Origin of the sequence: Planctopirus hydrillae (genome assembly GCF_001707835.1) — a bacterium.
Lineage (GTDB): Bacteria > Planctomycetota > Planctomycetia > Planctomycetales > Planctomycetaceae > Planctopirus > Planctopirus hydrillae.
Genome location: NZ_LYDR01000158.1, coordinates 288357 through 339202 on the forward strand (window position 1 = coordinate 288357; position 50846 = coordinate 339202).

The window sequence follows — 50846 nt, forward strand, 5'->3', positions numbered from 1 at the left end:
GGGCAGGTTTCCTCAGGTACAACCAAGTCGTATGACATTGTGGTCTATGGTGGGACATCGGGCGGTATTGCCGCTGCGATTCAATCGGCCCGATTAGGGAAGTCGGTGATTGTCATCGAACCTTCCAGCCATCTGGGAGGATTAACGACGGGTGGACTCGGGGCCACTGATATCGGAAATAAAGCCGCCATTGGTGGACTCTCGCGCGAGTTCTATCAGCGAGTCGGAAAGTGGTATGCCGACCCCAAAAACTGGGTGCACGAAAGCGCTTCGAAATACAACGAGCGGCGTAAATCAAGTGGTGAGAATGAAATGTGGACCTTCGAGCCACATGTCGCAATGAGGGTCTATAAAGATTGGCTGGCTGAATATCCCGCGATTCAAGTGGTGATGAATGAGCGGCTCGATCTCAAGAACGGTGTCAAAAAGAATCCCGCAACCAAAGCCATTGAATCGATCAGCATGGAATCGGGGAAGGTTTACGCCGGCAAGGTGTTTATCGACGCCACCTATGAAGGCGACCTGATGGCCAAAGCTGGCGTGCCCTATCATGTGGGGCGTGAGGGCGAAAAAGTTTATGGCGAGACTCTGAATGGGATTCGCGTTGAGAAGTCGACTCACCATCAGTTCACACACAAGGTTGATCCTTATGTGATTCCGGGTAAGCCAGAGAGTGGGCTGATTCCTCTGATTCAGGCCGGCGGCCCTGGAGAAGAGGGTGCTGGTGATCATCGCGTGCAGGCTTACAACTATCGCATGTGTACGACCGATGTCGCTGAGAATCGCCGTGCCTGGCCAAAGCCCGATGGTTATGACGAAAAAACGTACGAGCTGGTGCTCAGAAACTGTGAGGCGGGTGATCATCGCAAGTCGTGGAACCCGGTCTGGATGCCCAATCGTAAGACCGACACGAATAACAATTTCGCGGTTTCGACAGATTACATTGGGGCAAACTACGAGTATCCCGATGCCGACTATGCCAAGCGGCAGGCCATCATCGACGATCATAAGCGATACCAGCAGGGTCTGATGTGGACGCTGGCGAATCATCCGCGAGTACCGCAGGAAATTCGCGACCATTTCCAGAAGTTAGGGCTGGCGAAAGACGAGTTCGTAGAGACCGATAACTGGCCGCCGCAGCTTTATGTGCGTGAGGCACGTCGTATGATCTCGGATTACGTAATGACTCAGCACAACTGCCAGCGCAAAGTCACGGCCGAAGATTCGGTCGGCATGGGCGCTTACAACATGGATTCGCACAACTGCCAGCGGTACGTGACCAAAGAAGGCTATGTGCGGAACGAAGGCGATATTCAGGTGGGTGTCCCCCCCTACCCCATTTCTTACAAGAGCATTCGCCCGGCAAAAGAGCACGTCACCAATCTGCTGGTGCCGGTCTGCTTGTCGGCCTCGCACATCTCTTATGGTTCGATTCGCATGGAGCCTGTCTTTATGGTGCTCGGGCAGTCGGCAGCGACTGCAGCCAGCTTTGCCATTGATGGCAAAACATCCGTTCAAGATGTTGATTACGCAAAGCTGAGGGAAAAACTGCTGGAGGACAAGCAGGTTCTGGAATGGCAAGGTTCTCACGGAGGAGCAGCGGGGATTGTGCCAAGCTCACTGCCTGGTGTTGTCGTCGATGACGCTTTGGCAAGAACCAAAGGCGAATGGACAGCCAGTGGTTCGATCAGCGGATTTGTCGGCAGTGGATATCACACCGATGGAAATGAGCAGAAGGGGGAGAAGTCGGCACTTTTCGAACTGAAGATTCCCAAGACAGGGAGTTATGACATTCGGATGAGTTGGACCCCGAATGCCAACCGTGCCAGTAATGTTCCAGTCGTGGTTGAAGCAGGGACGTTACGAACAGAGACCAGAGTCAATCAGCGAAACGCCGCCGGGAAAGATGGCTTTCATACTCTGGGTCGCATGACGTTAAATGCGGGGCAGACGGTGAATGTCGTCATCTCGAATGACAAGACCGATGGCCATGTCATTATCGACGCTGTGCAGGCACTTCCTGCTCAAGACTAAGGACATTCGTTCGAGCGAGGCGAACGCGCCGAACGAATACTGATGTTTCAACAACAAGATCCCGGTCAGAATTCTCTGGCCGGGATCTTGATTTTAAGGCAGCAAATGAAACTGATTTCAGGCGGGTTCATCAGGAGATGATGTCGTTGCAGGGACTTCTGCTGGTACTGTTTTACGCCGACGGCGATAACCTGCGGCCAGTTCCCAGGCGATTGGCAGCACGGATACGAAGACGATGCCGAGAACGACCAGCGAAAAATTGTCTTTGACAAATGGCAGGCCACCAAAAAGATAACCAGCAATCAGGCAGGTGGAGACCCAGAGAATACCACCGGCAATGTTGTAAACAGAAAATACGCGATAGGGCATTTTGCCCATGCCGGCGACAAATGGTGCCACCGTGCGGACAATGGGGACGAATCGCGCGATGACAATCGTTTTGCTGCCGTACTTTTGAAAGAATTCTTCGGTCTTCGCGAGATGTTCGGGTTTAACCAGCCGAAATCTCTTAGCGCTCAATAAGCGTTCTCCAAACCAGCGGCCAACCAGATAATTCACGGCATCTCCGGCAATGGCCGCAATCGTCAACAAAATCCACAGGGCTGGCAATGAGAGCGAACTGGCACCAGCCAATGCCCCTGCTGCAAACAACAGAGAATCGCCAGGGAGAAAGGGCATGAAGATCAAGCCCGTTTCAGCGAAGACGATTGCGAAAAGAATCGCGTACGTCCAGGTGCCGTAGTTTTCGATGAACCCCTGGAGATACTTATCGAAATGCAGGACGAATTCGACGATCTGCTTGAGAGAGTCCATTCAAGAGCATCCTGCCTGCACAAAGAGAAGTTTCAGCCTTAAGGAACAGACCTGGATCAGCCAAGGATCGTTTGGGCACGATCGGGGCCGACCGATACAATCTTGACCTGCTTCCCCATCAATTCACCAACGGTATCGATGTACTTTCTGGCCCCCGTGGGGAGATCGGCCAGACGTGTCATGTGGCTGATTTCTGTCTTCCAGCCTGGAATGATGCGATAGATGGGCTTGGCGGCTGCTAAGTCTTCCACATGTGCCGGGAAATCGGTCGTTCGCTCGCCGTGGATCTCATAGGCTTCGCAGATTTTGAGTTCATCAAGCTGACTGAGGACATCCAGCAGCATGAGCGAGATGCAATCAACGCCGCAGATTTTGGCCCCATGCCCTGCGGCAACGGCGTCAAACCAGCCGCAACGTCTGGGGCGGCCCGTGACCGTGCCATATTCCCGGCCCACATCGCGAATATGCTGGCCAATCTCATTATTGAGCTCTGTCGGGAATGGGCCGCCACCAACTCGAGTGGTGTAAGCTTTGACCACGCCGATCATCTGTTCGATGAGCCGTTCGGGCACACCACTTCCGGGGTGAATCCCGGCGGCTGAGCTGTTGGATGACGTTACAAAAGGGTAGGTGCCATGATCAACGTCGAGCAGGCTCCCCTGGGCACCTTCAAAAAGGATGTTTTTCCCGGCCCCAATGGCTTTGTGAAGCCAGGCGACAGTGTCTGCCACAAAAGGCTTCAACGTCTCGGCATACTGTTGGGTGAGAGCGAAGATTTCGTCCGAGGAGAACGGCTTGAATTCCGGATCCAGAGCCGAGAGCACGTGATTTTTGGAATCGACGATGCCGGACAATCGCTGCTTCAGACTTTCGGGATGGTAAAGATCGGCCACTCGCACTGCCTGGCTGCGACCGGCCTTATCGCGATAGCAGTAGCCAATGCCTCTTCCGGTGGTACCGATGGCATCCTTCTTCTGTGATCGCTCAGCAGCGAGATCTTCAGCGACGTGGTAGGGCAGAATCACATGGGCTCGATCAGAAAGAAGCAGGTTCCCTTCGACCTTCACGCCTTGGGAGCGGAGAGTACCGATTTCCTTCAGCAATGCTTCCGGGTTCACGACCACGCCGTTGCCAATCACAGCCGTGACACCGGGGCGAAGAATCCCTGTGGGGAGCAAAGAGAGCTTGTAAGTCTGCCCATCAAATTTGACGGTATGGCCCGCGTTGTTGCCTCCTTGATAGCGAACGACGATTTCGTGTTCGTCCGTCAGGAGATCAACGATTTTCCCTTTGGCTTCATCGCCCCATTGCAGACCGACAACTGACGTAATTGCCACGAAACCACTCACTCATAAAGCTAATTTGGAAACGGCAGATTTGGGCTGATCCAGCCCCCAGTTCTCAGGCGATCGAAAATCGATTGTGGACGGTTTAAGGACACAGACCACGTTTGGCTCTCAGTTCACCCCAAAGAAATCAGCCACAGTTTAGCTGTTACGACATGAACTCGCATCCGACTTTGAAACAGACTCCGGAAATTGAGCGACTGAAGAAAGGCAGATCTTTTGTAAAATCCATTACTTCTGACAAACTTCCCGTCGAAAACGTGGGCCGGAAACCCCATGAACCCCGCGAGGGTTTGACGTGTCTGCCTTCACTGGGTAGGCTTCAATAACGTCAGAAACACGGAAAAAACATGTCGCTCACATTTGTATACACAGTATCGATTATTGGAATTACGACTTCCGGGGGCTAATGCAACCCAGGCCGTAATGATTCTGCCTGTTTGTGCCCCCGGTTATGCCGGGGGTTATTTTTTGTATGGCATCCGCTTCAGCTCTTCTTCAAAAAGGCTGCAAGAGGTGCCGAGGTTCCGAGGCCGGGCTGAGATTAATGAAGTGTTTCATTGAGACAGCCACGGAAAGGGTTTGAGTAGAAATGGCTCGCATCCAGCTTTACGACACCACCTTGCGCGATGGTAGCCAGGGTGAAGGCGTTAACTTCTCGCTGCAGGATAAACTCCTGATTACTCAGAAGCTGGATGAAATTGGCCTCGACATTATCGAAGGAGGTTATCCTCTTTCGAATCCCAAAGATGCGGAATACTTTCAACGCGTTCGGGATCTGCCGCTCAAGCATGCCAAAATTTCTGCCTTCGGCATGACCCGTCGCAAGGGCGTAACTGCCGATCAGGATACAGGCATGCTGGCACTGCGAGACGCCAGAACGCCTTGCTGTACGGTTGTGGGAAAGACGTGGGATCTGCATGTCTTTGAAGTTCTGCGTGTCGATGAAGCCGAGAATCTGGCGATGATCCGCGACTCGGTGGCATTTCTCGCAGCCGAAGGCCGGCACGTCATTTATGATGCAGAGCATTTCTTCGATGGGTTCAAGGCCAATCCTGAGTTCGCTTTGAGGACATTAAGGGCCGCGGCTGATTCCGGGGCGGCTCTGCTCTGCCTGTGTGATACCAACGGGGGAACGATGCCCGAAGAGGTCGCAGCGGCTGTGAATGCCGTGCGCAAGGAACTTTCCACTCCACTGGGCATCCACTGCCACAATGATTGTGAACTGGCCGTTGCCAATTCGTTGATTGCTGTCGATTGCGGCGCAATTCAGGTGCAAGGAACAATCAATGGCATTGGCGAGCGGTGCGGCAATGTCGATCTTGTCAGCGTGGCGGCCAACCTCGCACTCAAGAAGCATCACGAGGTGCTCAAGCCGAATGGAATTGTCCATTTGACGGAGCTCTCCCGGTACGTTTACGAGATCGCGAATCTGCAACTTCGTCCGGGCCAGCCCTTTGTGGGCAGCAGTGCTTTTGCCCATAAGGGGGGAATGCACGTCCACGCGGTTAACCGTCTGGCACGCAGCTATGAACACATTCCACCGGAGACTGTGGGCAACGAGCGCAAGGTGCTGGTGAGTGAGCTTTCGGGCCGCAGTAACATCATCGCCAAGACGACGAAGTACCGCATTGCCGAAGATGACCAGCTCATGCGGAACATCCTCGAACGCGTGCAGGATCTGGAGAACATTGGCTATCAGTTCGAAGCAGCCGAAGGATCGTTCGATCTGCTGGTGCGTAAAGAAGCGGGCCTGTACACGCCCAAGTTTCAGCGGCTCCACTATCGCGTGGGGGTCGTAACCGAAGAATCTCAGGTGCCAGTGACTGAAGCGACAGTCAAACTGAGAGTTGGTGACGACGTCGAGCATGTCGTTGCCGAAGGTGATGGCCCGATCAATGCGCTCGATACGGCCGTTCGACGTGCGCTCCTTCGTTTCTACCCATCGCTCGAACAGATGCATCTGGTCGACTACAAGGTTCGTGTCATCAACTCAGCGGAAGGAACAGCCGCCAGGGTGCGCGTGGTCATCGAAAGCCGGGATGAACACGATACCTGGAGCACTGTCGGCGTGAGTGAGAATGTGATTGAAGCCAGTTGGCTGGCACTGGTCGACAGTGTCGAATACAAGCTTTTCAAAGATGAAGGATTGCCGGATTAGTGGCCCTGCTCGATCTTAAATTTACTTAGATTCATCCAGCCCGGCAGTGCTGCGGCTTCACGAGAGTTTCCCTGATGACGACCGAAATTCCCAAGTCTTACGAGCCGCAATCGATTGAGTCGCATTGGATTTCTTTCTGGGAATCCCACGGCTACTACAATGCTGATCCCAGCGAGACCAAACCGCCGCATGTGATCATGATCCCCCTGCCGAACGTGACTGGGGCGCTACACATGGGCCATGCCCTCAACGGGACGTTGCAGGATCTCATCACCCGCTGGCGGCGGATGCAGGGGTATTCGGCACTCTGGATGCCGGGAACCGACCATGCGGGGATCGCCACGCAGTCGATGGTCGAAAAGCGGATGCTCGAGGAGGAAGGGCTCACGCGGCATGACGTGGGCCGCGAGGCACTGATTCAGCGGATCTGGAAATGGAAGGATCACTACGAGGCCCGCATCCTCGGCCAGCTCAAGCGGCTGGGGGCGAGTTGCGACTGGCGGCGGACACGCTTCACGCTCGACGAGGTCTGCTCTCAGGCCGTGCGGCGGACGTTCTTCAAGATGTTCCGCGATGGCCTGATTTACCGGGGCCAGCGGCTCGTCAACTGGGATGCCTTTTTGCAGACCGCTGTCGCCGACGACGAGGTCTATACGGAAGACATCGACGGGCAGTTCTGGACGTTCAACTACCCCGTAGTCGACGATCAGGGGGAACCGACCGGCCAGCGGATTTCCTTCTCGACGACACGTCCCGAAACGATGCTGGGTGATACCGCACTGTGCGTCCATCCCACTGATGAACGCTATATGGCGCTGGTTGGCAAGAATGTTCGTTTGCCACTCGTCGGCAGGCTCGTGCCGATCATTGCCGATGGACTGCTGGCTGATAAAGAGTTGGGGACGGGCTGTGTGAAGGTGACTCCCGCGCATGATCCCAACGATTACGCCTGCGGTCTGCGCAACAAGCTTCCGATGATCAACATCCTGCGGCCCGATGGCACCATCAATGAAGAAGGTGGCGAGTTCGCCGGGCTGGATCGTCTCGAAGCGCGCAAGGCCGTGGTTGCCAAGATGGAATCTCTGGGATTCTTTGAGAAGGTCGAGGATCGCAAGATTCCCATGAAGTTCAGTGATCGGTCGAAGACGCCCGTTGAGCCGCTGATGTCCGATCAGTGGTTCGTGAAGATGGACGATCTGGCCCAGAAGGCGATCGACGCCGTGACCGATGGCCGCGTGAAATTCTTCCCCGAACGGTACCAATCGAGCTATCTCGACTGGCTGGGGGAGAAGCGCGACTGGTGCATCAGCCGCCAGTTGTGGTGGGGGCACCGGATCCCCGTGTGGACAATTCATGTCTATCCGACAAAAACCACTAGTCCGGAAGAAATCAGTGTATCTGATAACAGGCAGGCAGTGGCAATTGAAGGCATTAAGCAATATTTACAAGCCGCTGGATGTTCTACTTCAGATGTGTGTTTCGAAGTAATTAATGAAGACTCCTTTCGTTGCTGCGCCGCCACCAAGGAAAGCATTGAAGCATTGGCCGCTCTACAAGTTTACTTTGACAGTTTCGAGTGGCAGAAGGTGACTTTGGGTAGTCCAATCACAACGGCATTGAATGCTGTCCCGAAGTATGAGCACTTGACTGATATAGCGAAAAGTACTCGGATTGATTCTATCAAGCAGGATCCCGACGTCTTGGATACCTGGTTCAGCAGTGCCCTCTGGCCGCATGCGACGCTGGGGTGGCCGAATGAGACGTCGAATCCACCACTCAATGGCCAGCCGGATCCAAGCGGCAACGGGAAGAACACGGTTCTGCCCTATTTCTATCCCGGCAGTGTGCTGATCACCTCGCGGGATATCATCACGCTCTGGGTCGCGCGAATGGTGCTAGCAGGTCTCTACAACCTGAATGACATCCCCTTCAAACATGTGCATATCCATCCCAAAATTCAGGACGGATTTGGGCAAGGCATGTCCAAGACCAAAGGGAACGGTGTTGATCCTCTCGAACTCGTCGATCGCTACGGTTGCGATGGAACTCGCTTCACGATCGCCTCGTTTGCGGGTGAAACACAGGACGTGCGGTTGCCGGTCAGCTACGAATGTCCCCATTGCCAGAACCTGATTCCCCAGGAGCAGAAGCACCTGAAGTTTTCGCCCGGAAAGCCGAAGATCAAGTGCCCCAAGTGCAAGAAAGAATCGCAGTACGCCTGCCCCTGGTACACACCGGATGAGGGCGAACTGGTGGCGGGGATTGTCATCGAACGCTTCGAGTTTGGCCGCAATTTCTGCAACAAACTCTGGAACGCCGCCCGTTTCGCCATGCTGAATCTGGAGGGCTACACACCCGCCGCGGTGGCCAAGAGTGAACTGGCGATTGAAGACCAGTGGATCGTCAGCCGCCTGGCGACGGTGACGAACGAAGTGACCTCCCTGCTGGGTGTCTACAAGTTCGATGCGGCAACGCGCGCCCTGCGGGATTTCGTCTGGAACGAGTTCTGCGACTGGTATCTCGAACTGATCAAGTCGCGGTTGCGTGACGAGACAACCAAGCCTGTTGCGCAGCGGGTGCTCGTGCATGTTCTCGATCAGATCCTGCGGCTGTTGCACCCGTTCACGCCGTTCATCACGGAAGAACTGTGGCATCGTCTGGCCGAGATCGCCCCTTCACGCGGCTTGCCCGAACCCCAGCCGGCGGAAGCCGCCTGTATTATTGCGGCCTGGCCGAAGGTGAATGAAGCTGACATCTCCCCTCCCCTCGAACAGCGGTTCACCCGGTTGCAGGAGACAATCGGTGCGATTCGGAATATTCGCGCGACCTATGGGATCAGTCCCGGGCAGTCGATTGCCGTTCATTTGAAGTGCAGTGCTGAAGCTGCCGCTGACTTTGAGGCCTTACGAATCCAGATCCAGAATCTGGCCAAGGCGGAGATTGCGGCGACTGGCCCCGAGGTGCAGCGTCCCCCTGCTTCTGCAAGTTTTGCACTCGTGGGAGCCGAGGGCTTCGTGCCACTGGAAGGCCTGATTGATAAGGCGGCAGAACTGGCCAAGCAGACGAAAGAGGCCGAAAAATTGCGAGGCTTCATCGCTTCGACTGAAAAGAAGCTAGGGAATGCCAGCTTTGTTGATAAAGCCCCTGCCGAGGTGGTGGCCGAAGTTCGCCAGACGTTGGCGAATCAGAAGAGTCAACTGGCGAGTATTGAAGAGATCATCCGGCAGTTGCAGTAGTGGCTTAATCACTCCGTCCTGACAGAAGTGTGACATGCGGAGGATTGATGACTTCGGTGCCATGCTCACGGCTCTGAGTGAGCATGCCGAGCTTGTGCTTGATATTTGTTCTTTGAGGCTGACGGACATGCTTGCTCAGAGCTGCAAGCATGGCACGCAAAGTTGAGAGTTCTAATTGGAAAATGGTGCATTCTGTAAGAACTCCATGGCACCCTACCTCGGTAATCCACTAGGCTACATGTCTGATTTTCATCTCAACCAATAGACTTTTTTCAGCTTGATGAGGGTTGCATGGCTTTGCCCATTTCTCGACGCGATGCATTGAAGACCGCCTGTGTGGCCACGGCAGGTTTGATTTCAGGGGCTCCGTTTGTGCATGCCCAGAGCAAAGTGGAATCTCAGCCGCTAACCACTGGGCAAGGCGATTATCAGTACGAAGTGATTCACAACTGGGCTCAACTTCCCATCGAGTTTACGTGGCAGACAACTCAGGCCGTGGTGGTGGATAAGAATGGTTTTGTCTATCTGAATCACACGGGCGACTTCAACAAGAAAAATCACCCGAATGTCTTCGTCTTCGATCAGGACGGAAAGTATGTCCGCTCCTTCGGCCAGTACTTTCAGGGCGGCGCTCATGGGCTGGAACTTCGAGAAGAAAATGGCGAGGAGTTTCTTTACTTCTCGAATCCCGATCCAGTCCAGTCGATCGCTAAGACCAACCTCAAGGGAGAAATGATCTGGGAACGGTTTGCACCCATGGAATCGGGCATCTATCCCGAGGGTGAGAATACTTTGCCACAGCGGGTTCGTTCTGGTGAAGTTCCTCGCAAAGGTGTGGGTGGGCCAAATCGCTATAAGCCGACGAACATTGCCTTCTTGAAGGATGGCGATCTGCTCGTTGCCGATGGATATGGCTCCAATTACATCCATCGCTATACAAAAGATGGCGACTACAAATTGAGTTTTGCCGGTGCTGGCCCCAGTCCGGGAAAATTCAGCACGAACCATGGTCTGGCCCTGGAAGCACGACCCGGGAAAGAAGAGGTTCTCTATGTGACAGACCGCAGTCGTAACACGATTCAATGCCTGACACCCGAGGGAAAATTTCTTTCTCTCATCGATGGTTTTCAGAAGCCCTGCCACGTCGATTTCTACAAAGATCTGATGCTGGTCCCTGAGCTTCAGGGACGCGTGACACTCCTGGATGGCAACAATAAGGTTCTGGCTTATTTGTGCGATGACCATCAGAACGTCAATGCCGGTAAGGTGAATCGAGGTGACGCCAAGCAATGGGCACCTGGAAAGTTTGTCCATCCGCACGATGCCACTTTTGACCATAATGGCAATATCATCGTCAGCGAATGGGTCACCACCGGACGGATTACCTTACTCAAGAAGTTGAGCTGATTCCGACTGGCACAGCTCTCGATCCCGCGGCTTTCGAAGGCGGTCGTCGGCCTACCTTCCCGGCAGAAAACTCGGTCGTACCGATTTCTGCTGGGTTTTGGGGGCTGTTCCGCCACTTTGCTCGATCAGTTCGGTATCCCGCAGGCCGTTGCTGGGTTGAATGGCTCCACCAACGCCGAGGATCTCCGGGCGACGTGCGACTTTATCGCTGAACTCCCGCATATCTTGTACGATCGGTTCAATGCCGCGCAGGAGGACTGTCACCAATTGCGCCGAACGGTTCAGGTTGTCGTAGAGCTGGGGATCGGACGCGAGTTTTTGTAGCGTGCCATCCTGAGTATTCAGCGTGCGGACAAACCGACTGGCATCGGCCAGAAGTCGATCCAGATTGGCCAGGCTGGTATCGAGCCGGACAATCATGTCGTTTCCTTTTTTGGCCAGTGGATCGGTCACTGATTCGAGGTTTTTCAGATTCTGCTGCATGCTTTCGAGCGTCGTGCGGGCTACGACAATCGTCTCGCGGGTGTCGTTCACCAGACGTGGGAGAGATTGAGCGGTCTGCTGGAGGGCGGCCTGGGTTTTGGGATCACCGACAATACGATTCGCCTGCTGGATTAACTCAGTGGCGGATTTCATGGCCAGTGAAAGTTGATCCAGCGAATCGGCAGCTCGCTCGATGACCTGATCGATGTTCCCACGCTTGGTTTCGAGAAGATTGTTGACGTTATGGGCAAGAATGCCCCATTCCTTGCTCGTGGCGGCAAAGGAATCCATGGTGGCGGTCGTTTTGGCCTCAAGTCGGGCGACCAAAGCCATAGGATCCCCCGCAGCTTGACCGCTGATCACTGCGCCGTGTTTGAGTGGTTCTTCCGAGAGGCCAGGAATGATTTCCAGATGCCCCTCGCCCAAAAGGCTCACGGCCACCTGGGCAGTGGAATCAATCGGAAGTTTGTGCTTGGCGTCGATTTCGGCAATGACAATCACGCCTCGACGTTTGTTATCCAGGCGGACATCGCGAACATTTCCAATCGTCAGTCCGTAAAGTCGGACGGGTGCACTCGGATAAATCCCCCCGGCGGATTCAAATTGGATGGCGATACTGAAATCTTCATCCCAATACGAATCGAGTTTTCCCGCGCGAACGAGCAGACCAACACCAATGGCCATAGCCACCAGCACCATCATTCCAACGCGAAATTGCAACTGACGCTCAGACACAACGAGTCTCCCATGACAGACGACTGTCTGATGTCTGATGTAATGAAAGTTGCAAAATCTGCCGAGAGCAGTTCTGCCGGATTGATGGTTTCAGGCAGCAAAGAGTTCCTGCAGACGTTTCCCGGAGATTCCATGAACAAAGTCGTGCACACGTTCGTCGGGATGATTAAAGGCCTGCTCGGCTGTCCCTTCGAAAATGATCTGCGACTCGTTTTGAGGGAGTCTTGCCAGAGGAAAAAGCATCACCACTCGAGTGGCCACCCGCTTCACGGTCGTCATGTCATGGGTTACGACAATGCTGGTGACGGGGCGGGCACTGCGAGCTTGAAGAATCAGTTCGTTGATGACGTCACTCATGATCGGATCGAGGCCGGTCGTCGGTTCATCGTAGATGATAATTTCGGGAGACATCGCCAGGGCCCTGGCGAGCGCGGCCCGCTTCCGCATACCTCCAGAAAGTTCAGAGGGGAATTTTTGAGCCGCACTGGCGGGCAGACCAACTTCCCGCAACCTGGTGAAGGCGATTTCCCGCATGTCGGCTTCCGACATTTTGCGGTTTTCGCGTAATCCGAAGACCACGTTCTCATAGACCGAGAGACTGTCGAACATGGCACCGCCTTGAAACAGGTAACCCAGTTTCAAGCGATCCTTTCGCATCTGTTCAGCGGACATCTGCGAGACCGGCTGGCCATTCCAGAAGACTTCGCCGGAACTCGGTTCGAGCAGATTGGCCAGCAATTTGGTCGTGACGCTCTTGCCGCAACCACTTTCGCCAATCAGCACGAGTGTCTCACCACGATAGACATTCAGACTGATGTCGCGCAGCACCTGCATGGCACCAAAACCACGCGAACAGCCACGCAGTTCGATGATTGGCGAAGATTCGTCAGGTGGAGTGAAGTTCTCAGACATTGTTGGTGGCGAAGTACAGCTTCTAAGGGACTAGAGCAGAGGCGATCGCAGGGATGGCAACAGATGTTGCAATTGAATAAAGAAAACACCGAGTAAGAAGTCCATGGCGAGTACCAGAATGAACGAGCAGACAAAGGCCTCGGTGGCTGCCCGCCCGACACCTTCCGCTCCACTCGAACAATGAAATCCTCGATGGCAGGCCACCAGTGCAATGGCACCGCCGAAGAAAATGCTCTTGATGACTCCGGAGATGATATCCAGCGAGGTGATGTACGAATCGGAATAGAACCAGTAGAGATGGCTGCTGATCCCTAAGACCTGCACTGAAAGATACCAGCCAGAAAGCATCCCGATCCCATCGGCGAGAAGTGTCAATGCCGGGATGAGCAGCACACAGGCGAGAAAGCGAGGGCACACCAGGAACATGACCGGATTGGCACCCAAGGCCTGAAGAGCATCAATCTGCTCAGTCACTTTCATGGTGCCAATTTCGGCAGCCATTGCACTGCCGACTCGTCCAGCAAGCATTGTGGCCGCGAGTACAGGCCCGAGCTCTTTGACAAGTGAGACATTGACGACTGATCCCAGTCGCGATTGTAAGCCGATGGCCGCCAGTTGATCGAACGATTGCACCGCCAGCACCATGCCAATGAAACCTCCCGTGATGAGGATCACAGGCATGCTGCGACAACCGATTTCGTAAAAAATGGGCCAAAGGATGGCACTGCGAGAACGGCGTGTCGCCAATCCTAAGGCGACTGTCGATGTAAAAATGGCTGCATCACCGACTGTGCGAACAGAAGTGAGCAGCATCCATCCCAACCAATGGATCGGCGTCGTACGATCTGTCGGGGAATTTCCTAAAAGGCTACTGGCCAATGTCGTTCATCCATGAATGACGCTGTGACTCGATCGGCAGAAATCGCCGCTGATTGTCTGGCAAACCACCAATTTCGGCAATACGGATTTGTCGTCCGCTCGATGAAGTGCTTCCAGAAGAGAAATCGACCCATGGATCAACATGATTTTTGCAGGTCGATTGCCTGAGAAAGTTACTTCATGGCGCGTCGGTCTTCCCATTCTTCCATCGTCATGATCACTTCACGGGCCTGGCTGCCGTTGTACCCGCCTACGATACCATCTTCAGCCATGAAATCGATCAGCCTTGCACCCCGACCGTATCCGACACCTAACGCTCTTTGCAGCAACGAGACACTCCCACGGCCTTCGCGAATGATGACTTCCACAGCCTGGTCATAGAGATCGTCACGTTCGCCGGCACTGGGGCCGCCCGCTGAGGTCTTACCTTCTTTCGCGGCGACCTTCAGTTTCTGAAGTTCAGGATCGTACTGCGTGGGCATGTCTTCAAAGAACTCAATGACACCATTGACTTCTTCATCGCTGACATAGGTGCCTTGAGCACGGGAAAGCGTGCTGGTACCCGGAGCCATGTAGAGCATATCTCCATTGCCCAACAGCTTGTCGGCACCATTTTCATCGAGTACCACGCGGCTATCCATGCGACTGGCGACCTGGAAAGAAATTCGCGCCGGCAGATTGGATTTGATCAGGCCGGTGATCACATCAACCGTCGGCTTCTGCGTGGCGAGAACCAGATGAATCCCAACAGCTCTCGATTTTTGTGCCAGTCGAATAATGTGCCCTTCGACATCCTTACCGGAGGTCATCATCATGTCGGCCATTTCATCGGCGATGATCACGATGTAAGGCATGGATTCAGGGATAGACTGTGCTTCCTCGGAATCGGGATCGATTTCGAGACGATCCAGGACATTCGCTTTTCCGAGCTTGTTGTAATTGTCAAGATGCCGCACCCCCACGCGTGCCAGGAGGTCGTAGCGCTCTTCCATCTTTTCGACGGCCCAGCCTAACACGGCCTCCGCTTTCTTCATGTCGGTGATGACGGGATGCATAAGGTGCGGAATACGGTTGTAGGGGCTGAGTTCGACCATTTTGGGGTCGATCATCAGCATGCGGACCTGATCAGGTCGTCGGGTCATCAGGATGGAAAGAATCAGCGTATTGAGACAAACACTTTTTCCAGTTCCTGTTCGCCCGGCAATCAGCAGGTGAGGCATCTTGCACATATCGACGACAAGAGGCTTGCCGCTGACATCTTTGCCGAGATAAAGCGGAATCCGTTTGTCTTCGAAGTCTTTCGGGGAAGACTGAATCAACTCTTTAAGGCGTACCATTACGCGAATGTCGTTGGGGACTTCGACACCGACTGTGTTTTTGCCAGGGATAGGTGCCACAACGCGTACCGAAGGCACACGCAATGCGATCGCGAGGTCATCGGCCAGCGCTGTCACTTTCGACAAACGCAAACCAGCCTCGAGTTCCAGTTCGAACTGAGTAATCACCGGCCCTGTATCGATTTCGACAACCTTGACATTCAAACCAAACTCTTTGAACGTCTTTTCAAGAGTCGCTGCCGAAATCTGGGCCTTCTGAGCGAGTTGTTCATAGGGGAAGGCTTCACTCTCTTCCAGCAGTGCATGTTCGGGCAAGGCATAGCTGACTTGAGAAGCGGTGATGGCTTGAGGCTGGGTGCGATTGACACTGTAGGTCGGTGGTGTCGCCGTCAACGGACTGGGTGAAGTCGTTGTTGATGGTGTTAACGTGACTGGCGGGTTCACCTTGATCACACGTGCGGATTCAACGGAATTAGCTGGCGACGACGAAGCAGCCGTCGGGTCGTCAAAGGCAGCTAATCCAATTGGGTCATCTGAATCGGCAACCTTTTGGAAGATTTCAGAGATCGTGGCGGATGGTGATTCGCTGGCCAGTGCACTCACCTGATGGACGTTTGGAAAGGTATTAAGGTCTGCTGCGGGGTTAGCCGCATCTCGCAAGCGTGCGAGAACGTCCTGCTGGCCGGCGCTCGCCGCAGATGTTGACTGCATCGAGGTTGCTGCCGCTTGAGTGATTGGTTCGATAGACCTTGATTCTCCCTGGAAGAGACGAAGGTTCTTCCATGCAAATCTGCTGCTGGTTGGTTTGGCCACCTTCACCTTCGTTCGACGGAAGAAGAGGCTGGCAGGAATGGTAAACACGGAAAGCGCAATTGATCCCAACACCCCGATCAGGCGAAATTCATCAGTCAGCAAAAGACTGGCAACCATCATGGAAATGAGTAGCGAAAACGTACCCATCCACGTGAAGTGTTGTGAAAGCAGATCGGCGAAAATTGTTCCGAGATATCCCCCTGCACCACTGGCAAGGCTGGGCCCGCTCCAGGGGATCGCCAGTTGAATCATGGTGCAAACAGCACAGAGCCCCAGCAGATAACCAGGGATATGCGTTTGGGCATCGACAGCACTGCTGTTGGTGAATAGCCGAAGATCGACCACCACGAGCATCAGCAGCAGGATCCATGCTCCGTAGCCGAGGGTGCTCAACAATTGAAAAGCAATGGTTGCGCCCCAGGTACCGCAGAGATTCTGAGTGACAGCGCGAGCCGGGTGCACGAGGTGAGAAGCAGCGTCGGCAGGGTCATAGCTGACGAGGCTCAGGCCGAGAAACACGGCGAGCGCCAGCAATCCCAAGGCAATCGTGTCATTTCGCAGGCGAGCGAAGTCCACGGCGATTCCAACAAAACAGGTGATTGAAAACTGCAATTCGTCCGGCTCGTCATTCAATTCGAGGTTCAGGCCGGACGTTTTTCAACGATCCGGCAGAGACACTCGAACGGAGTCCTACGATGCAAAATTACCACCTGCCACCAGAAATGCTGCCAGAAGGCCACAGTCTCGGGCAGAATCTCGTGCGTACTTTAACGGTTATTCCCAATGAGCCGGTGGGATCGACCTGTGCTGAGAAGACGCGGTTAAGGCGACTGTCGTAAAAGAATTGGCGAGGGTTTTTCTTACTCCTTCTCCCGTTCCGACGGGAGAAGGCCGGGATGAGGGCGAGTTCGAACGTATGGAGCGTTCTTTCAACGAGCCGCTTCATTGTTTGAAGAATAGCGATGGTTTACTGGCGACTCAGATGAGCCTCAAGCCATTCGATCAATCGCGCCGCAATGTCGGTTTTGCTCCCTGAATACTGTGCGATGGCGTTGCCGGATGGGGCAATGAGCTCGACGTCATTGGTACTGGAGCCGATGGCTGTCGGCCCATTGAGAACGATGATGTCGCAGTTCTTCTCTTTGAGTTTTCGAAAGGCGTTCTGGTGAGCAAACTCGGCAGATTCGAGAGCAAATCCCATAATCCAGCGATGGGCTTTGGTCTGACCAAGCTCCGCAAGCACATCTGCTGTTTCGACAAGTTCCAGTTCTAAAGAAACGCCCGTCTTGGCCAGCTTCCCGGAGAATCGCTCGCGCGGGCGGTAATCGCACACTGCAGCCGTCGCAATGACACCATCGCATGCGGGAAACGCTTCACGACATGCACTGAGAAGTTCATCTGTGGTTTCCACATGATGAACCTGACAGTTTCTGGGAGGTGTGAGACCGACTGGGCCGGTAACAAGAATTACCTGATGGCCGCGGGCGATAGCGGCTTCAGCCAGTGCGTAACCCATGCGGCCGCTGCTGGCATTGGAAAGGTAACGAACATCGTCGAGGTATTCGCGCGTCGGGCCGGCTGTAATCAAGATTCGCATAAGAATTCCACTGTGCAGGAGTTCGCTTCAATGAAGCATCTTCGCTCGAACACGGGAATTCAACAACCACGCGATTAATCCCGGGGCATACCGGGAGCAACATCCACGATGCGTGCTGAGGGACGCTTAAGGTCAATCACGACGGGTTGAGTCGACTCGGCCTTGGCAAAGTTTCCAGCCGCATCGCGGGCAACCACCCGGACAAAGACCTGAGACGGCCCATTGGGTGGAAGTTCCCAGCGAAAGCTGCCTGTGTCTGGTCGCCAGTCGCTAATCAGATTCCATGGGCCAGCCGGTGAGGCGGCACCATAAAGCGAAATGGGTGTTTCCGAAAGGTTGGCATCCTGGACTCGCCAGCGGATTGTCACGAGATTCTGCTGTGTCCCCTGCCCTTGTTCAACGGCCAACAGCTCTAATGCGGGGGCTGTCTGGTCGACTTTGACTTGAATCGAAGGAGCTTCCCCATTTCGTGGAGGCTCGGCCGACAATCCTGCTCCACTATGAACTCGAATTTCAAAGCCGTAGATGCCATCTTGTGGAACCTGAACATCGAATGGGCTCTTCAGATCGACATCTTCGCCATAGCGGTACCACTGCTGGCCATTGTTCTGTGTGATAAAGAGTTCGACAGCACTGATTCCCGAGGGGCCTAAGTCGTCGATTTTGTAAGACAGTTGAAACTTGCGAGTGGCAACAATTCGACCCTTGAAGAGTGGGTCTCCAGCACCCGTCCCAGCCACTTTGGCATTGGTTGGCTGCGGTGTGACTGTCGGTTGAACCGGAGGTTCATCAAAGTTTTCGGCCCCAGTCGTGTAGGGATTCTTCACGATTTCTGGACGAGATTGAACATCACTGGAGACTGGCCGACCCACCATGCCAGTGGATGGCTGGATCATCGGGCCTGTCGATATTGCTCCCGTCATCGAGTTATTGGCGGTCTCGGTCGAGAGATCGCGATTCATGCTGGCAATGGGTTGCCTGGTGTCGGGCATGGCTGCTTTTCCAGCGCCATCTCCACCTCGAACTGTGGATTGAATCGTTCCTCGGCCAAGATTACCGGCTTGATCGAGAACTGAGCCACGAACGGCAACAATTCCTCCCTGCGGGACTGACCACGTCGTTTGACCGGCAGAACGTGGGGAGACACTCACTGTTTGCCAACCGGCAACACCGGGCTGAGAGTATTCCAGCTTGAGTGTGGAAGGATCAAGGTTCTGGTCGTGGAGATGCCACGATAGCTGCACCTTGCCCTGCTGGACTTCCTGCAATGCGAGATCGACACGGGGTTCACGCGTATCGACAATGACCATCAACCCGGGCTCGAAGACGCGGCCATTGGGTTGCAACTGATTATCACCGTCCAGTGTTTTGACAGAGAACCAGAATTCACCGTCTCCGGGAGACTGATATTCGAATTTGCCAATTTCCGGATTAATCGATTGGGCTAGACTCCAGGTCGCCCCCCGATCTGATGAAACATACAGCCTCAGTTCCTGCGCATTCATCCTCTGAAGAGCCGCAGGATCGACCTTAAATGGGATTCGAAAACGGTTCTTGGCCGTTACGATCGGATTCGCGGCGGAGGCAAACGTGGCCAGACCTGCCACCAGGCAGAGACTCAGACACGTTCGCACAAAGCTGCCCATTTTTGGCCTCGCTCAACTCAGGACTACCAAATATCAGCTTGTCGAACCTCGAAAGATCAGCAGCATCAATTGGGTTCAACTGGCATTTGACGCCATACAACCGCTAATTCCGCTACATTCGTTTCGTCTGTATCGACTCACTCGCGGTGCTGACTTCATGCAATCCTGATCGTCGATCGAGAACCAAGAGAAGCCTCTCCCGCACCACGAAGGCAGTCTAGCTCACGATCAGTCGGGTGTTGGCAAACTGTGTACGGTCAGAACGGAATTTGGTCGAATCTGATTTCTGCAGAACGACTTAGCACATCGCAATGAGCCATTTTTTCTGAGTGTTTACGGGTGGCGCTGATCCATTTCACACTCAGGATTTGCGGCGGACTTCAGCATATTTTGCCACAAAAGCGCGAGCCCTCCGCTCGGCTTCCGCGGCATCGCCGCTCTGTGCAAGTTTCTGATCGATGAGGCTGGTGGCCAGGCCTACGGCAGCAGCGCCTGCATTCACAAATGCCTGAAGAGAGTCAAGAGTGACCCCACCTGTCGGCACGATCATCGCCTGCGGAAATGGTCTGGTGAGTGCTGAGAGAAAGGTTGGCCCGACTGCATCAGCTGGGAAAAGCTTGACCATGGACGCCCCGGCTTCCAGTGCTGTGACCAGTTCGGTGGGGGTTAAAATCCCGGGGAGAATCAATTTGTCATATCGATTGGCCAACTGGATGGTTTCGACATTCAGTGCGGGGGTCACCAGAAACTCTGCACCGGCGAGGATTGCCAGTCGTGCTGTTTCCGGGTCGAGAATGGTGCCAGATCCCACGAGCACCTGTGAGCCCAACTCCTGATGAAGCTGGCGAATGACATCGAGCGCTCCGGGAACGGTCATGGTGATTTCAATGATTTGAATTCCACCACGGTGCAGTCCATGGCACAGCGGAATGAGCTTATCGGGTGAATCTGATCGCAAAATCGCAATTAACCCGGATTCGAGAACTCTCGTCACGCTGGCATGGCGACTCATGAAATCGATCCTTGCTTTCGTTTCACAACTGTGAGACTGGAATTTGGCGATTCACACTTTAACCAGTGATACTGAACTCCTCAGCAGGATGATCAGCGTCACGTGCATGTCTATCCCTGGGCGGCATAGCGTTCTGCGTATTGCACGACCCACTGATCGATGATGTTCTTCAGTTGCTCCGTGTTCGCCTCATCGAGCAGATTGAATTCGTTTTTGCGAAGAATTTCTTTGTTGCGAATGGTACCTCGCACGACGAGATCGATGATGCGGGCAGAACTGTTGTAGGGCCGCACGAGAATTTCGAGGTAGGAATACAACTGCGTGACATCACGGCGAGTGGTTCCGGAGACATCATCACGGCTGGCATGTGCTCCCCATCCATCTGGCGAAATCACTGTCCGGAAGTTAAATCCCGGAAAGTGTTTCACCATTTTGCGAATGGCCGTTTCGATCTGATCAGAGAGTTCAATGCGTAATGCGCCGTGCTGCTGGCGGTAATCTTCGTCCGTTCGAGCCGCTCGGGCCCGTTGCGAACCCGCCTCTTCCCGCTGACGATTCCCCCTCTGGATGGCTTGAGAAAGGCGTTCTTCGAAATTCTCACTCATGCTCTCGTCCATTCGCCAGAATTTGATCCGTAGACTCTCAGCCGAAGATACAAGCTGCTCAATGTCTTGGCATAGGGCCAGGGTCATCCCGAAAAACATTGCGCTGCTGGAAGTATCGGCACTGGGGGATGTTGTGGCAACCCGTCAGAGGTGTATTCAGAAGCCTTTGGCGTCAATCGGGTCTACTGGTTGCCTCAGGGGATTTTGACAGACTGGTGTCGAAATGTGCAAAAATCGGGTGTTAATTGTTGCGAAATGGCCGTCAGATGAGTTTCGAAAATTGAAAAAACAGTTGTGATTGCGGTTGTTATTGAGGTGGCAGGTCTCATGCCCTCAAAGGTTGAAAAACGGTTGTTATCAGAATCGCAGTTGTATCCATCAACTGGAATGGTCAGTCAGGATTTGCTCAATCACCTTGCAATCATGCTGGCTGGCGCGGATTCTCGGACTCATTGTTCGGTAAGGCAACGTGAGAAAACGGGATCAATTCCAGCCGGCCGAGCGGAGTGGTCGTAACCCAAGTCCGGGAAAACGCTTGACTTGCTGAGTCTATGAAACAATGATCCCCATTGAGGCAATTGTTTTATTCCCATAGAGCAGAATCTTTTGAATTGGATTCAAGCTATATTGGAATTGTTTGCCAGGATCATTCTGGCCAGTTCTGGCTCGGTCTCATTCGAAATCAGGAAAACCCATGTCGAGTACAAGACGTCTGGACATCGAAGAAGTTGGTGATGTCACCGTAGCCAAGTTTGTCGATAAGAAGATTCTCGATGAGACCAACATTCAGTTGATCGGGAATCAGATGTTTGGGCTGGTCGATGAAGACGGTCGCAAAAAGATCGTGCTCGATTTTTCCACTGTCGAGTATCTTTCCAGTGCTGCACTGGGCAAATTGATCACGATGGACAAAAAGGTGAAAGCGGCACGGGGTAAACTGCGGCTTTGTGCCATTCGGCCGGAAATTCTTGAAGTCTTCCAGATCACTCGGCTGGATAAGATTTTCGATATCAAGTCGACTCAGGAACAAGCTCTCGATGGGATGTAACCTGTCGATTTGCGGGGTAGCAATCGTAGACTTGGAAGACGGGATATTGTTCCAGAGCCGTGGAAACTGTGTAAGATTTTGGCCCTGCTCCTGGAATGATTTCTTCCTTCAAAAACGATTGTGGTCACAACGTTATTGACATTCTGGATGATGATCCAGACGGTCGATGCCGAGTTGCTTAAGCTCAAGCTTGTCCGGTAATTGCCTGATTCTCCTCGACAGCAGTGACGCCATGCCGATCTATGAACAGTTCGAGATTCAGATTCCGAGTGACACCGCAGAAGGTCAGGCCATTCAGGAGAAGATTATTGCTGCGATGGAAGCAGCGGAATTTTCTCCCAGAGATGTTTTTGGCATGCGGCTGGCCCTCGAGGAAGGTCTGGTCAACGCCATCAAGCATGGTAATCGCATGGATCCCGATAAAAGGGTGCGAATTGCCTGTACGGTCAGCGATGTGATTGCCAGTATCGAAATTGAAGATGAAGGCCCGGGATTTGACTGGAACGACGTTCCCGATCCGACGGCCGAGGAAAATCTGGATCGTCCCTGCGGTCGAGGCATTATGCTGATGAGAGCCTTCATGTCGAAGGTCGAATACAATGATTCGGGGAACAAGGTGCTGCTCGAAAAATTGCGAGTCACGCCGGATGAGACGGCCAGTTAAGACAGTCTGGTATGTCGCCTCTCTGATTTCTTGTTTGTGAATTGAAGTCTTTTTCACTTGGGTGTGCGGGAGACATTGAGATACCATATATCGAAGATGGACGTTTCCTCGCAGCCCAGGTCTTTCGAACAGGCTGAATGCCAACGGTTCGCTGTCTTTGTCCGAACGATGAATATGTGCTTCTGCGGACGGATGTTTTCCGATGACCCTTAAGCTTGTATTTCCCGATGATGTGGAATTCACCAAACTGGTTCAGCGGGATCGGAATGCCAATCTGACACTTGCGGCACTGGAGGTGGCGCGAGAGGCTCAGCCTGGTTTGAGCTTTCGACCCACGCTTGAGTGGATTTCAAAGCGTGCCCTGGAAGTGCAGTCGATGCTTTCCGGAAAACATGATCCGAGAAATCAACTGCAGGCTTTGGCGCAATGTCTCTCGGGAACCCATGGTCTGCATGGCAGTAGCTCAGCCTATGATCAAGCGGAAGCCAGCTATCTCAACCGCGTGGTCAGCACAGGGACAGGATTGCCCATCAGCCTGTCACTGGTCTGGTGGGAGGTGGCTCGCTCGATCGGTATTCCACTTCAAGGTGTCTCGGCACCGCTCCAGTTTCTCTTGAGGCTGGAGAGCGAGGAAGGCCCTCTCTTTGTCGATGCCTTTCGTGGAGGCCTGATTTTAGATTGGGAAGAGTGCCTCGAATGGCTGACCGATTTAAGTCAACTGCCAGAGGATGAAGTCCGGCCGATGATGGATCCTGCCCGTCCGCGCGAAATCATGACTCGCATGCTCAATAATCTGAAAGTTCTCCACGTCAAGCAGGGGCATTGGGAACTGGCTCACCAGGTTCAGAGGCGATTAACAGCTCTTCTTCCAGGGAGATTTGATCAACATCGCGATCTGGGGCTCATTGCGTTCAAGGCTGGGCATTATGGCTTGGCAGTGCAACTGCTGGAGGATTGCCTGCGCTCTTGTGACGGGAGTGAGCGATCAGTGCTGACGCGCCATTGGCAGGAAGCGGTCCGCTGTCTTTCTGAACGCAACTGAAGCATGTTACAATCCAAGATAATAACAACGCGTTGTTAGTCGGGAAGACTGCTTGGCTCAGAGCCGCAAGCATGGCACACGGCCATCTGCTGTTTTTCCGAACGCAACTGAAGCTTCGGCAAACACTGGACGAGATCAAACGGGCAGATCTCTTGATCAGCATGATCCTTTGAGATTCTATGTGGCCAGGACAGGGAAATGAGCTTGTAGTTCGGCGAGAATTTCTGCAGGTTCAGCCATCCGGCCGCGGCCAATTTGACCGCAACTTAACCAGCCTTCCCCTGGTTCAATAATGTGTATGCCATCCTCGCGTAATTGTTGCACGTTGCGACTGACGGAAGGCTTGGCCCACATCTCGCAGTTCATGGCGGGGGCCACAAAGAGTGGGCAGGTAATTGTTAAAGCCAGAGTGCTGACAAGATCCGGTGCAAACCCATGAGCAAGTTGTGCCAGAGAATTGGCTGTGGCGGGGGCGATCACGTAGACATTCGCTCGCTGAGCCAGACCAATATGCTCACCACGAAAATGTTCCTGAGGAGAGAACATTTCGCGAATGACGGGCCGCCCCGTGAGTGCTTCAAATGTCGTCGGGCCGATAAATTTTTCGGCGGATTCAGTGAGAACTACGGAGACCTGAGCACCACGCTGAACCAGCTTGCTGCAAAGTTCAGCCGACTTGTAGGCAGCAATCCCTCCTGTCACCCCCAGAAGGACTTCGAATCCAGTCATAAGAGATCCTCCAATCGGGCGGTTAAAGGGACGAAGTCATTTCGACACACCCCGAAGACCTGTGCATTTCCGTCGAGAAAAACACCCCGCTCTGCACTGATGGCAAACCGGGGTGTGATTCAAATCATGATTGGATAAACCGATTACAGATCATCCAGCGAGGGCCCCGCATCCATCTCCCGAGGAACGCTGGGTGCGGTCTGGAGATTCCCGGAAGCATCAAGGAAGATCTTATCCTGCAGGATCTCCTGCACCACGACTTCCATCGGGTTCTTGGTCTGGATATCGACTAGTGGCCTGGCTCCGCGATTGAGAGCCACCATTCGCTTTTGAATCAGGGTGGAGAGTTTAAAGCGACCTCCCACTTTTCGGACAATCGCTTCTTCTTTCAGTTCTTCGAGCATGTGCCGGCCTCATTTTGCAATAGTGCGATAATGCGTTGGACTGCTGCATCCAGATGATCATTGATGATCTGGTAGCGATATTTGTCTGCCTGGGCAAGTTCCAGATGAGCTTGCTTCAAGCGCTTTTGAATCGTCTCCTCCGCGTCGGTTCCTCTTCCCCGGAGTCGCTGCTCAATAATTTCTGGTGAAGGAGTTTTTAGGAAAATTGTAATCGCATCCGGGTAAAGCTGCACGACTCGCAGTGCACCTTCCACATCAATTTCCAGAAATGACCAGGAGTTCAGTGCTCGCGCCCGTTCAATCTCGGATACTAATGTCCCGTACCAGTAACCAGCACCATAGACCTCGGCGGTTTCGACAAACTCCTGCCGGTGGCGACGAGCCATAAACTCTTCGTGCGACAGAAAGTAATAGTCTTCGCCGTGGATCTCGCCTTTTCGGGGCGGGCGTGTTGTCGCAGAAATCGCTTTGGTCAGTGGAATTGGTGATTGTTCAAGCAGGTGGTGGACAATTGTTGTCTTGCCGCTGCCACTTGGCCCGGAAAGAACAACCACCCGGAAAGGCAGAGAATCCGTGCTCGCTGGACGCTCTGATGCAACTGTCATTGTCTCTGCATCCCGTGGGCTTCAAGGGCGGAAAGTTGATCACTCAGTTCCAACAACTCTGGGCAATTCATTCATCTCATACGGCCGGTTGCCTATTCGACGTTTTGAATGACTTCTCGCATCCGTTCAAGTGCTGCCTTCATTTCCACCACGCAATGTGCAATCGCCGCATGATTGGCTTTTGAGCCAACGGTATTGATCTCGCGGAACATTTCCTGAAGTAGAAATTCGATTTTTCGACCTTGCGAAATCTGATCACTCAAGTACTTTTCAAACTGTTCGAAGTGGCTTGCCAGGCGGGCGAGTTCTTCATTGATGTCGCACTTGTCGGCGAACAGACTCATTTCGCGAACCACTTCGGCGGGAGTGACCTGAGTCGCTGAATTGGCGAGAACCTGGTTGATACGTTCCAGCAATTTCTCACGGTATTCCTGTAGAACCTGTGGTGCTGTTTCTCGGACCAGTTGCGATTTTTCAATGATCAGCGATTGCTGTTTGCAGAGGTCGGCCTGCATGGCGGCCCCTTCCCTGCAGCGAAAAGCCTCAAACTCATCCAGAGCTGACGACATTGCCTGTTTGAGCAATGCCAGGTGCTCTTCGGCTGCTGTGGACGACTGAGATTCATCACTCAGGACACCAGGAAGCGTCAGTAACTCCGATAGTCTGGGAGGCTTTGTCTTCAGTTCCTTTGCCAGAGGTTGAAGTTGCGACCAGTACCCCTTGAGAACATCCTGCTGAATCCGGATGGCAGATGGCAGTCCTCGACTTTCCAGACGAATGGAAACGTTGACGGTTCCCCGACTGATTCTCTCGCGCAGCGTCTTTTCGATCTCAGGTTCAAAGACAGCGAAACAATCGGGAGAGCGCAGAGAGAGCTTGAAGTAACGGTTATTGACGGATCGAATCTCGACCATCAACCGCTCTTCTCCGGATTCGGCACTGCCAATTCCGATACCTGTCATGCTCAGAAGCAACGCCATCAACTCCCGACAATAGCTGCTGTCTACCGTCTATAATTGTCCGAAAATCACTGATCTGTCGTCCTGATTCGGAGAGGGCGAGGCAAAACGTCGCCATCCTGTCGCAGACGTCAATAACTCATTCCCGAGCGACAGTTTTAAGCAGAAACTGGTTCACAGACTGAATCAAGTCTTGTACCAGTGGCTATGGCTTGGGTTCTTCGGCCTTGGGAGTCTCAGTCCCACTGGCGGGCTCAGCAGGAGTCGTGACTGCCGGAGCTGCGTCTTGACTCGCATCGGCAGGCTTGACCTCATCTGTCTTCACGGCGGGAGTTTGATCTCCTGCGGGCGTCTCCTTGGCTGAGGCTTCTGGCTTTGAAGCAGCAGGAGGTGTGGCTGTTGATTTCTCTACGGTTGATTTCTCTTCAGTCGGCTTGTTGTCAGCGGCTGGAGTATTTCCGGCTGGAACTGTGCCTTCTGCTGGAGTCTTGACTGGTGTCGTACTCTGAGGTTCTTCGGGATCAGCAGGTTTGTTCAGGGGGTTTGTAATCGCAGAGTCGCTGGGCTTTCTCTCAACTCGAGAACCGTCTTTATAAAGTGGGCGTGACATGAGCAGGACACAAATGGCTGCCAGTGCAAACCAGACGGCAGCCATCCCGATGGTAATGCGAGTGAAGAGATCTCCGGCTTTCACACCCAGAGCACTTTGTCCACCGGCACCACCAAAGGCTCCGGCCAAGCCACCGCCCCGGCCACGTTGCAACAGGATAATTGCCATCAGCAGCAGGCTCACAAAGCCCAGCAATGTCATCATGAAGTAAATGAGATAATCCATAACTTTGCCTTCAAAACCTCCAAGCGTCCTTTGAGAAGTGATCCCCAAGGGAAATCAGCGAAGAGGATAATAGTTTTTGCTAAAGATTGACAGGGAAAGCCTCAGAGACGGCAGATCCACTGTGATCGACTTCAGACTGCGATCGATTTCCGAAAGATATGGACTTCAAAATCGATCGATCATCGAAAACTGATCAACGTGAGGCCACTTGTGCCGCAGCCTGCAGGATGGGAGCAAACTGAGCAGTTGTCAGACTGGCTCCTCCGACCAGAGCCCCATCGACGTTTGGCAAAGACATCAAGGCCTCAGCATTGTCAGCCTTGACGCTACCGCCGTAAAGAATTCGCACGCTGTCAGCCACTTTGGCACCGTACTGCTTCGTTAACCAGCCGCGAATGAAGGCATGGGCACCTTCAGCCTGTTCCGGAGTGGCTGTCACTCCAGTGCCAATGGCCCAGACCGGTTCATAGGCAATGACGATCTGACCAAGAACGGCTGCATCCAGATTCGCAAGTCCGCCTGAGAGCTGGGTTTCTAGAACGGTCTCAGTCCGCCCTGCCTGACGATCTTCGAGCAGCTCGCCGACACAGAAAATGACGCCGAGATCTTCGGAAGTCGCTGCTGCGATCTTCTTGTTGATCAGTTCGTCCTTCTCGCCGAGCAGTTGACGGCGCTCGCTGTGGCCAAGAATTACCCACGAACAGCCAATATCTTTGAGCATTTCAACTGCGGTTTCTCCCGTAAAGGCACCGGGAGCTGCAAACCATGTATTTTGAGCACCAAGCTGCACTTTTGAACCCGCCAGCTCGGCTTTAACGCTGCTCAAGTAGACAAACGGTGGGCAAACGGCAATGTCGATCGCATCACCCAGACGCTGAGCTTCGGCAGCCACACCTTTGGCAAGTTCTTTGCCACTGGCAAGGTTGGTATTCATTTTCCAGTTGCCAGCCACAAACAGGCGACGCATAGGTGTATCCTCACTCAACCAAAGTTGCAGATGAAATCGAAAGCTTAAACGTGTTCAGTTGCCTGAAGATCAAAGTCCGCTGCTCAAACTGAGATCAGCATTCTTTCAGATTCGAAAAGACTCTGTTCGTTCAGATATTTCAGTCAATCGGTTCGCTGCAGGGGTACGAGCCCAGCACTTCGAGGCGAACTGCATGAGTTGTCAGTTCATCAAGTGCTTTCTTGACGCGAGTGTCCTTCATGTGCCCCTCGGCATCGATGAAGAAGATGTAACCACTCTCGGGCCCACGCAATGGAAAGGATTCGATCCAAGTCAGGTTGATTTTGAGCCGTTTGAAGATTTCCAGAGCATTGGCGAGAGCCCCCGGCTTGTCGGCTGTCTGTAGCAGGATCGAGGTTCGATCCTGTCCAGTGGGAGCCATGATACGGTCGCCAAGCACAGCAAATCGAGTAATGTTCTGAGAGTTGTCTTCAATGTTCGCTGCCAGAATTTCCAACCCGTACTCGGTGGCTGCCTGACGGCTGGCAACTGCGGCGGCACCTGGTTTATCACGTCCCAGTTGAGCGGCGGTCGAAGTGCTGGTGACTTCAATCAGCCGGGCTTGAGGCATATTACGACTCAGCCATTCGCGACATTGCGAAAGGGCTTGTGGTTTACTGTAGATCTCTGTGATTTCTCCACGAGCAGAACGACCCAGCAGATTGTGGTGAATGGCGAGTTGAACTTCACCGCAGATACGCAGTGGCAGGCGGGTAAACATATCGAGAGTGTCGATGATCCTGCCGTCTGTACTATTCTCGATGGGGACCAGTCCGAAGTCGGCATGGCCTCGATTGACCTCTTCAAAGACTGCGGCAATCGTGTTCACGGGAATCAGATCAGCCGCCTCACCAAAACGCTCAATCGCCGCCATGTGAGTAAAGCTGAATGCCGGACCCAGGTAGGCCACGCGCTGGGTGCGAACCTGGTTACGAATTGAGCTGAGAACCTGTCGCAGAACTCCGCGTAATGCATGGGCAGGTAATGGGCCGGAAGACTTCTCTTCAAGCTTTAATGCGAGGAGATCATCAGCTTTAGGATCAAACAGCACAGCCTTTTTGTCGGGGGCTGCTTCAAGGAGCTTTAAAGTGGCTGAGGCTCTCTGGTTGAGAAGTTTGACAATTTCACTGTCGAGCTTCTCGATTTCCGTTTCAAGACTCGCTGTCGCCTTGACGGGATTGCCAGCAGCTTTTGCCGATCCGCTGGTGGAGGCTTTCGATGTTTTCTTGGTCGGCTGAGGCTTTGTGGCCATTTCCCGAGTATTCCCGAATGAGAGTGCCTAACCTGAATCCACATTAACACTTAACACTCTCGCAGTTCGCGTATCCGTTAAGTGTCACATAACTCGTGAAAATTCAGGACGTTACGCTCTTTTACAGGTCTGTTTCCTGCTTTGTCAAGTTGGCAGAGTTCCCGAGATGAACTTACCATCCATAATCCAACGTTAGGTGTCAAAATGGCAGTCTTGGTGGGGGCTGTCATTTTGGCGTTAGGTGCCAAAGTGGCGGCTGTTTTAAGGTGAACGATTCCGTTGTAGGAGTTTCGTTCTTCATAACTGATTGTGGAGTAATAGATTGCATTCATGTTGTGCATTCGTTTTGTGTTTGGCGCGATGTTTGCTGACTATCTGTGGCTGACGAAAGCTAAGGGCATGACTGACAGATCTCTGTCGAGACCCTGTTTGCCGAGGCTTCTGCATCCTGAACAGTATCGAGCAGCCGTATGGTTGCCGGGGCTCCAGGGGGGTCAGAAGTCTTTGTACAGAGTTCTGTTCGTACAGAGTTTTGATGGGAAGTCAGACGCCTGCAGTTAACGTGGATACAACATCTTCAGATCAAGTCATCGAGGAGAATGAGATATGGCCGTTCAGGAAAAAGTGATTGGAATCGACTTGGGGACGACCAACTCTGTCGTCTCCGTGATGGAAGGTGGTGAAGTCAAGGTCATCGCCAATCAGGAAGGGAACCGCCTGACACCCAGTATCGTGGCCTTCACCGACAAAGGGGACAGGCTCGTGGGCGATCCTGCGAAACGTCAGGCCGTCACCAACCCTAAAAATACGATTTATTCTGTGAAGCGTTTTATGGGGCGACGCCACAGCGAGGTCGAGTCGGAAGAGAAACTCGTCCCTTACAAGGTCGTCGGTGGCCCCAGTGAATATGTGCGCGTTGAAGCGGGCGGGAAGGAATATACACCTCCCGAAGTTTCAGCGCTCGTGCTGCGGAAATTGAAGGAAGCTGCGGAAGCTTACCTCGGACACACCGTGACACGGGCTGTGATTACTGTCCCTGCCTACTTCAATGATGCGCAACGACAAGCCACCAAAGACGCCGGTGAAATCGCCGGGTTGAAGGTCGAACGCATTATCAATGAGCCCACTGCCGCAGCGCTGGCTTATGGGCTACAGACCAAGAAAGACGAAAAGATCGCGGTCTTTGACCTGGGTGGTGGTACCTTTGATATCTCCGTCCTCGAAGTTTCCGGCGATCTCGTCGAGGTCTTGAGCACTAATGGCGATACGCATCTGGGTGGTGACGATTTCGATCAGGCCCTGCTCGATTTTATCGCTGATAAGTTCAAGGCCGAAAACGGAATTGACCTGCGTAAAGATCCCATGGCGTTGCAGCGTCTTCGCGAAGCTGCTGAAAAGGCCAAGAAGGAACTCTCGTCATCACAAACGACCGATATCAATCTGCCCTTCATTACAGCCGACGCTTCGGGTGCGAAGCATTTGCAGTTAAATGTGACACGGGCCGAGTTTGAAAAGCTGATCGATCACCTGATCGATCGCTGCAAGAAGCCTGTGGAGCAGGCGCTTAAGGATGCCAAGCTCAAGCCTTCCGATATCGATGAAGTTGTGCTCGTCGGTGGTTCGACTCGCGTTCCTAAAGTTCAGGAATTCGTAAAGAGCTATTTCAACAAAGAGCCCAATCGCTCGGTGAATCCCGACGAAGTTGTGTCAATTGGTGCCTCAATTCAAGGGGGCATCATTGCTGGCGACGTCAAGGATATGCTTCTGCTCGACGTCACCCCGCTGTCGCTGGGGATCGAAACTGAGGGCGGAATCATGACCAGCCTTGTGGAACGAAACACGACAATCCCGACAAGCAAGAAGCAGGTGTTCTCGACGGCAGCCGACGGACAGACAGCAGTTACTGTGAGTGTCTTCCAGGGTGAACGTCCGATGGCGCGGGATAATCGTCTCCTGAGCCAGTTCAATCTGGATGGGATCCCCCCTGCACCACGCGGTGTGCCTCAGGTTGAAGTTTCCTTCGATATTGATGTCAACGGGATCGTCAGCGTGAAAGCCAAGGATCTCGGGTCTGGCAAAGAACAGTCCGTCAAGATCCAGAACGCCAGCGGTCTTGATCCTGCCGAGATTGAACGGATGAAGCGAGACGCTGAGTCTCATGCGGGTGACGACAAGAAACGACGTGAACTGGCCGAAGCAAGAAATAAGGCGTCGACCTCGGCATACGAAGTTGAGAAGTTGCTCAAAGAGCATGGCGAAAAGCTCGATGCGGGCTCGAAGTCGGCGATTGAAGCTGCGATTGCTCGCGTCAAGCAGGTCGAAACCGGCGAAGATGTGACTGCTATCAACACCGCAGTCGAAGCTCTGCAGCAGGCCAGCTATGCCATGGCGCAGCATATCAATGCTCCCGGTGGTGCCACAGGTGCTGCTGCCGATGATGGTGCTGCTTCCAAGGGAGGCGACGACGTCATCGATGCTGAATTTGAGAAGAAGAGTTAATGCGGCTGGAAGTGGGCTGTTGATGGTCGTGATTTGAGCCTGTCTGGTGATTTCGGTTGTTTCGACAATCGACCGAAGCCACCGGGACTGGATACGACACCTCAATAATCATTTCATCCCGTTTTCTTCGACATATCCACGACCCTGTGACGCCGAGCGAAAGCCCGGTCGCAGGGTCGTGTCGTAGATATTTTTCAATTCTCATTCAGCCTGTTCCAGGATCGTCATTAAGTTCTTGAGGCTGAATTTCATAGCCTTCGCGAAATCCAATCATCACAATTTCTGTCAAGATATTGGCAGCAGCATACGGAGAGACATCCATGGCATTCCGAGCCGACAAACTGACTGTTAAAGCCCAGGAGGCACTGCAGGAAGCTCAACAACTCGCAGAAAATAACGGACAACCCCAGGTGCAGCCTTTGCATCTGATCAAAGCCTTGTTGGAAGAATCGAGTGGCGTTGTACGCCCGATTCTCGAAAAAATCGGCGTCCGGCTGACTCAACTCACCAGCCTGGTTGACAGCGAGATCTCGCGTCTCCCCAAGGTCTCGGGGAGTTCTTCACAGGTCGGAGCGTCGAGTGCGCTCATGGATGTCCTCAACAAGAGCCAGCAGTTGGCTGACCAGATGAAGGATCAGTTCGTTTCAACCGAACATCTGCTGCTGGCGCTGATCAAGAGTGACGACGTCGCTGGTCGATTGCTGAAAATGAATGGAGTTGAGGAATCCGATGTTCTCAAGGCCCTGCAGTCAATTCGCGGGCATCAGCAGGTGACGGATCAGAATCCCGAAGACAAGTATCAGGCACTTGAAAAGTACGGCAAAGATCTCGTCGCACTGGCTCGCTTGGGGAAGATCGACCCTGTGATTGGCCGTGACAGTGAGATTCGACGCGTCATTCAAGTCCTTTCACGCCGCCGCAAGAACAACCCTGTGCTGATTGGTGATGCCGGTGTTGGTAAGACGGCGATTGTCGAAGGCCTGGCCCATCGCATTGTGCTGGAAGATGTTCCTCAAAACCTTAAAAACAAGCGTGTCATCGCTCTCGATATGGGGGCTCTGATTGCCGGTGCGAAATATCGCGGCGAGTTCGAGGATCGACTGAAGGCTGTGCTGAAGGAAGTGACCGAATCCGAAGGGAAAGTCATTCTCTTTATTGATGAACTTCACACGGTTGTAGGTGCCGGTTCTTCGGAAGGAGCTGTCGATGCTTCGAATCTGTTGAAGCCAGCCCTGGCCCGGGGTGAACTCCATTGCGTTGGTGCAACGACTCTCGATGAATACCGCAAATACATCGAGAAAGACCCTGCTCTCGAACGACGCTTCCAGCCCGTGCTGGTCAATGAGCCCAGTGTGGAAGATACAATCTCGATTTTGCGCGGGCTCAAGGAACGGTACGAGTCACATCACGGGGTCCGAATTACCGACGATGCTATTATCAGCGCTGCCAAGCTGTCGGATCGTTACATCGCGGATCGTTTTCTGCCCGATAAGGCCATTGATCTGATCGATGAAGCCGCCAGCCGATTGCGCATGGAAATGGATTCGATGCCGGCCGAAATCGACGAGGCGACACGAGCATTGACACGTCTGCAGATTGAGGCCACGGCTCTCGCCAGGGAAACGTCTCCGGACAGTCAGCAGCGCCTGGCCTCCATCCGGAAGGAGATTGCCGAGAAGGAAGAATCGGTGACTGCGCTGAAAGTGCGCTGGCAGACCGAGAAGGAAGCACTTTCCGGCATTCGTCCGATGAAGGAGAAAATCGAGAAACTGCGAACGGCTTATGAGCAGGCTTTCGCCCAGGCTCAGCGGACCAACAATAACGAAGACTTCGTGCGGGCTTTTCAGACGGAGCAGGAATTGAAAGCCGCTCAGGCCGCATTGCAGGGAGCCGAATCCCGAGTGGCCACTTTAGACAACACCCAGCGGCTTCTGCGCGAAGAAGTGACTGATGAGGATATCGCCAAAGTCGTCAGCCATTGGACGGGGATTCCCGTGGCCCGCATGATGCAGACTGAAAAAGCCAAACTGCTTTCGATGGAAGATCAGATTCATAAGCGGATGATCAACCAGGAAGAAGCTGTCACAGCGGTTTCCAATGCCGTCCGGCGAGCTCGTTCGGGTATGCAGGATCCGAATCGACCGATTGGCTCCTTCATGTTTCTGGGACCGACGGGTGTCGGCAAGACGGAGCTTTGCAAGGCCTTGGCTGAGTTTCTGTTTGATGATGAAAAGGCGATGGTGCGTATCGATATGAGCGAGTTCATGGAGAAGCACTCCGTGGCTCGGTTGATCGGTGCCCCGCCCGGTTATGTGGGTTACGAAGAAGGCGGCAAGCTGACAGAGGCTGTTCGCCGCAGGCCTTATAGCGTGCTGTTGCTGGATGAAGTCGAAAAAGCCCATCGCGATGTCTTCAATGTTTTGCTCCAGGTTCTCGATGATGGCCGTTTGACGGATGGTCAGGGACGAACTGTGGACTTCACGAACACGATTATCGTCATGACGTCGAATATCGGCAGTCAGCTCATCATGGATCTTTCGGGAACTGATGATGAAGGGGAGATCTACAGCCGAGTGATGGGAGCACTGCGAAAGGAATTCTTGCCCGAGTTCCTCAACCGCGTGGATGAAGTGATCGTTTTCCATCCCCTCGGCAAAAAGGAAATTCGACAGATTGTCGATCTGCAGCTTGCCAAACTGATCAAGCGGCTGGCCGAACACGATATTCGCCTCGAAGTCAGCGACAGCGTGAAGGATGTTCTCGCGACCGAAGGTTACGATCCCACCTATGGGGCCCGGCCTCTCAAGCGAGTCATTCAGCAAAGGTTGCAGAACGAACTGGCCAACTCGTTACTGTCGGGTGAATTCAGCGAATCCAACGTCGTAAGGGTCGATGCTCATCACGGCGAGTTTACCTTTACTGCATCGCGAGAATGAGATCGCCTTGCTCGAAGCTTTCAAGTTCAAAGATCGCCCGCTCATCGAAAGTGATGGGCGGGCGATTTTGATATCTGCATGTCGTCGAAAGCGCGTTGAGTGATTACTTGAGTCGACGGGGATCCCATTCACCACAGATCATCAAAAGCAACAGCGGATTGACAACAAACGCCTGCAGGCAAAATCCACCGACAAGGCCGATGATTCCCAGGATGATTGCCAACAGGATTCCCAGGCCAAGACCCTTCATGAGGCCGATGGCAATCCCTGCAAGTACTCCCAAACCTGCTCCGAGCAGGCAGAGTGCGAGCATGCCGTCCCGGCGACCCAGGAAGCGAGCCATTTCCGAGGCCTTTTGCGAGTGCCTGGCGTAGTACTTGGAAAGTGTTTCGTTCGTATCTTCCCAGCGAAATTCACGGACCGGGAAGTAGTCTTCACAGGTCGCACAATAGGTCTGTTTCATATCTGCTAATGGATCTGCCAGTGCCTGAAACTCACCGCCATCCACTTCTGTAGCCATATCACAGGCTTTGTGAATGTAGCTCCGGCTCTGTGGTGTGGAGGTTTTTTGGTTTGCCACTGGAAGAGTTCCCGAATGACGTCATCTCTCAAGTGATTGGTGAATTTGGCCTACTTTTCAGCTTTAAACAAGCAATGAATCAGTACGCCCTGGAATCGAAGGCTCCGCTGGCGTTCTGCCAGGCAATCAAACCGAACATGATCGTGCCGAAGGGCATGTTTTCGGAAAAGCACCAGACGGCGACGGCCGCCGCGAGAACCACGCTGATTCCCCGGGAGATATCACTTCGCCGTCGGATGCGGAACATGTCGAGCAGGCCCTGCAGAATGCGGCCTCCATCGAGTGGCAGAATCGGGAGCAGATTCAAGATCGGCCAGAAAATATTGATGATGATCAGATAGTTAAACGCGGTCGATGCATAGGGCGGAATCTCGATTTGAAAGGCGCGTAAGGCCAATAAAACGATCAGCACGATTCCCAGGAGCAGGAATTGAGCCATCGGGCCCATTAACGACATGATCACGGACCGCCCGGGTGTGTTATTGACGTACCGATCTGAGAAGGCCAGCCCTCCCCCAAAATAGAGCAGGATCGAACTGCGCCAGCCAAACCACTCGGCTGTCAGAGCGTGTCCCAGTTCATGAATGAGTACTGAGAAAAAGACACACCACACCCAGATCAGCACCAGTGGAAGGTCACCTGATCCCCAACCCAGAGCAGCGGCCATCAGCCAGAACATCGGGTTCACGCGAACGGGAATGCCAAACAGCACAAAGGTGACGTCCAGCGGAGTTGGACCTGCAGAAAACATATCGATCGGTTTCTCTTTTTGGTGAGTCATCTTTTGACGAACGATTCGTCATAGCATAGTTGAAACGTCTGCTCGTGTATTCCCTCAGAGAACGAGGATTCACATCCCTGCAGAAATTGTGGGAAAACCGTTCACCAAAAAGCCGCTTGGTGAGTCGTGGAAATCCGTGTAAACTCCAGACGTCGGCCGCCGGGTCGCACAAGAAGAGGCCATATCGCTGAAAAGCCTGGCCGGTGCGGGGTTACCCCGTGCTCGAATGATTGCTCCCATACTGAACTGGAATCCTGTCTACGGTGGTTCCACCGTAGACAGGATTCGAAACAGGCATTGGTTGTGCGACCCGGCGGTCGATACTTTAGGGAATTCAATGCAGACGATGCATTGCCAGGGCAAGGATGTCTTCATGGGTTTGTGGAGTTGGTTCTGGAGTTGGTGGCGACCGACGGGTTCCAACCACGCCTTGCCGAGTAGCCCTCCTGCGAATCGAGCCAGTGGCCAGAAGCGGCAATGGATCGGTTCCACAACAACTCCGAAACTTCCACGACTCAGATATCGATCACCCGAAATGGTGCGACAATGGCGCATCGAGGGGCGTGGAACTCAAGTCGATCAGCTTCCGTACGTTTATGCCAGATATGCCCGTACGCGCCGACGTAAGCAGTTTCTGAATCTGCTGACGGATACGCGCGTCGATTTGCTGCAGCAACATCGGTTGCCAGTCCTCACCACTCTCGATGAATTAAGTCAGTTTTTAGGGCTGCCAATTGGTCGGCTGGCAGGGTTGATTCATCTGGCGGATCATGGGCGACCTCCCACCGAAAAAAAATCGCATTACTGGCTGAAATGGATCCGCAAAAAGCGCTCGGGGCACCGGCTCATTGAAGCGCCCAAACCGGCACTCAAAAAAGTGCAGGAGATCATTCTCAGGCAGATTCTTGATCTCGTTCCCGCACATCCAGCGGCCCATGGTTTTGTCCCGAACTGTGACATTCTTTCGAACGCTCAGTTACATGCCGGCAGAGCTGTCGTAGTGAAGTTTGATCTGAAAGATTTCTATCCGTCGGTCACATTTTCAAAAGTCGTCGCGATCTTTCGTTCCCTGGGGTACTCTCGCGAAATGGCGTTATGGCTGGCGCGATTGACGACCTCCGCATTGCCAATTGGTATGGCATTTCCTGATAAGAATCCTTATTCGATCATGCAGTTCACCAGGCGTCACTTACCACAAGGCGCGCCCACTTCTCCGGCTCTTGCCAATCTGGCGGCCTATTCATTGGACGTGCGTTTGACGGGTTTAGCGCGTCGATTTGGTGCGATTTACACCCGTTACGCAGACGATCTCACATTCTCGGGTGATCATCGGTTTTTGAAACAACTCAAAAGATTTGTGCCACTGACTGATCAGGTGATTGTGCAGTGCCGTTTTCATTCTCAGCCCGCGAAGCGAAGGATTCTCCGTCAGTCGAATCGGCAGACAGTCACTGGTGTGGTCGTTAATCAGAGTCCAAATTGCTCTCGAAGAGACTACGATCAACTCAAAGCGATTTTGCACAATTGCGTGCGGCATGGTCATCAGACACAGAATCGAGATCAACAGGTTGATTTTCGAGCTCATCTTCAGGGCCGGGTGGCACATATCCGGCATTTGAATCCTGACCGGGGAGTGCGTTTGCAGAAGATTTTTGAGAAGATCAACTGGAATTCATGATCTTTTGCCAAGGTTTGTGCGTCAGTAAGTTGGCATCACACTGAAGGAGTTTTCACGCATGCTGGAGTTGCTGCGATTATTGATACCGCCGCAACTACTGGCTCCGATACTGAAACCAGTCACGCGCCTGATCATCGGTTTGATGGCTGTTCCGCTGTTTCGCTGGTTTTTGAAGCGTGTTGTCCGAGTGAACGGGCTTGATCGGGAGCTTGAGCGAGATCTTGAACTCTGGTTCCGCGGAGCGATTCTGCTGCTGGTCGCCTCGGCCAATATGGAGCAGGCCTTCTTTGGCTGGGTGCCACTGGATCTTCGAGAGGAAAAGGGCTGGATGATTCTGGCCGGTCGATTAATGCTCGCCATTGGTGTGATTGAAGGCATGCCTGATCAAGGTCTGTTTGCGATCATTCATCCCGGGCCACCTCCCTTCAAGATGCCGCCCCATGGACGTATCAAGGCGTGCTGGAGCTACTTGCCGGATCTGATTCGAGGTTTGTTGTGCAAGCACCTCAACCGGTCATCTCCTGTCTTTGCCATTATGGCTGTCTTCCAGGATGGCTGGGTCGGCTGGGCCTGTTATGGTCTGGCGATTATTCAGTACCTGATTATCGGACTGGTGACATCGCGTGATCGAGCCATCGATGTCCTCAATCAATTTGATGAAGCGATTCAAATTCAAAGGGCTCAACTGGCAGATGCTCTGCATCATTCGGCAGAACTTGAGTCGGCAGAACTTGAAAAAGAGCAGAGTGACGATTTGGAATCACCCAAAAGCACTGAGGGCGCCGCCATCGAACATCCAGTGCTTACGCCGACATCACCAGCACCGACTTCTGGTCAATAACCTCGTCGTCCAGCCATGACCGGTGGCCCTTTGGCTTCAGAGCGGCTCCCGTGCGGCAGTTTTCACCGAAGTTCCGGTATGAAATTGCTTATGACCGTTAAAGTTTCTCAAGACGACAGGTCTGATTGGTCGAATTTCATATTCAGGGGCAAGGTGTATCGACAGCAATTGCTGGAATCTCGGCAGGCCTCAGAAATCACACCGTTGAAATCAAATCGTTGAGTTCTTCAAGGCCCCATGGAAACGTCGGAGTTTAATGACATGCCTCAGTCATGGTTCAATGTCGTTGGCCTGTCATTCTCGCTCCCTGCACTGGTACTCTCTCTGGAAACCAGTCTGGCGCAGGAGGTCATTCGTTTTCAGCATGATCCGGAACTCGTCAGGCCCAAGGTGACCACAGAAAATCTGGTGCAGGAACTAGGCCCGCTCCCGCTCCTGTTTGAAGATCAGACGCCTGCGGGATCGAAGAATCCTCCCCCACCAGCACAGGCCAACAGCAACTCTGAAACGACCAGTTCAAATGGTACTGACGTCGATCGAACACAGCAGGTCTCATATTCTCAAGCCGGGCAGGAGCCAGCAATAATTCCGCCAGCCAAGTCATCGAATGCCGACCTGCCAACAGATCAATCTCCGGCTAAAGCGATGGCATCACGAAGTGCAGCGGCGGCTTACGAACAACAGGTCACTCTCGCACGTCGGAAAATTCAGGAGCGTGCAGCGCGTGAAGCTTTGGAGCGTGCCCAGCGATTGGATGCCCGGCGACATCCTGCAGCCCATGCTCCTGCCCGCCCTCCCTTCTTGAACGGAAAAGGCCAGCCCATCTCCTCCAATGGGCAGCTCGATCAAGCGCCTCAATTCACAAAATGGTAGTGGCGGTTGCCTGTGTGTTCAAAAAATAAGCCCGCGTGCTGAAATTCATCAGCACACGGGCTTATCCGTTATCTGAAGCCAGTTTTTACGGGTGCACCATCAGGAGCAAGGTGAAGCCCTGTTAGAGGATCGAACGAACCTTGGCGAGGAACTCTTCGTTGGTTTTGTATTTGGTGAGAATACGAACCATCTGCTCCATCGCTTCGACAGGGCTCAAAGAAATCAGACTGCGGCGGAGCAATGTCACCCCCTCCATCACTTCGGGAGAGAGGATCTTTTCTTCGCGACGAGTCCCCGATTTTGAAACATCAATGGCAGGCCAGATGCGACGATCTGCCAGGTCTCGGCTGAGCACCATTTCCATGTTGCCAGTCCCCTTGAACTCCTGGAAGATCACGTCGTCCATTTTGCTGCCAGTTTCGACAAGGGCTGTCCCGACAACAGTGAGTGAGCCCCCTTCTTCGAAACGACGGGCCTGGCCGAACATCTTCTTGGGAATATCCATGGCCTTGATGTCGAGACCGCCGGACATTGTGCGACCGGTGTTCCCTGTCCATTTATTGAAAGCACGGGCAGTTCGGGTAATCGAATCCAGCAGAATGAAGACATCCCGCCCTGACTCGGTGAGCCTTTTGGCCCGTTCGAAGATCAACTGGCTGACGCGCACATGGTTTTCGACTTCACGATCCATCGAGGAGGCAATGACATCACCGCGCACGCGACGACGCATTTCGGTCACTTCTTCAGGACGTTCGTCGATCAACAGCACAATCAGATAGATCTCTGGATGGTTCTTGCTGACGGCATCAGCGATCTCCTGCAGCAGCATGGTTTTGCCACTGCGGGGCGGAGCCACAATGAGTGCCCGCTGACCTTTACCGATCGGCGTCAACAAATCCATGACTCGCATGGTGATGGGGGTGGGCCCGGTTTCGAGGCGGATCTGCTCAAAGGGATTGATGGGTGTGAGATCGTCAAACCCCTTGATTTGTGCGTAATCTTCGGGTGTGCGGCCATCGATATACTCGGTTGTCCGCAGACGTGGGCCCTGCCCTCGGCTGCCCTGAACCATATCACCCTGAATCAGCACACCTTCACGCAGACCAAATTTCTGAATGATCGTGGCTGACACAAACGGATCGGTTTCCTGCGAGACATAACCGGCTTTGGGGTCGCGAAGGAATCCATAGCCTTTGGGGTGCAATTCGAGCACGCCACTGGTGGGCTCAATGACTTCCGGCCCGCGCGGAGCGGAGTTGTAATTGCGATCCTGAGGATTCTGTGACCCCCGACGCGATTGATCATAGGGGCGGTTTCCTCCCTGATTTCGCTGGTGACCACCTTGTGAGCGATTATTGTTGTTCCGGCCACGGGGATTGTTGTTTCCCTGGGGAACGAACTGTCCGCGAGGTGCCTGTGAGCCCTGCTGGCCACCATCTGAGCCACCGCGACCACGACGGCGCCTGCGGCGACGACGGCGACCTCCATCATTCGGGTCGCCTCCCTCATCACCTTCGTTGAATCCACCATGGCGTCGCGCGGGTGTGCCATCGTTCGAGTTTTCGCCCGAATAGCCTGATTCATTAAAGCTTTCGCCGGAATTGCTCTCATCGCGAGGGCCTGATCTTGGTCCCTCATCTTCAGCACCAGCGCGATTGTAAGCGTCTGAAGAAGACTCACCAGAACGAGGTGCTGGTTCAAAGTCAATGGCTTCTGATCGGTCCCTGGTTTCGGATCTGTTACTGGCTTCCGATCGATCTCGACGTGCGAATGACGTTGATTCGTCGGCAGGCCCGTCTCCGCGACTCTGGTATCGACTTGATCTTTCGCCACCAGTTCTCGCTGCCGACCGGCGTGGCCGCTGAGTACGGGAAGAGGCTTGATCTCCAGATGAAAATTCACCTTCATTCGAGGCTGAAGTTCTCGATGGACCAGCCGTTTTTGATGGCGAATCGACGTCATCGAGGCCAGAGCCGAAGTCGCTGTCGTCCTGTGCTCTGTTATCTTGTGTTTTGGGAGTATCTTGCGCTTTGGGGGCTGCTGATGTTTCGCGTGGGCTTCGCGAAGGAGCACGTCGACGCCGTGTTGCAGCCGGCTGCTCTTCATTCACTGGGAACGCATCAGCACTGGAATCTTCCTGCGACTTTCGGGATCGAGGCGATGGTGTGAAGTCTGATTCATCGACCGGATCGTAGAACATGGCACTCCCGGCTACAGGAGCTGGTTCGATATCGACCGGTGCCGGTTTGCGGCGTGAAGGTCGTTCGGCACGGGGAGCCGATTCACTGGTCGAAGACTCGCCTGCGCTGCGGGAGCCTGTTGATGTGGCTCGAGGAGTCCGCGTCCGTTTTGGCTTAGGAGGTTCCTCGCCATCAAATTCGCGGTGGAGCCCTGCGACTTCCTCAAAGACCTCTTCAATCACAGGCTTGGGTGTCTCAGCCGAGTTCTCAACATCGTCTGAGCGGCGGCGCGTTGGGCGTCGTGCCCCTGGGCGTTTTTCAGTCATGCGTAATCTCTAAGTTTCAATCTCGAAAAGTCGACATGCACGAGAGTTAATCTCAGTCGTACACATCACAGCAACAATTGATCTGCCGCCCAAAATCCTGGAGGAGTTCCGCCATTGGTCGATTTGTGCGACAGACTGAGGTCAGGAAGTCGAGGTATGGAGCCTGCCTTCCTGATGAATGGCAATTTCGAAAACCTTTGCTCACGGGCAAATCTTCAATACCGATACGAAAATCTCTAAGCAGAAATGGAGTTTGTGACAGATTTCAGGGTGATCGACGATCGGCAGTTCGCTTTATGTTCAGATCCGCCTCACATTTAGATTCACTTGGCATTGGCCTCATCATGAATGGCATGTTCCGAAAGAGTTCAGAAAACATGTGATCCGGACTCTTATAGACTCCTGTCACGATCCAGAAGCCGCTGTCAACATCCAGAAGAAAGCCACTGAAGTGATATTTTCCATCCAAGAAACTGCCAGAAGAAGGTTGATCAGCAAATCGAGCGATGTTCCTGCAATGCTGATGGCCTGTAATACTGATCGCCAGTCATGCTGAATTTCAGCAACTCCGGACATAGTGATCCCAAATACGGGATCCAGCAATTCCACCGAAAAGTACATTCAGGCAGATGATATGTTACGCCAGCGACAGATCTGCTGCCTGATACGGAAGATGTCCTGTCTCTGAACCTGTATGGATCTGGCAGAAAAAGTCAGCCAGGGATAAAACCACTATCCAGACAACACAGACCAGAAAGCACAGAAACAATCAACACATCGTTAGAACAAAGAGCACGAGTCAGTACTCAGCAATTCCATCGCACCATCTGAAATCGCCATGCAGCCTGAAGAATGTTGCATACTCAAGGCTGCACGATCTGCTCACGAATCGACGGGATTTTCTGGCAGAACCCGCCAAGGAAGGGTTCTGTCGGAAAACTTACGATTCTCAACCTGACACATCACTGTGTGGAGGTGAGAGTCAGCAGACAATTGGGGACATCAAAAACGACGATCACCCGGAGACAGTGGTCATAGACCTGCTAAGCCGACCTGGAAATCGACTTCTGTAGCCTGATGGTATCGGCGATTACGAATCTGTCAATCGTAAAGTCTTGTCCCTGATTGAACTTTTTCAATTCTATTGCAGATTCCACACTGGAAAACCCTCAGGTTGAGGTCGTATTTTCTCTGGTAGACGAATTTGAATCTGGGGGAGTTGCGCGAACTCTTTCTCCTGTATCGTCTTCATCGATTCTAGAAGGGGTTGGGTTTGTCTATTCTCGCCATCGTTTTTAAACGCCGGGTTTTCTGCGCACCAGCAATTCTACAGCGGGCATTGCTCACTGGCTTAATCCTCACCTTCACCGGAGGAACTGCTCAACTGTTGGCCCAGGAAGCGGTTCCGCATCCCTTTCGGCAGTTAGCCATTGAAGGAGGCAGTTGGCATCTCAATACTCCTGACGAAAAAGTATTGGACGACGCTTCCGCTAAGACTGAAAAGAGCCGGCTGATTCTCTCCCGGGACGGTGTGATTACGGATGTCATTCCGAACGGCGTGATTCCTCCCGGTACATCAATCATTAATGCCGCTGGTTTGCACATCTATCCGGGATGGATCAATGCCGGCCTCCCGAGTGGCCTGGAACAAAATATCCCCCTTATGCCAATGCAGGAAATGGGTTTGGAGCAGACTTCTCTCGCCCATCTCCCCAGCGATCTGCGCACTGGATTTACTCCCGACTTTGATGTCATGTCCCGGCTACCCCGAGAATTTGCCGGTACCTCGAAGCTGCGCGGAGCAGGTTTTACGACAGTCGCGATCTGGCCGTCGGGGAGAATCTGTAGTGGCCAGGGTGTGCTCCTCCAGTTGGGCGATAAGCCACCCCGTGAAGAATGGTTGGGTGCTGGCGCAGGACAGGTCTTTGAATTCTCGCCGCAGTCGTTTGGTGTCTATCCATCCACAGTCATGGGTCAGGTGGCTCTTTTCCGTCAGGTCTGGCTCGACGCCATGCGACACGAGCAGCATTTGAAGTTAGCTGCCAGCGGGAGCCCGGGGATTAGTCGTCCACCCAAAGATGCCGGGTGGGAGTCGCTGATCGAGTTCAAGCGATCGGGGCGGCCGGCGGTCATCATTGCGGATACTGCCAACGACATCGAGCGCGCGATTCGACTGGGTGAAGAGCACGGTCTTAAGGTCATCATCTGGGGAGGCAAAGAAGCCCGTCAGCAGATCGAACTTCTCAAATCGACACAGACGCCGGTGATCCTCGCACTCAATGCTGATGATGCGCCAAAAGTCGAAGAATCGCCTGCAGGTCTCGCGGGACGAGGCAAAAAACCTCCCAAGGACGTTCAGGAAAATTCGCTCCTGGAGTATCAGGAAGAACTCGATCTGGCACGAACACTTCTTCGCAGTGGAATTAAAGTCGGTCTCTCCAGCCGGAGATTCAGCGACCAACCACAGAAGTTACTCGGCGTGATTCGGAAAATGATCGAGCGCGGGCTCAAAGAGGAAGAAGCAATTGCCCTGTTAACTTCGGAACCGGCGCAGATTCTTGGTCAAGAACAGCAACTTGGTTCGATTGCACCAGGGAAGCTGGCCAACTTTACGATTCTCAATGGGCCGATCTCAAACACGAAAAGCGTGGTTCGATATGTTGTCATTGGAGGCCGGGTCTTCGAGTTTTCTCACGAGGCCAAACCACTGAGTGAGTCCGGAAAATCCGAGGACGGCAAGGCTGCTGGCAGTGATTCGAATAGCGCAGGACTAGTGAGTGGTGAGTGGCGCGTGAAAAGCACTGCTACAGAAAACTCACTCATGGCCACATTGTCGATTGTGCAAACGGGTGATCGATTGACGGGTCGATTCTCCAGTGAACAGGGAGATGGTCGAATTAAACAAGGGACGGTCAAAGGCCAGGAGGTCGAGTTCGTGGTCTCGATTGGAGCCGGTGACCGGGATGTGACCTTGGAATTCAAAGGGACAGTTCGTGGCAACACGATGACAGGTAAATTGAAATCGCTCTTTGGAACAGCGATTGACTTCACCGCCGAGCGCAAGCCTCAATCGACAAAGATCGATGGGAGTGCCGCTTTGCAGGCGATTGAAGTCACCACGATCGAAGAATCGGGGGAATCGAAGAATGAGAAACCACAAAAACCGGCAGATGCTTTGAAACCGATGCATCTGGAGGCCGCCCAAAGCGAAAAAGATGCTCAAGAAAAGGCGGCGGTTGCCAAAAAGCTTCCCGTGGAACTGAAGGCCGATCGACAAAGACGTCCCCCGTCAACGGGTGGAAACGTGCTGATCAAAGGCGGAACTGTGCTGACTGGGACGGGGCAATCGCTCGCAGGTCATGCGGTGTTGATTCAGGCGGGGCGCATCACGGCGATTGGAACAGACATTCCTGCTCCCGATGGTACGACGGTCATTGATGCCACAGGCCAATTCGTCGTTCCCGGCCAGATTGATACGCACAGCCATATGATGATGGGGCGTGGACTGGGAGGAGTGAATGAAGCCACCAACTCGATCACCTGCGAAGTCCGTGTTCGGGATATTGTGGATGGTACAGATCCTGATTCGTATCGCTGGCTGGCGACAGGGTTGACCACGGCCCGCCTGCTCCACGGTTCGGCGAATACAATCGGCGGGCAGGACGCGGTCGTTCAAATGAAGATCGGTGCATCCACCCACGATCATTTATTCCCTTTCTCTCGTCAGGGGGTCAAGTTTGCACTCGGGGAAAACGTAAAACGCAAGAATGGGCGTTTCCCGAATACGCGGCTGGGAGTCGAAGCCACCATTACCAGAGCTTTTGTCGAATCTCTCGATTATCGATCCCGCTGGATGGCTTATGACCGACTCTCTGCAGAGGAAAAAGCCAGAACGCTTCCACCAAGGCGTGATCTGCGTCTTGAAGCCTTATCAAAAATTCTTGCTGGCGAGATCCTGATTCACTCGCATTGTTACCGGTCTGATGAAATCCTCATGCTGCTCCGGGTTGCCAGTTCTCACGGAATTCGCATTCAATCCCTGCAGCATGTCCTTGAGGGATTCAAGATTGCTCCGGAAATCGCAGCCCATGGGGCCAGCACCAGTACATTTGCTGATCACTGGGCCTACAAAGTTGAGGCCTACGATGCCACCCCTTACAACGCAGCGATGTTGCTGCAGGCGGGGGCCAGTGTGGTGATCAAGAGTGATTTCCCTGTTACTCCCAATGCTCTAAACCATGAGGCCGCCAAATCCATTCGACATGGAAATGTCCCCCCCGAAGTGGCACTTCAGTTTGTGACGAGAAATCCAGCTCGAGAGCTGGGAATCGATGAGCATGTGGGCACCATCGAAGTTGGCAAACTGGGCGATGTTGCGATTTTCAATACGCACCCGATGAGTGGCTTCTCCCGTTGCGAAAAGACATTCATTGGTGGTGAGTGGTACTTCGATCGATCGAGGCAGCCGGCCGTCATGTCGGAGGCGGCTGCCAAAGCCTCTGAGAAAATTCCGGCACCAGACTGGCCTCCTGCGGAAAAGCGTTTGCCAGTGATGGAATGGCCTGAAAATCTGGGCAACGAATATCTCCTGGTCAATTGTGAGATTCATCCCGTCGATCAAGCGAAAATCAAGCAGGGAATGCTTCACATCAAGGAGGGAAAGATTCTCGCACTGGGTGAGAAGCTTGAAGCCGATCCATCCATTACGAGAATTGATCTCCAGGGAAGACGAGTTTTTCCGGGGATGATCGATGCCAGCACAACTGTCGGAATTACGGAGATCAGCCAGCTTTCTGTCACTTCGGACTACTCCGAGATTGGCCAGTTCCAACCAGATCTGGCCGCAGCGGCGGCTGTGAATCCTGATTCTGAGCATATTTTCACGGCACGATCAGGTGGAATTACTCTGGCAGGTTTAAGTCCACAAGGTGGTCGCATCAGTGGGCAGAACTCGATCATTGCTCTCCAGGGCTGGACATCGGCCGAGATGACACTCCTCCGGGATGCGGGTTTGCAGATCCAGTGGCCAGGTGGCGATTCAAATGAGGGAGCAATTCGTGAACTGAAAGCGATGTTTACTGCAGCCCGAACGTATGCGGCAGCGATGTCGAAATCACCAGAGTCTTTGCTTACACAAAGGGATTTGCGCCTGGAGGCGATGATCCCCTATGCCTCTGGAGAGAAGAAGGTGTTCATCGAAGCCAATACAGAGAAACAGATTGCGGAAGCACTTCTGTTTATCGAAGCAGAGAAGCTCCAGGCCGTGATTACCGGTGGGGCAGATGCCTGGAAACTGGCTGAAGAACTCGCCGCCCGGAAGATTCCTGTGATTGTGGGTGGTGTCATCCGGCGGCCCATTCACTCCTGGGATCCGTTTGATGCCTGTTACGCCAATGCCGGGCGTTTGCACGAAGCCGGTGTCAAGATTGCGTTTCGTTCCGATGGAGCACCCGACAGTCGCAATACACCGTTCCATGCGGCGACTTCTGTGGCTTACGGATTGCCGGAAAATGAGGCTATTCGAGCGATTACGATCTCTGCTGCCGAGATTCTGGGAGTCGGTGAACTGACTGGATCGATCACGCCCGGTAAGCGAGCCGATCTGGTGATTGCTGATGGCTCGATTCTTCTGCAGGGGACGCAGATTCATGGCGTTCTGATCGGCGGAACTGCAGTGCCGATTGATTCCAGACAACATCGTCTGGCAAAGAAGTATCAGGCTCGGTTGCCCAAACCTCCCCAGGGTGGCTTTGAAGTACGGATTCCCTAAAAAGGTCGGTGCAGAATCTATGCAGAAGTCAATCGCCTGAGCTGAACTTGTCTGCACAGATCTGGTGTTGAAAAGTCACCCAGGCGAGATCACTTGAGGGGTTGTGATCTCGCCTGAGTATGATCGATCGATGCCTTGAGTTTTAACGGACTTCGGTTTTCGCAGGGTTTTCAGCCTGACGAGTCGAATCTGAGGACTCATCGGGCAGGGCCTGAACGAGACGTTGCACATCGGTCCGTCGAAGGACTTGTTCGGTACGCATGTAACGACGTGGGTTTTCTTTGAATCGATCACGCGATTCGCGAGAAACGAACAGGAAGAGACTGTCATCATAAAACGCTGCGAACTGAGTTGAACCACTGACGGCTTTGGTTGTGTCCCATAATACGACGGGGTCACATCCCAGAAGTTTCGGCGCAAACTGTTCGGGTGTCAGTTTGAAATCAGCCAGCTCTTGTTCTGAGGCCATGAAGTAAGTGATTCCCTGATGATCCCACGCGAAACGGCTGTCACCTCGCATCCATTGTCTGGCTCTTTGCAACGCCACTGGACTGAAACCGTCCAGTCCAACGTCATCAGCATTAGACATCGATTGTGAGGGAGCCGATTTGCGTTCGAAGTTCTGATTCCCGGGAAGCGTCGCTGGTGTCTTGTTCTGCATCCTTTGAGCCGGTGCAGCCTGGGCCACGCTCATCGAGTATTTTTGAGCCACTCCGTCAATCATCGACGTGTAGGCTCCGACATCGAGATAGTTCTCGGAATGCAGGAGAACTTTTCCGTTTCTGGGATCGATCATGACATCGGCGGGCAACCCCCGGACGCCATACTGTTGAACGAGTTGTGGATTCTGATCGGAGTCGACTTTCACAGCGGCCACAGAGCTGCGCAAGAGCTGTTGAACTTGAGGATGAGGAAAGACACCCCGCTCCATCTGTTGGCAAGGTCCGCACCATGTGGCTGAGAAATGCAGCAGCACGGGTTTGTTCGCGCGATTGGCTTCCTGGAGTGCTGTGTTATAGCTGCCCAGCCACACACTCCCCTGCCCTCCCTGTGGATACTGCGCCCAGGCCGATTGTCCTGTGATTAAGACCATGAGAACCATTCCCATCGATCGCAGTGCTTTCTGGAAAGCCACGATTCGGTTGGAACAGATAGAGGACTGTGCATCCAGGCTTGAACAGTGCAGACATGAAGAGAGCATGAGTGGGCGGCTCCGAAGACAAATCCGATTTGCAGCATTCACACTGCAACCACTCAACCTTGCCTCATGAAAAAGTTGCCGCCGTCAGGAAGTTTCTTCGGTGAAGAGAATGTTGAGAGAACTCGACAGAGACTGAGTTTTGCTCTCTTTAAGGGCGCTTTGGCGCATAAGTAGAATTGGAGATCTGGGTAGAGTTTGACGAGGGCAGATCGTGTTTGGCTTCTTGCGAGATGTTTTTTGAAGGATCGATTCAGGAACATTCTTCACCAGAAGACAGCCGCTCTGCCTGCTACTGAATTCCCTGTTTCCGGTGGGTGGGACTCAACTTTTGATTCAGCAGGATGATTTGACGAGGGGAGTTTGGCCAGGTTAAGGAAGTTGGACAGCAGTCGGTGGCCACCTTGTGTCAGTATCGATTCCGGATGAAATTGCACTCCAAAAGTGGCATGGGTTCGATGGCCAACGGCCATCAGGACGGGGATATCGTGTGGTGCATCGAGAGTCCATGCCAGTGGCTCCAGTTCGTCTGGCAGATCATGATGATCAATCACCAGTGAGTGATAGCGGCCGGCTTGAAAAGTTTCTGGCAGACCATGGAAAAGTGCGTGGCCTTGATGAGTGACGCTTGAAGATTCTCCATGGAGGGGACGATGTGCCCGCACAACCTTCCCACCAAATGCAGCACCAATCGCCTGATGACCCAGGCAGATGCCGAGTATGGGAATCTGCCCTGATAGTTGCTTGATGACTTCCAGAGAAATCCCCGCTTCTGTAGGTGAGCATGGGCCAGGTGAGATGACAATGGCAGACGGAGCCAGCTCGATGATCTGCTGGATCGAAAGGAGATCATTTCGGACGACACGAACGCTCTGCCCAAGCTCGACCAGATAGCGGGCGACGTTCTGGACGAAGCTGTCATAGTTGTCGATGATCAGCAGCATGTGACACTTATCAGGCGTGGTCGATGGGCGGTCTATGGTGGCCAACGTGGCATCACGAAGATAGCATCACATGCCCTTCAGAAGGAACAATTGGACGCAAATAGGTCTTTACTCGCTCGAATGGGGTCGAGTCAGAGCCGTAAGCATTCCGGAGGCTTTGGTTAATGTCTCCTCGAACTCTTGAACCGGGTTGGAATTGACAACAATCCCTCCCCCGACTCCCAGTTGCAGCCAGCCCTCGCTCGCGATGAACGTGCGAATGAGAATACTGCTGTCACACCACAGATCGGGCGTCATGTAGAACAATGTTCCCGTGTAAGGGCCTCGTGTGGTGGGTTCCAGTTCTGCAATGATTTCCGTCGCTCGAACTTTCGGTGCCCCCGTGATTGAACCACCGGGAAAACAGGCTCGCAAGGCATCCCAGGAGTTGAAAGGTTCCGAGAGTTCTCCTGTAACAACACTCACGAGATGTTGAACAGTCCGATAGGTCTCCACTTCGCACAATGCAGGAACGTTCACACTGCCAGCACGACAAACCCGCGAGAGATCGTTTCTCAGCAGATCCACAATCATGACATTCTCGGCGACATCTTTGCGGCTTTCTCGCAATTCATCGCGCAAAAACAAATCCGCTTCAGCACCTTGCCTCCGGCGTGTCCCCTTGATGGGGCGTGTCTCAA

38 protein-coding genes (1 of these 38 only partly in view) are annotated in these 50846 nt (G+C 53.4%); 14 read left to right on the forward strand and 24 right to left on the reverse strand.

What is annotated here, in order from left to right; translation table 11 throughout:
* Window positions 1–2034, forward strand: the 3' portion of a protein-coding gene (locus tag A6X21_RS22980; protein ID WP_068853323.1) for an FAD-dependent oxidoreductase. The gene continues 87 nt to the left of window position 1, outside the view; 2034 of the gene's 2121 nt are visible here — the last part of the coding sequence; its start codon lies beyond the left edge, outside the window; its stop codon occupies window positions 2032–2034.
* 117 nt (window positions 2035–2151) lie between these two features.
* Here A6X21_RS22980 and A6X21_RS22985 read toward each other — a convergent pair whose 3' ends face one another.
* The gene (locus A6X21_RS22985; protein WP_068853325.1) at window positions 2152–2847 is read right to left on the reverse strand and encodes a DedA family protein; all 696 of its coding nucleotides are present in this window, start codon (window positions 2845–2847) and stop codon (window positions 2152–2154) included.
* A gap of 56 nt (window positions 2848–2903) precedes the next feature.
* Window positions 2904–4184: an adenylosuccinate synthase gene (locus A6X21_RS22990; RefSeq protein WP_068853327.1), complete on the reverse strand. Its 1281-nt coding sequence runs from the start codon at window positions 4182–4184 to the stop codon at window positions 2904–2906.
* A 601-nt stretch (window positions 4185–4785) separates the two neighbouring features.
* On the opposite strand from A6X21_RS22990, the gene cimA reads away from it, so the two are divergent.
* The 3 genes from cimA to A6X21_RS23005 all read left to right on the forward strand — a co-directional run bounded on the left by cimA (window position 4786) and on the right by A6X21_RS23005 (window position 10997).
* Window positions 4786–6354, forward strand: coding sequence for a citramalate synthase (cimA, locus tag A6X21_RS22995; protein ID WP_068853329.1), 1569 nt, complete (start codon window positions 4786–4788; stop codon window positions 6352–6354).
* Window positions 6355–6428: 74 nt separating this feature from the next.
* Complete coding sequence (locus A6X21_RS23000) at window positions 6429–9590, forward strand: valine--tRNA ligase (RefSeq protein WP_068853331.1); 3162 nt, start codon at window positions 6429–6431, stop codon at window positions 9588–9590.
* Window positions 9591–9881: 291 nt separating this feature from the next.
* On the forward strand, window positions 9882–10997 hold the full coding sequence (locus tag A6X21_RS23005) for a twin-arginine translocation signal domain-containing protein (RefSeq protein WP_068853333.1): 1116 nt from the start codon (window positions 9882–9884) through the stop codon (window positions 10995–10997).
* A gap of 51 nt (window positions 10998–11048) precedes the next feature.
* On the opposite strand, the gene A6X21_RS23010 is transcribed toward A6X21_RS23005, so the two are convergent.
* The 4 genes from A6X21_RS23010 to A6X21_RS23025 all read right to left on the reverse strand — a co-directional run bounded on the left by A6X21_RS23010 (window position 11049) and on the right by A6X21_RS23025 (window position 16732).
* Entirely contained in the window at window positions 11049–12215 is a 1167-nt protein-coding gene (locus tag A6X21_RS23010; RefSeq protein ID WP_068853335.1) for an MlaD family protein, read from the reverse strand.
* A gap of 90 nt (window positions 12216–12305) precedes the next feature.
* Window positions 12306–13127, reverse strand: a complete 822-nt coding sequence (locus A6X21_RS23015) for an ABC transporter ATP-binding protein (RefSeq protein ID WP_068853337.1) — start codon at window positions 13125–13127, stop codon at window positions 12306–12308.
* A 30-nt stretch (window positions 13128–13157) separates the two neighbouring features.
* Window positions 13158–14006: an MlaE family ABC transporter permease gene (locus tag A6X21_RS23020; protein WP_068853339.1), complete on the reverse strand. Its 849-nt coding sequence runs from the start codon at window positions 14004–14006 to the stop codon at window positions 13158–13160.
* 173 nt (window positions 14007–14179) lie between these two features.
* Window positions 14180–16732: a DNA translocase FtsK gene (locus tag A6X21_RS23025; protein WP_068853433.1), complete on the reverse strand. Its 2553-nt coding sequence runs from the start codon at window positions 16730–16732 to the stop codon at window positions 14180–14182.
* Between the two features lie 119 nt (window positions 16733–16851).
* Between A6X21_RS23025 and A6X21_RS24925 the strand changes: the two genes are divergently transcribed.
* Window positions 16852–16995, forward strand: coding sequence for a hypothetical protein (locus tag A6X21_RS24925; protein WP_165603915.1), 144 nt, complete (start codon window positions 16852–16854; stop codon window positions 16993–16995).
* 128 nt (window positions 16996–17123) lie between these two features.
* Here the strand turns inward: A6X21_RS24925 and A6X21_RS23030 are convergent, their stop codons facing one another.
* From A6X21_RS23030 to A6X21_RS23045, 4 genes are all read right to left on the reverse strand, one after another.
* Window positions 17124–17753, reverse strand: coding sequence for a phosphopantothenoylcysteine decarboxylase domain-containing protein (locus A6X21_RS23030; protein ID WP_068853341.1), 630 nt, complete (start codon window positions 17751–17753; stop codon window positions 17124–17126).
* Between the two features lie 74 nt (window positions 17754–17827).
* Window positions 17828–19387: a hypothetical protein gene (locus A6X21_RS23035; protein WP_131818513.1), complete on the reverse strand. Its 1560-nt coding sequence runs from the start codon at window positions 19385–19387 to the stop codon at window positions 17828–17830.
* Window positions 19388–19760: 373 nt separating this feature from the next.
* Window positions 19761–20411: a bifunctional 4-hydroxy-2-oxoglutarate aldolase/2-dehydro-3-deoxy-phosphogluconate aldolase gene (locus A6X21_RS23040; RefSeq protein ID WP_068853345.1), complete on the reverse strand. Its 651-nt coding sequence runs from the start codon at window positions 20409–20411 to the stop codon at window positions 19761–19763.
* Between the two features lie 110 nt (window positions 20412–20521).
* Complete coding sequence (locus A6X21_RS23045) at window positions 20522–21016, reverse strand: hypothetical protein (protein WP_068853435.1); 495 nt, start codon at window positions 21014–21016, stop codon at window positions 20522–20524.
* 694 nt (window positions 21017–21710) lie between these two features.
* Between A6X21_RS23045 and A6X21_RS23050 the strand changes: the two genes are divergently transcribed.
* The 3 genes from A6X21_RS23050 (at window position 21711) to A6X21_RS23060 (ending at window position 23770) form a co-directional block, all read left to right on the forward strand.
* Window positions 21711–22064 (forward strand): STAS domain-containing protein, encoded by a 354-nt coding sequence (locus A6X21_RS23050; RefSeq protein WP_013110316.1) that lies wholly within the window; start codon window positions 21711–21713, stop codon window positions 22062–22064.
* 190 nt (window positions 22065–22254) lie between these two features.
* The gene (locus A6X21_RS23055) at window positions 22255–22728 is read left to right on the forward strand and encodes an ATP-binding protein (RefSeq protein ID WP_240490378.1); all 474 of its coding nucleotides are present in this window, start codon (window positions 22255–22257) and stop codon (window positions 22726–22728) included.
* A gap of 202 nt (window positions 22729–22930) precedes the next feature.
* Window positions 22931–23770 carry a SirB1 family protein gene (locus tag A6X21_RS23060; RefSeq protein WP_068853350.1) on the forward strand — a complete coding sequence of 280 codons (840 nt, stop codon included), beginning with the start codon at window positions 22931–22933 and terminating at the stop codon, window positions 23768–23770.
* A 177-nt stretch (window positions 23771–23947) separates the two neighbouring features.
* Here the strand turns inward: A6X21_RS23060 and A6X21_RS23065 are convergent, their stop codons facing one another.
* The 7 genes from A6X21_RS23065 to pheA all read right to left on the reverse strand — a co-directional run bounded on the left by A6X21_RS23065 (window position 23948) and on the right by pheA (window position 29560).
* Window positions 23948–24499: a flavoprotein gene (locus tag A6X21_RS23065; protein WP_068853352.1), complete on the reverse strand. Its 552-nt coding sequence runs from the start codon at window positions 24497–24499 to the stop codon at window positions 23948–23950.
* A gap of 143 nt (window positions 24500–24642) precedes the next feature.
* Window positions 24643–24903, reverse strand: coding sequence for a DNA-directed RNA polymerase subunit omega (locus A6X21_RS23070; RefSeq protein ID WP_013110312.1), 261 nt, complete (start codon window positions 24901–24903; stop codon window positions 24643–24645).
* Window positions 24888–25508, reverse strand: coding sequence for a guanylate kinase (gmk, locus tag A6X21_RS23075; RefSeq protein WP_068853354.1), 621 nt, complete (start codon window positions 25506–25508; stop codon window positions 24888–24890). Before gmk ends, A6X21_RS23070 begins: the two co-directional genes overlap by 16 nt.
* A gap of 92 nt (window positions 25509–25600) precedes the next feature.
* Window positions 25601–26488, reverse strand: coding sequence for a YicC/YloC family endoribonuclease (locus A6X21_RS23080; protein ID WP_083233858.1), 888 nt, complete (start codon window positions 26486–26488; stop codon window positions 25601–25603).
* Window positions 26489–26672: 184 nt separating this feature from the next.
* Window positions 26673–27302 carry a preprotein translocase subunit SecG gene (gene secG, locus A6X21_RS23085; RefSeq protein ID WP_068853356.1) on the reverse strand — a complete coding sequence of 210 codons (630 nt, stop codon included), beginning with the start codon at window positions 27300–27302 and terminating at the stop codon, window positions 26673–26675.
* A 193-nt stretch (window positions 27303–27495) separates the two neighbouring features.
* Window positions 27496–28269, reverse strand: coding sequence for a triose-phosphate isomerase (tpiA, locus tag A6X21_RS23090; protein ID WP_068853358.1), 774 nt, complete (start codon window positions 28267–28269; stop codon window positions 27496–27498).
* A 139-nt stretch (window positions 28270–28408) separates the two neighbouring features.
* The gene (gene pheA / locus A6X21_RS23095; protein WP_068853360.1) at window positions 28409–29560 is read right to left on the reverse strand and encodes a prephenate dehydratase; all 1152 of its coding nucleotides are present in this window, start codon (window positions 29558–29560) and stop codon (window positions 28409–28411) included.
* A gap of 606 nt (window positions 29561–30166) precedes the next feature.
* On the opposite strand from pheA, the gene dnaK reads away from it, so the two are divergent.
* Both dnaK and clpB read left to right on the forward strand, forming a co-directional pair.
* Window positions 30167–32059, forward strand: a complete 1893-nt coding sequence (gene dnaK, locus A6X21_RS23105; RefSeq protein ID WP_068853363.1) for a molecular chaperone DnaK — start codon at window positions 30167–30169, stop codon at window positions 32057–32059.
* A 320-nt stretch (window positions 32060–32379) separates the two neighbouring features.
* A complete protein-coding gene (gene clpB / locus A6X21_RS23110) occupies window positions 32380–34995 on the forward strand; it encodes an ATP-dependent chaperone ClpB (RefSeq protein ID WP_068853365.1) in 2616 nt (871 codons plus the stop codon).
* Between the two features lie 103 nt (window positions 34996–35098).
* On the opposite strand, the gene A6X21_RS23115 is transcribed toward clpB, so the two are convergent.
* Window positions 35099–35575: a hypothetical protein gene (locus A6X21_RS23115; protein WP_068853367.1), complete on the reverse strand. Its 477-nt coding sequence runs from the start codon at window positions 35573–35575 to the stop codon at window positions 35099–35101.
* Between the two features lie 79 nt (window positions 35576–35654).
* Window positions 35655–36326 (reverse strand): site-2 protease family protein, encoded by a 672-nt coding sequence (locus A6X21_RS23120; protein WP_165603916.1) that lies wholly within the window; start codon window positions 36324–36326, stop codon window positions 35655–35657.
* Between the two features lie 367 nt (window positions 36327–36693).
* Here A6X21_RS23120 and A6X21_RS23125 point away from each other — a divergent pair, with 367 nt between their 5' ends.
* The 3 genes from A6X21_RS23125 to A6X21_RS23135 all read left to right on the forward strand — a co-directional run bounded on the left by A6X21_RS23125 (window position 36694) and on the right by A6X21_RS23135 (window position 39748).
* Window positions 36694–38034, forward strand: coding sequence for a reverse transcriptase family protein (locus tag A6X21_RS23125; protein ID WP_165603917.1), 1341 nt, complete (start codon window positions 36694–36696; stop codon window positions 38032–38034).
* 58 nt (window positions 38035–38092) lie between these two features.
* Window positions 38093–38875 carry a DNA topoisomerase I gene (locus tag A6X21_RS23130; protein WP_068853371.1) on the forward strand — a complete coding sequence of 261 codons (783 nt, stop codon included), beginning with the start codon at window positions 38093–38095 and terminating at the stop codon, window positions 38873–38875.
* 261 nt (window positions 38876–39136) lie between these two features.
* A complete protein-coding gene (locus A6X21_RS23135; protein WP_131818514.1) occupies window positions 39137–39748 on the forward strand; it encodes a hypothetical protein in 612 nt (203 codons plus the stop codon).
* A 121-nt stretch (window positions 39749–39869) separates the two neighbouring features.
* Here the strand turns inward: A6X21_RS23135 and rho are convergent, their stop codons facing one another.
* Together rho and A6X21_RS23145 are read right to left on the reverse strand one after the other, a co-directional pair.
* Window positions 39870–42254, reverse strand: coding sequence for a transcription termination factor Rho (gene rho, locus A6X21_RS23140; protein ID WP_240490379.1), 2385 nt, complete (start codon window positions 42252–42254; stop codon window positions 39870–39872).
* 405 nt (window positions 42255–42659) lie between these two features.
* Window positions 42660–42863, reverse strand: a complete 204-nt coding sequence (locus A6X21_RS23145; protein WP_131818515.1) for a hypothetical protein — start codon at window positions 42861–42863, stop codon at window positions 42660–42662.
* A 664-nt stretch (window positions 42864–43527) separates the two neighbouring features.
* Here A6X21_RS23145 and A6X21_RS23150 point away from each other — a divergent pair.
* Window positions 43528–48024, forward strand: a complete 4497-nt coding sequence (locus A6X21_RS23150) for an amidohydrolase family protein (RefSeq protein ID WP_131818516.1) — start codon at window positions 43528–43530, stop codon at window positions 48022–48024.
* 142 nt (window positions 48025–48166) lie between these two features.
* Here the strand turns inward: A6X21_RS23150 and A6X21_RS23155 are convergent, their stop codons facing one another.
* From A6X21_RS23155 to A6X21_RS23170, 3 genes are all read right to left on the reverse strand, one after another.
* Window positions 48167–49117 carry a thioredoxin family protein gene (locus tag A6X21_RS23155; RefSeq protein WP_068853375.1) on the reverse strand — a complete coding sequence of 317 codons (951 nt, stop codon included), beginning with the start codon at window positions 49115–49117 and terminating at the stop codon, window positions 48167–48169.
* 371 nt (window positions 49118–49488) lie between these two features.
* Window positions 49489–50166, reverse strand: coding sequence for an anthranilate synthase component II (locus A6X21_RS23165; protein WP_068853378.1), 678 nt, complete (start codon window positions 50164–50166; stop codon window positions 49489–49491).
* Between the two features lie 108 nt (window positions 50167–50274).
* Window positions 50275–50846: anthranilate synthase component I family protein (locus A6X21_RS23170; protein WP_131818517.1), on the reverse strand; the 572-nt coding region annotated here is incomplete at its 5' end.

Coding starts and splice junctions, on each gene's coding strand:
- A6X21_RS23130 (WP_068853371.1), top strand. CDS start 38,093: ATGCTGGAGTTGCTGCGATTATTGATACCGCCGCAACTACTGGCTCCG.
- A6X21_RS23065 (WP_068853352.1), bottom strand. CDS start 24,499: ATGACTGGATTCGAAGTCCTTCTGGGGGTGACAGGAGGGATTGCTGCC.
- pheA (WP_068853360.1), bottom strand. CDS start 29,560: ATGGCCACAAAGCCTCAGCCGACCAAGAAAACATCGAAAGCCTCCACC.
- A6X21_RS23030 (WP_068853341.1), bottom strand. CDS start 17,753: ATGCGAATCTTGATTACAGCCGGCCCGACGCGCGAATACCTCGACGAT.
- A6X21_RS23000 (WP_068853331.1), top strand. CDS start 6,429: ATGACGACCGAAATTCCCAAGTCTTACGAGCCGCAATCGATTGAGTCG.
- A6X21_RS24925 (WP_165603915.1), top strand. CDS start 16,852: ATGCAAAATTACCACCTGCCACCAGAAATGCTGCCAGAAGGCCACAGT.
- rho (WP_240490379.1), bottom strand. CDS start 42,254: ATGACTGAAAAACGCCCAGGGGCACGACGCCCAACGCGCCGCCGCTCA.
- A6X21_RS23135 (WP_131818514.1), top strand. CDS start 39,137: ATGCCTCAGTCATGGTTCAATGTCGTTGGCCTGTCATTCTCGCTCCCT.
- A6X21_RS23155 (WP_068853375.1), bottom strand. CDS start 49,117: ATGGTCTTAATCACAGGACAATCGGCCTGGGCGCAGTATCCACAGGGA.
- A6X21_RS23050 (WP_013110316.1), top strand. CDS start 21,711: ATGTCGAGTACAAGACGTCTGGACATCGAAGAAGTTGGTGATGTCACC.
- dnaK (WP_068853363.1), top strand. CDS start 30,167: ATGGCCGTTCAGGAAAAAGTGATTGGAATCGACTTGGGGACGACCAAC.
- A6X21_RS23045 (WP_068853435.1), bottom strand. CDS start 21,016: ATGAGTGAGAATTTCGAAGAACGCCTTTCTCAAGCCATCCAGAGGGGG.
- cimA (WP_068853329.1), top strand. CDS start 4,786: ATGGCTCGCATCCAGCTTTACGACACCACCTTGCGCGATGGTAGCCAG.
- A6X21_RS23040 (WP_068853345.1), bottom strand. CDS start 20,411: ATGAGTCGCCATGCCAGCGTGACGAGAGTTCTCGAATCCGGGTTAATT.
- secG (WP_068853356.1), bottom strand. CDS start 27,302: ATGGATTATCTCATTTACTTCATGATGACATTGCTGGGCTTTGTGAGC.
- A6X21_RS23080 (WP_083233858.1), bottom strand. CDS start 26,488: ATGGCGTTGCTTCTGAGCATGACAGGTATCGGAATTGGCAGTGCCGAA.
- A6X21_RS23015 (WP_068853337.1), bottom strand. CDS start 13,127: ATGTCTGAGAACTTCACTCCACCTGACGAATCTTCGCCAATCATCGAA.
- A6X21_RS23165 (WP_068853378.1), bottom strand. CDS start 50,166: ATGCTGCTGATCATCGACAACTATGACAGCTTCGTCCAGAACGTCGCC.
- A6X21_RS23060 (WP_068853350.1), top strand. CDS start 22,931: ATGACCCTTAAGCTTGTATTTCCCGATGATGTGGAATTCACCAAACTG.
- clpB (WP_068853365.1), top strand. CDS start 32,380: ATGGCATTCCGAGCCGACAAACTGACTGTTAAAGCCCAGGAGGCACTG.
- A6X21_RS22985 (WP_068853325.1), bottom strand. CDS start 2,847: ATGGACTCTCTCAAGCAGATCGTCGAATTCGTCCTGCATTTCGATAAG.
- A6X21_RS23005 (WP_068853333.1), top strand. CDS start 9,882: ATGGCTTTGCCCATTTCTCGACGCGATGCATTGAAGACCGCCTGTGTG.
- A6X21_RS23125 (WP_165603917.1), top strand. CDS start 36,694: ATGCAGACGATGCATTGCCAGGGCAAGGATGTCTTCATGGGTTTGTGG.
- A6X21_RS23070 (WP_013110312.1), bottom strand. CDS start 24,903: ATGCTCGAAGAACTGAAAGAAGAAGCGATTGTCCGAAAAGTGGGAGGT.
- A6X21_RS23120 (WP_165603916.1), bottom strand. CDS start 36,326: ATGTTTTCTGCAGGTCCAACTCCGCTGGACGTCACCTTTGTGCTGTTT.
- tpiA (WP_068853358.1), bottom strand. CDS start 28,269: ATGCGTCGCCTGTTTGTGGCTGGCAACTGGAAAATGAATACCAACCTT.
- gmk (WP_068853354.1), bottom strand. CDS start 25,508: ATGACAGTTGCATCAGAGCGTCCAGCGAGCACGGATTCTCTGCCTTTC.